This window comes from Nonomuraea fuscirosea (assembly GCF_035917475.1).
Lineage (GTDB): Bacteria > Actinomycetota > Actinomycetes > Streptosporangiales > Streptosporangiaceae > Nonomuraea > Nonomuraea fuscirosea.
Genome location: NZ_CP109074.1, coordinates 2560839 through 2617628, shown reverse-complemented (window position 1 = coordinate 2617628; position 56790 = coordinate 2560839). Strand labels below are relative to the sequence as shown.

Sequence of the window (56790 nt, the reverse complement as noted above, 5' to 3'; positions counted from 1 at the left end):
CGAGATCGACATCATCGAGCGTGTGCTTGCCCGCGCCGTCGGCCGCCAGCACGCGCAGGCCCCGCTCCCTTAGTTGACGCACGGCGGCGCCGACCGGTGCACCGATGGTGACGGGAAGATGGAACAGGCTACCGGCGCTGGCGCGGACGCACTTGCCGTTGTACGGATCCACGGACGCGTCCGTGAGCACCACCGCGTCGGCCCCGGCGGCGTCGGCCGCCCGCATGACGGTCCCGGCGTTGCCCGGGTCGCGCACGTGCGCGAGCACCGCGACCAGCCGCGGCTGCCCGCTCACGGCCTGCTCCAGCGGCACGTGCACGAGCCCGCAGACGGCCACGAGGCCCTGCGGCGTCACGGTCTGGGACAGCTCCGACATGACCTCGCCGCTGGCCCGGTGCACGGGGACGCCCTGCAGCGTGGCCTGGGTGATGAGCTCGGGATGGCGCAGCTCCGCCTCCGCCGTGCTGAACAGTTCCAGCGTCACGCCGTCGAGCTTGAGTGCCTCGCGTACCGCCTGCGGCCCCTCGGCCAGGAACTTCCTGTCCTGCTCCCTGAAGGCCCGCTTGGTGAGCCGCCTGGCGGCCTTCACCCGCGGTGACCTCACGTTGGTCAGCTCGGACCCGCCCATCCACATCCCCCAGTCGTGCGAGCAACGGCCGTACGGATGACAGCCCTTGAACAACAAAGGGCCCACCGTCATCGGTGGGCCCCTCAGAACAATTGCCTCAGCTCGCGGCCGGAGCGTTCACGTTGGCCGGAAGGGCCTTCTTGGCGGCCTCGACGAGCGTGGCGAAGGTCTGGCTGTCGTTGACCGCGAGGTCAGCGAGGATCTTACGGTCGACCTCGATGTTCGCCAGACGCAGACCCTGGATCAGGCGGTTGTAGGTCATGCCGTTCTGTCGAGCCGCGGCGTTGATGCGCTGGATCCACAGACGACGGAAGGTGCCCTTGCGGTCCTTGCGGTCCCGGTAGGCGTACGTCATCGAGTGGAGCATCTGCTCCTTGGCCTTGCGGTACAGCCGCGACCGCTGGCCACGGTAACCGCTCGCCCTCTCGAGGACGACCTTGCGCTTCTTCTTGGCGTTGAGCGCCCGCTTCACGCGTGCCATGTTGTATCTCCCCGGGGGTTCGCGCTACTTGGCGAGCAGCTTCTTGATCTTCTTGGAGTCGGCGTCGGAAAGGACGACCTCGTTCTTGAGACGGCGCGTCAGCGTGGACGACTTCCACTCGTTGTAGTGCGCGCGGTTCGCACGGCGACGCTTGATCTTGCCGGTGCCGGTGACCCGGAACCGCTTCTTCGCACCGCTGTGCGTCTTCATCTTCGGCATGTCGCCGTCTCTCCTCGTTTCGGTCGTGCCGGTGGCCGGGCCGGTGCTGGCCGGCCCGGTCGTGGCGTCTTCGTCTGCCCGGTGGCTGCTGGGGTGCTGTAAGGCTAACCCCAACTGCGGGTCACTCTTCCGGTGGGGAAGGCTCCTCGCCGCCACGCTGTGCCTTGGCTGCGGCCTTTTCCGCCTTCGCCTCGGCCTTCTTCTTGTGCGGACCGATCACCATGATCATGTTACGGCCGTCCTGCTTGGCGTGGGACTCGACGAACCCCAGCTCCTGGACGTCGTCCGCCAGCCGCTGCAGCAGCCGGAAGCCGAGCTCCGGCCGGGACTGCTCACGTCCGCGGAACATGATCGTGACTTTGACCTTGTCCCCCGCCTTGAGGAACCGCACCACGTGACCCTTCTTGGTCTCGTAGTCGTGCGGGTCGATCTTCGGCCGGAGCTTGATCTCCTTGATGATCGTGTGCGCCTGATTCTTGCGCGCCTCGCGCGCCTTCATCGCGGACTCGTACTTGAACTTGCCGTAGTCCATGAGCTTGCACACGGGCGGTCGAGCCGTGGCCGCGACCTCGACAAGGTCGAGGTCGGCCTCCTGGGCGAGCTTCAGCGCGTCATGGATGGAGACGATGCCGACCTGCTCGCCGTTCGGGCCCACGAGGCGAACCTCGGGAACTCGGATACGCTCGTTGATGCGGGGCTCAGTGCTGATGGGGCCTCCTAGGTTTGCGATCCCTACGTGCTCGTCGTGACGGGAGCTCAACGCGCTCGCAGAACGCGAAAAGCCCCGCACGTCGCGCATGCGGGGCCACTGAGCTCTGTGGCTTCGTGGCCTTGAGCTCCCCGGAGTAGTCCGGCGTGATCCTGGACCCGGCCACCTCGCGGTGACTCAGGTGGGAGGGAGACCTCCGCTTGCGCGTCCAGCAAGGCATGCCGGACCGATCAGAGAGCTACATTACCACAACACCGAATCGTTCTCGATTCATCCCGCCGCCGCCTGCCCGAGCCCCGACCGGGCGCATCCGATCCCGCGCGTGCGGGTGCCGGTTCAGCGTGCCTGGGCGGCCGTGCGGCGGAGGATCTCGGACTGCCCCGCGGCGCGCATCGCCTCGACCGGCACGTCCGCGATGCCCGTCATCAGCCGCACCTGCCGCACCGCCTGGTGCAGCAGCATCTCGAAGCCGCCGATCACGGTGCCGCCCGCCGCCTGGACCGCCGCCGCGGCGCCGGTCGGCCACGGCGAGTAGACCACGTCGAACAGGGCCGGTACGCGCGCCAGCCGGCCCGCGAAGACGTCGGCCGCGCCGCCCGGCAGCGTGGAGACCACCAGGTCCACCCCCGTGCGCGCGTCGAGCTTGTCGAACGTCTCCACCGCCAGCGCCACGCCCAGCCGCTCGGCCACCGCGGCCGTCTCCCCCGCCCGCGCGGGATCGCGCACCAGCAGGGTCGCCGCGTGGAGCCCGAGGTTGCGCAGCGCCGCCAGCGCCGAGGCGGCCGTGGCCCCGCCGCCCAGCACGGTCGCCGACCGGGGCGCGGGCACCCCCGCCTCGGCCAGGGCCCGCTCGATGCCGTAGACGTCGGTGTTGTCGCCGTGGCGCCGCCCGTTCTGGAAGATCACGGTGTTGGCCCCGCCGACCTCGACGGCCGTCTCGGAGACGGAGTCGAGCAGAGGCAGCACGGCCCGCTTGAGCGGCATCGTCAGCGACAGCCCGGCCCAGGCGTCCTCGCCGGCGCCGGCCTGGCCGCGCACGGGCCCGAGCCCCGCCAGCAGCTCAGGCAGCCGCGCCTCGTCGCACTCGAACGCCTCGTAGCTCCACCCGCCGAGCCCCATCGCCTGGTAGGCGGCCCGGTGCAGGTACGGCGAGAGCGAATGGCCGATGGGTGACCCCATCACCGCAGCCCGCATCCCCCACTCCTTCCGAACAGGACGACCCTATCGCCACGGCGGCCCGGGAAACGCGCACGGCCGCCCGGAGTCGTCCGGGCGGCCGTGGGCGATGAGCTTCCGCGGCGAGCGTGCGGGTCAGCCGCCGTCGCGCTTGAACTCGCCGTCGTCGCGTTCGGTCAGCCGCCGTCGCGCTTGACCTCGCCGTCGTCGCGTTCGGTCAGCCGCCGTTGCGCTTGAACTCCGCGAGCAGCTCGTTGAACTCCGCCTCCGTGGTGGCGAACCTGGTGACGTTGCTCTTGGGGTCGGTGGCGACGAAGTAGCGCCACGTTCCCTTGGCCGGGTTGAGCGCCGCCTCGATGGCGTGGTCGCCGGGGTTGGTGATGGCTCCCGGCGGCAGGCCCAGGTTCGCGTACGTGTTGTACGGGTGCTTGATCTTCGTCTCGGCGAAGGTGGCGGTGGTGCGGTACTTCTTGAGCGCGTACATCACCGTGCTGTCCATCTGCAGCTTCATCGGCGGGTTGAGCTCAAGCCGGTTGTAGATGACGCGCGCGATCTTCGCCATGTCCTCCTGCCGGCCCGCTTCGGCCTGCACGATGCTGGCGATGACGACGATCTCGTGCGGCGTGCGGCCGAGGGCCTTGGCGCCGCCCTCGATGTCCATCTGCTCGGCCGTCTGGTTGAACCGGTCGACCATCGCCGTCAGCATCTGCTTCGGCGTGGTCTTGGGCTGGAACTCGTACGTGGCCGGGAAGGCGTACCCCTCGAGCCTGCCCTTCGCGTAGGACGGCAGGTCCAGGTCCTTGGTGCTCTTCGCCGCGGCGGTGAACTCCTTGACCGGCTTGCCGGTCTCCTTCGCGAGGGTGGAGAGGGTGTCGGACAGCCGCAGCCCTTCCTTGATCGTCACCTTGGCGAGCAGCCGGTTGTCCGAGCCGAGCCGCTGCACCGCGGCGGCGGCCGACATCTTCTTGGCCATCTTGTACTCGCCCGGCTGCAGCTTGTCGCTCATCCCGGCGTTGGCGATGGCGTTGGTGAACGCCCTGGCGCTGGCGACGACCCCCTGCCGCTCCAGCTCCGTGGCCACCTCGGACGCGCTCTGGCCGCTCTTGATCTCGATGATGACCTCACCGCTGCCCTGACCGGTGTAGTCGTCGGGCACGAGGGCGTCGCTGAGCCACAGGTAGCCGTAGTAGCCTCCGCCGCCGATGATGCCCGCCAGGACGAAGAAGGCGAGCAGCGGCGCGACGAATCCGCCCCTGTTGCGGCGACGGCGGCGCCTGCGGCCGCGTCTGCCGGCCCCGCGGCCTCCGCGCCTGCCGGAGCCTTCGTCGTCCTCGGGGCCGAGCAGAGTGTTCAGGTCGAGATCGTTCATAGGTGCGCTGGCCAATCTCCCGGTACTGCCTGCCGGGCGTCAAGCGGAACTGCCCAACCGGCTGGAGTCACCGAGCGAAACTGGGGGATCCGCCGTATGTGCTGCCACGTACGGCGGAGATCACTCTGGGTAGCCATGCTAAGGGACGGAAAGAGGGCGCTTGCCCCGTTTTGGGGCTTTTGCGCGGAGAGAGCGGCGGCCCTGGCGAACATCAGCTCGTCCCGAGGTTCTTGTTCAACTCTTCCCGGTATCTCACGAACTCGCTCTCTTTGTTGGTGAATTTGGTGATTCTATGGCCCGGATCCGTGGTGACAAACCAGTGCCAATCACCTTCGGCAGGGTTCAGGGCTGCCATCAGCGCCTTCTCGCCCGGATTGGCGATGGGCCCCGGCGGCAGTCCCTTGTGGCGGTACGTGTTATAGGGAGAGTTCACCTTGGTGTCACTCTCCGTGACCTTCAGTGTTCGCCGGTTCTGGGCGTACAGCACGGTGCTGTCGATCTCCAGCGGGGTGCCCTTCTCCAGCCGGTTGTAGATCACCCTGGAGATCTTCGGGTAATCCTCGTCCGTCCCGCCCTCCGCCTGGATCATGCTGGCCACCGTGACGACCTGCAGCGGGGTGAGGTTCACCTTCGCGGCCTGCTCCTCCAGGCCCACGTGCCTGGCCGCGGCGGCGAACCGCTCGGCCATCGCGGCCAGCACGTCCACGGCCGTGTCGCCCGGCTCGATCTCGTACGTGGCGGGGAAGAGGAAGCCTTCGAGCCCGTGAGCGTACTCGGGGAGCCCGACGAGGTCCTTGTCCACACCGCGCAGCGCCTCGATCGGCAGCCCGGCCAGCTTGGCCACCCGGGTCAGCACCTCCGACACCCGCATGCCCTCGGGCACGGTCACCCGCCGCACGATCCTGGAAGCGGGGGCGAGGAGCAGGTCGAGCGCCGCCGTCGCCGCCATGCCCTTGCGCAGGCGGTAGTGTCCCGGCCGCAGCCGGTCGCTCATCGCGCGGTCCTCCGTCACGTTCACGAACGACTGCACGCTGGCCACCACCCCGGCGTCGGCCAGCGCAGAGCCGATGTCGGCCGCGCTGGAGCCGGGCGGGATGCGCACCGTCACGGCGCCGTTGCCCGTCCCCTCGAAGTCGTCGGGGCTGAGGTACGGCTTGAGCATCACGATCGCGCCGAGCCCGACGGCCAGCACGCCCGCCAGCAGCCCGGCGGACAGCAGACCCACCTTCCGCATCGCCTGCCCCCGCCGCCCAGCGGGCTCCTCGTCCCCGGCTTCAGGGCCGGGTTCGTCCCGCCCGCCGGCGGCCCAGGAGCCGTCCCGCCCAGGCTCAGGACTGTCCAACCCGGCAGAGGCCGCAGAGTCACCTCGTCCGCCCCGGCGCCCGGGATCGCCCAGCCCGGCTGCATGCTCGGGGCCGCTCCGCCCGGCCGGATGCCCGGGGCCGCCCTGCCCGCCGGAGGACTCAGGGCCGCTCGGCCCGGTCCGGCGCTCGGGATCGTCCGGCGTGTCCGGAGGCTCGGGATCGTCCTGTGGGTCCCGAAGTTCAGGACCGTCCTGCGCGCCCGAAAGCACGGGATCGTCCTGCGGGTCCCGAAGTTCAGGACCGTCCTGCGGATCCCGAAGTTCGGGATCGTTCTGCTCCGCCCGCGGTTCCGGCCCTTCGGCCGGGCTGTCGGCGGGCTGGAACGGGATCACGTCGTCGGCGTCGTCCTCGTTCTCAGGCGTCCTGTTCACGCGATCACCTCACCGGCGACCGTCGTTCCCAGACCTGCATCCGACACCTCGGGCACACCTGTAGTACGCGCCGGAGCCGGACCGGGATCACATCCTCCCGGCAAGAACCTCGTAACCCCGGACGCGAGCCCGCCCCTCCTGGACGGGCGGCAGGCCGTCCCCGGCGCGGGTGCGGCCGTGAGCGGGCGGCAGGGGCCCGCCGCCCCTGGCGGATGAAGCGCCACGCCGGAGCCGCGGTCTCCCCTCACCGGCGCGGTGTGCCCGCACGCATGGGCGGGCAACCGGGCGGGCGGATGGGTCGTGGTGGGCCGGACGGCCGGAGTGCGGCCGTTCATGAGGCAGGTCCGTCGGCCGCGGATGGCGGTTCGACGGGCCTGCCTGGTGGTCTTTCCGTGGCGCGCTCGGAGTCGAGCGCGTCCTGCAGCAGCACCACGGCCGCCGCCTGATCGACGACGCCGCGCTGCTTCTTGGCGCGTACGCCGCTGGCCCGCAGGCCCTGCTGCGCCGTGACCGTGGTCAGCCGCTCGTCGAACAGCCGCACAGGCGTGGGCGCCAGCCGGGCCGCGAGCTTGACGGCGAACTCGCGGGCGAGCCCGGCCGCCTGTCCTTCGCGCCCCGACAGCGAGGTGGGCAACCCCACCACAACCTCGATCGCCTCATGCTCGGCGACGATCGCGGCGATGCGGGCGAGGTCGCCCTTGCCTCGTCTGACAGTCTCCACCGGCGTGGCCAGCATCCCCGAGGGGTCGCTGCGGGCCACGCCGATACGTACGGAGCCGACGTCCACGCCGATCCGTGCACCGAACCTCATGTCAGCCGAGCTGCCCAGAAATCGCCTCTTCGACCAGGCGCAGCGCGTCGCCGATCGCCTCCGGTCGCGTGCCGCCGCCTTGCGCGACATCGTCCTTGCCGCCACCGCCACCCCCAAGAGCCTTGGCGGCGACGCCGACCAGCCGTCCGGCCTTGAGCCCCAGCTCGCGCCCCGCCTCGTTGACCGTGGCAACCACCACCGGCCGGTCGGAGGGGGCACCGGCGATCACGACGACCGCCGGCCTGTCGGCCGGGAACCTGCCACGCACATCAAGCGCGAGCTTACGCAGGTCATCGGCACCGGTGCCATCAGGCGCGCGGTGCGTCACGACGGAGACTCCGTGCAGGTCACGAGCCTGGGCCGTCAGGTCGCCCGCGACCTGGAGCACCTGCGCCGAGCGGACCTTCTCCAGCTCCTTCTCCGCGGTGCGCAGCCGGGTGACGATGCCCTCGATGCGCTCGGGCAGCTCTTCCCTGCGCGCCTTGAGCTGCTCGGTGAGCTGCGCGACCAGCACGCTCTCGCGGGCCAGGAAGCGGAAGGCGTCGATGCCGACGAGCGCCTCGACGCGGCGCACGCCCGCGCCGACGGACTGCTCGCCCAGCACCTTGACCAGGCCGAGCTGGCCGGAGCTGTGGACGTGGGTGCCGCCGCACAGCTCGCGCGAGTAGTCGCCGATCTCGACCACGCGGACCTCGTCGCCGTACTTCTCGCCGAACATCGCCAGCGCGCCCATCGCCCTGGCCTCCGCCTGCGAGGTGTAGAAGGCGTTGACCTTGAGGTCGTTGATGAGCACCGCGTTGACCTCGTCCTCGACGTCACGCAGCACGCTGGGCGGAACCGCGCCCGCCGCGGTGAAGTCGAAGCGGAAGCGGCCGGGCGAGTTCTCCGAGCCGGCCTGCGCCGCCGTCTCGCCGAGCGCGTTCTTGAAGCCGCGGTGGACGAGGTGGGTGGCGCTGTGGCTGCGCGAGATCGCGCGGCGGCGCTCCAGGTCGATCTCCGCCTGCGCCTCGTCGCCGACCTTGAGCTCACCGGCGCGGATCTTGCCGCGGTGCACGACGAGCCCGGCCAGCGGCGACTGCACGTCGGTGATCTCGACCTCGGCCCCGCCGGTGCGGATCACGCCCTGGTCGGCGAGCTGGCCGCCGCCCTCGGCGTAGAACGGGGTGCGCTGGAGCACGACCTCGACCGTGGCGCCCGCACCCGCCGCCGGGACGGACACGCCGTCCACGAGGATGCCGACCACGCTGGTGTCGGCCTCGGTCTGGTCGTAGCCGAGGAACTCGACCTTGCCGCCCGCCTCCAGCAGCTGCCCGAAGACGGAGATGTCGGCGTTGCCGGTCTTCTTCGCCGCCGCGTCGGCCTTGGCCCGCTGCCGCTGCTCCTTCATGAGGCGGCGGAAGCCCTCTTCGTCGACCTTGAGGCCGTGCTCGGCCGCCATCTCCAGGGTCAGGTCGATCGGGAAGCCGTAGGTGTCGTGCAGCTGGAACGCCTGGTCGCCGCTGATCGAGGTGCCGGACTTGCGCTTGGTCTCCTCGACCGCCACGTCGAAGATCGCGGTGCCGGTGCGGAGCGTGCCGAGGAAGCTCGCCTCCTCGGCGTCGACGACCGCGTGGATCTGCGGCGCGTCGGTCTTGAGCTCGGGATACTGCTCGCCCATGACGTTGATCGCCACGTCGGTCAGCTCGTGCATGTAGCGCTGGTCCCCCGAGCCGAGCAGGCGCAGGTTGCGGATCGAGCGGCGCAGGATGCGGCGCAGCACGTAGCCGCGGCCCTCGTTACCGGGCATGACGCCGTCGGCGACCAGCATGGTGCCGGTGCGCACGTGGTCGGCGACGACGCGCAGGCTGACGTCGGAACGCGCGTCGCGGCCGTAGCGCGTCTTGGTGAGCTCGGCCGCCCGATCGAGGATCTTGTACGTGGTGTCGATCTCGTAGATGTTGTCGACGCCCTGCAGGATCGCCGCCATGCGCTCCAGACCCATGCCGGTGTCGATGTTCTTGCTCGGCAGCTCGCCGGAGACGTCGAAGTCGACCTTGGAGCGGACCTGGCTCAGCTGGTACTGCATGAACACCAGGTTCCAGACTTCGAGGTAGCGGTCCTCGTCGGCGACGGGCCCGCCCTCCTTGCCGTATTCGGGGCCGCGGTCGTAGTAGATCTCCGAGCAGGGGCCGCCAGGGCCCGGCACGCCCATGTGCCAGTAGTTGTCCTCCAGGCCGCGGCGCTGGATGCGGTGCTCGGGCAGGCCGACCTTGTTGCGCCAGAGGTCGAAGGCCTCGTCGTCCTCCAGGTAGACCGTCGCCCACAGCTTGTCCTCGGGGAAGCCGAAGCCGCCGTCGGACTCGGACTTCGTCAGCAGCTCCCACGCGAACGGGATCACTTCGGCCTTGAAGTAGTCGCCGACGGAGAAGTTGCCCAGCATCTGGAAGAACGTCGCGTGCCGGGTGGTCTTGCCCACCTCGTCGATGTCGGGGGTGCGCACGCACTTCTGCGCGGTGGCCAGCCGTGGCGCCGGAGGCTTGCGCTGCCCCAGGAAGTACGGCTTGAACGGCACCATACCCGCGTTGACCAGGAGAAGCGTCGGGTCCTCAGCGATCAGGCTGGCCGAGGGCACGACCTTGTGCCCACGCTCCTCGAAGAAGCGCAGGAAGCGGCGGGCGATCTCTGCCGACTCCATGGTGGCCATCCTTTACTTGAGTCAGTTGTTGTCTTCAGCGTTGTCGAGCCCGAAGCGGGCCCGCAACTGGGTTTCGCGCTCCGCGGCCTCGCCGAGTGCGTCGCTAGTAAAGTCTCTCACCTGCCGGAGCATGCCCGCCGCGCCGTCGGCCGTCCTGCGGGCGACATGGTCGGGCCGCAGCGCCTGCAACCTGCGCATCACCCAGAAGGCGAGAAACGCGCCGAGCGACAGGTAGAACAGCCGTCTGATCATCGCGAACGCCCTTCGGCACGGGCTCGCGGCCGGGGCCGGCGGCGGGCCTCGATGGCGCGGCGCACGCCGTAGCCGATCGAGGAGACCTTGATCAGCGGCCCGGTGAAGATGGTCTGGGTCACCGCGCTGAGCTTGGCGGCGTGCCCGCTGACCTGTTGCACGTCCTTGGTGATGGCCTCGACCGCGATCAGCTGCCTGTTGGTCTCGTTGACCGTGACGCTCATGTCGTCGAGCAGCGGCGCGAGGCGGTTGTTCAGGTCGGAGACCGCCTTGGTGGTCTCGTTGAGCAGCTTGGCGAGCTTCACGAGCACCATGACCATGACGCAGACCAGGACGATCCAGCCCGTGGCGGCGATCAGCCCGGCGACCTCTCCAGCGGTAAGCATCCGCGCATCTCCCTCGTACGCTGGGCCGGAACGGCAAGACCCTATCGCGTTCGAGTGACAACGTTAGTGCGGAAGCCGGCCGCGATCAGGCAGCCACGTCGGCCCCTGACGCTTCCGTGACCGCGCGTATGAGGCCGCGAGCGGCGCTGATCTCGGGCGCCACCAGGCGTTCCGGCAGTGCCAGCGAAGCCGCGCGCAGCGCTTTGAGCATTGTGCCTGCGGCGTAACCGGCCGCGTGATCCGCCGCCTGGCCGCCGTGGCAGCCGTACATCCGCCGGGCCCAGCCGGGCAGCGTGGCGAACGCCAGCGCGCCGGCGGCGGGCAGCGAGCCGATCGCGAGCGGCCGCGCGAGCAGAGCGAGCGGCTCCGTGAAGAAGCCGAGCGGCCGCGTGAGGAGAGCGAACGGTTGCGTGAGGAGGGCGAGCCTGAGCGGCAGTGCTGGGCTGACGCTGCGGCGCACGGCCCGGCGGGCCTCCCCGGTGGCGGCCAGGCCGGGGCGCAGGGCGTCGACGCAGGCGTCCAGCTCGGCCGTGTCGCCGGGCGCGTCGGCGAGCCCGGCGAGCAGGGCCACACGCCGCTGCTCGGCCACGTAGGCGTCCCGCTCGGCCGCGCTGAGCCGCACGCCGGAGCGGCGGGCCACCTCCAGGTGGGAGGCGACCTCGGCGCAGTGGGCCCAGCGCAGGTTCTCCTGCTCGTCCAGGCGGAAGAGGGTGCCGGTGCCGGGGTCGAGGCCGAGGAGGCGGGCTCGCAGCCCGCGTACGCGCTCGTAGGCGTGCTCGGCCTGCTCGCGGGTGCCGAAGGTGCGTACGGCGAGGAGGTCGAGGTGGTGCCGCAGCCACGCGTGCGCCACCTCGGGGTCGTCGAGGAGGCAGTTCTGGGCGATGCCGCGGATCGTGCGGGGGTGCAGGGCCTGGAGCTGGAAGGCGCGCAGGACGGCGGGCCAGGCCGGGGTCTCGGTGTGGACGCGCCAGGTGATCGACTGGGGGCCGAACAGGCCGCCGCCGGGGGTAACGGTCGCCTTCACATGAAGGTGATGCCCCATGATCGCCGTCTTAGTACGGCTTCGCATGATCCGCCGGAGATCGCTCCTACGCCCGGCTCCATCATCGTGCCGTCACGAGCGCCGCCGTCGTCCGCCCGCTCAACCCCACCGGCGAACGGCGCTACGAACCCCGGAGGAAGTCGCGGATCTTGGCCCACCGTTCGGCCACCGGCGCCTCGGCCCCGTGCCGGGTCGGCTCGTAGTAGCGCCGCTCCCGCACCTGCTCAGGCGCGTATTCCTGGCGGACGAGCCCGTGGTCGAAGTCGTGCGGATAGCGGTAGCCCTCGCCGTGGCCGAGCTTGGCCGCGCCGGAGTAGTGGGCGTCGCGCAGATGGCCGGGCACCTGCCCGATCAGCCCCTTGCGCACGTCGCCGACGGCCGCCCCGATGGCCTTGACCACGGCGTTGGACTTGGGCGCCGTGGCGCAGTGGATGACCGCGTGGGCCAGGGTGATCTGCCCCTCGGGCAGCCCGATCAGCTGCACCGCCTGGGCGGCGGCGACGGCGGTCTGCAGGCAGGTGGGGTCGGCCAGGCCGACGTCCTCGGAGGCGAAGATGACGATGCGGCGGGCGATGAAGCGCGGGTCCTCGCCCGCCTCGATCATGCGCGCCAGGTAGTGCAGTGCGGCGTCGGCGTCGGATCCGCGCATCGACTTGATGAACGCGCTGATCACGTCGTAGTGCTGGTCGCCCTGCCGGTCGTAGCGCACGGCGGCCTTGTCGACGGCCTTCTCCACCACCTCGACGGTGATGTCGTCGGCCAGCAGCGCCGCCGCCTCCAGGTAGGTCAGCGACCTGCGCGCGTCGCCGCCCGCGAGGCGTACGAGATGCTCCAGGGCCTCGTCGTCGAGCGTCGAGTGCCCGCCGAGGCCGCGCGGGTCGGACACGGCCCGTCTGAGCACGGCGCGCACGTCGTCCTCCGACAGCGACTCCAGCGTGAGCAGCAGCGAGCGGGACAGCAGCGGGGAGATGACCGAGAAGAACGGGTTTTCGGTGGTGGCGCCGATGAAGGTGACCCAGCGATTTTCCACGGCGGGCAGCAGGGCGTCCTGCTGGGCCTTGTTGAAGCGGTGCACCTCGTCGACGAACAGCACCGTCTGCCGGCCGCTCATGCCCAGCTCGCGGCGGGCGTTGTCGATGGCGGCGCGCACGTCCTTGACGCCCGCCGACACGGCGGAGACCTCGACGAAGCGGCGCTCGGTGACGTTGGAGACCACGTAGGCGAGCGTGGTCTTGCCGGTGCCCGGCGGCCCCCACAGGAACAACGACATGGGCGCCTCGCTCTCGACCAGGCGCCGCAGCGGGGTGCCGGGACCGAGCAGGTGCCGCTGGCCGATCACCTCGTCGAGCGTGCGCGGGCGCATCCGCACCGCGAGGGGCTGCGGGGTGGCCTCCTCAGCCGCCGAGTCGAACAGGCTATCCACAACGCGAGATTACACGGTGGCGCAGGCCCTCCGGGCCACACCGGCCATGAGGCTCTGGAGCGGCCGTGTCCTGACGACCCTCGCGCCGGGTCGCACCGGCTACGACCAGACGGCCCTGGCGCCGGAGTCGCCGGCCTGGAGGACGAAGTAGCCGGCCGCTCCGGCCAGCAGCACGGTCACCGCCGAGAGGATCAGCGTGACGGGACGGCCGAAGCGGTCGCGGCCGACGGAGTCGCGGGCCGGGCGGGAGGCGTACACGAGCAGCAGGGCGGCGACGCCCAGGCCGAGCACCGACAGCAGCAGCGGGTTGGCGAAGCTCTGGTGCGCGGAGATGCGGGCGGCCATCTCGCCCTCCGCCGAGCCGAACCTGGCCGCCTTGAGGCTCTCGCCGCTCTGCCTGGCCGCGGCGACCGCCGCGGGCGCGGCCAGCGAGAGCAGCACCACCGCCCAGGCCGTGGGAACGCGCCAGCGCGGCACGAGCGCGTACGCGGCCGCGACGACGACCAGCAGCGGAGTCAGGACGACGGCGAAGTGAACGATCAGCGGATGAGCCGGCAGGCCCAGGATCTCGTCGAACATGGGGGGCTCCTTAGTTCTCATTTCAACTACGAATGCCGACACCATATGGTTCGCGACCACAGCAGTCGCACATGCGGCTTTGGTCACTTACATCCGTCACATATCGGAGGCCGGTAGCATGCGCGGAGTTGTTTGGTCATCCGTTGGCAAAGACGAGAGGACATAGCGGTGAGCGGCGACGACCGCCAGAACGAAGAGGACCGCCAGAAAGAGCTGGCGCGGGAGCACAAGGAACGGCAGGCCCAGCGCGCTGCCGCGCAGACCGCCAAGGCAAGGCGGAACACCTTCATCGGCGCGGCGGTGGCCGTTGTCGTGGTCGCCGGCGGCATCTTCGCGGCGACCACCCTGGTCGACAAGGGCGGCGCGACGGCCGCCGGGGCACAGGCTTCGGCCTCCGCCTCGCCCTCCGCCCCGGCGTCGCCCTCGGCCGGGCCGACCGGGCTGCCGACCACCACGCCGCCGAAGAAGGCGAGCGACATCACGTGCACGTACAAGCGGGACAACTCGGTGCCGCACAAGTACGTGGGCATGCCGGGCAAGCGGCCGAACCTGAAGCTGTCCACGATGACGATCCGCACCAACCGCGGCGACATCGTGATCGACGTCGATCCCAACATCTCGCCCTGCTCGGTCAACTCGATGGCCTTCCTGGCCAAGAAGCGCTTCTACGAGAACACCAAGTGCCACCGGCTGGCCAAGCCGGAGACGTCCGGCGTGTTCCTGCTGCAGTGCGGCGACCCGCAGGCCAAGGCCGACGGCAAGAACCCGACGGACGGCCAGGGCAACGCCGGGTACGTCTTCGGTGACGAGGCCGTCGGCGTCGTCCCCTACACCAGGGGCGTGGTGTTCCTGACCCAGCCGGCGGACGCCGCGGGGCAGAACAGCAGCCAGTTCGCCATCTCGCTGTCGGACGAGAACTCCCAGATCGAGCCGGCCTACTCGGTCCTCGGCATGGTGAAGTCGGGCCTGGAGCTCATCGACAAGATCGCCGAGGAAGGCGTGATCGTCAACCCCGACGACGTCACGGGCGACGGCGGCTCGACCGCGCCGAAGAACCCGCTGATCATCAAGCGCGTCATCCTCAAGTAGCGGACGCGCGAGAAGCGGCAGGCCCCCGGAAGGGTGCCTGCCGCTTCGGCGTTACCCAGACCTCAGGCCGGCGCGTCGGCCTTGGGCTGGGCGTCCACGCCGGCCTCCTTGCGCTGGCCGGCCGTGATCGGCGTGGGCGCGGACGTCAGCGGGTCGAAGCCCGAGGCCGTCTTCGGGAACGCGATCACGTCGCGGATCGAGTCGCCGCCGGACAGCAGCATGCAGATCCGGTCCCAGCCGTAGGCGATGCCGCCGTGCGGGGGCGGGCCGTACTTGAACGCCTCCAGCAGGAAGCCGAACTTGCTCTCCGCCTCCTCCTTGGAGATGCCGAGCACGTCGAAGACGCGCTGCTGCATCTCGGCCCGGTGGATACGGATCGAGCCGCCGCCGATCTCCATGCCGTTGCAGACCATGTCGTAGGCGTAGGCCAGCGCCTCGCCCGGGTGGTCCTGGAAGTTGTCGGCCCACTCCGGCTTCGGCCCGGTGAACGGGTGGTGCACGGCCGTCCAGCCGCCCTCGCCGTCCTCCTCGAACATGGGCGCGTCGACGACCCACAGGAACGACCACTGCGACTCGTCGATGAGGTCGCAGCGCCGCCCGATCTCCAGGCGGGCCGCGCCGAGCAGGTCGCGCGCGGCGGACCTGGCCCCGGCGGCGAAGAAGATCGCGTCGCCGGGCTTGGCGCCCACCTTGGCGGCCAGCCCGGACAGCTCGTCCTCCGACAGGTTCTTGGCGACCGGGCCGCCGAGCGTGCCGTCCCCCTGCACGAGCACGTAGGCCAGGCCCTTGGCGCCGCGCGAGCGGGCCCACTCCTGCCAGCCGTCGAGCTCCTTGCGGGTCTGGGAGGCGCCGCCCGGCATGACCACCGCGCCCACGTAGTCGGCCTGGAAGACGCGGAACGTGGTGCCGGCGAAATAGTCGGTCATCTCGACCAGCTCCTGGCCGAAGCGCAGGTCGGGCTTGTCGGAGCCGTAGCGGGCCATGGCGTCGGCGTACGTCATGCGCGGCAGCGGCAGCGGCAGCTCGTAACCGGCGATCTCCCGCCAGAGCCGGCCGATCAGCTTCTCGCCGACCTCGATGACGTCCTCCTGGTCCACGAACGACATCTCGACGTCGATCTGGGTGAACTCAGGCTGACGGTCGGCCCGCAGGTCCTCGTCGCGGTAGCACTTGGCGAGCTGGTAGTAGCGCTCGAGGCCGGCCACCTGGAGCAGCTGCTTGAACAGCTGCGGCGACTGCGGCAGCGCGTACCAGTTGCCGGGCTGCAGGCGCACCGGCACCAGGAAGTCACGCGCGCCCTCGGGCGTGGAGCGGGTCAGCGTCGGCGTCTCGACGTAGACGAAGCCGAGCTCGTGCATCACCTCGTTGGCCAGGTAGGTGGCCTTGGACCTGGTGCGCATGGCATTGGCCACCTGCTGGCGGCGGATGTCGAGGTAGCGGTACTTGAGCCGGGCCTCCTCCGACACCCCGACGTTGCCCTCGATCGGGAACGGCAGCGGCGCGGACTCGCTCAGCACCTCGACCCGGTCGGCCACGACCTCGATGGCGCCGGTGGGCAGGTCGGGGTTCTCGTTGCCCTCGGGGCGCACCCTGACCTGGCCGACGACCTGCACGCAGTATTCGGCGCGCAGGTCGTGGGCGTGGTCCTCCTCGCGGAAGACCACCTGCGCCGAGCCCGAGGCGTCGCGCAGGTCGATGAAGACGACGCCGCCGTGGTCACGGCGGCGGGCCACCCATCCTGCGAGCGTCACCTGCTGCCCGGCGTGCTCCTCGCGGAGCGACCCGGCGGTATGCGTGCGGATCACTGCTCTTTCCCTTCATGCGGAGAGGAGAGGGGCGGCAGCGTCCCTGGCTGGCCGGTCACTGCACCTTCCCCTTCAAGACGTCGACGACCTTGGCCAGCGGCACCTCGGTCTGCTCGGCGGTGGCCAGGTCCTTCACTTGCACGGCCTCGGCCGCGAGGTCACGCTCGCCCAGGATCAGCGCGAACGCGGCGCCCGAGCGGCCGGCGCCCTTCATCGCGCCCTTGAGCCCCTTGCCGCCGAAGGCCATGTCGGCGCTGAGGCCCGCCTCGCGAAGCTCGTCGACGAGCAGGAACATGCGGCGGCGGGCGTCGTCACCCAGCGGGACACCGTACACCTGCACGCGCCTGTGCGTGGTGTCGTCGCCGAGCAGCCCCTCGGCCTCCATGGCCAGGAACGTACGGTCGACGCCGAGCGCCCAGCCGACGCTGGGCAGCGCCGGCCCGTCGAGCATCTCGCTGAGGCCGTCGTAGCGGCCGCCGCCGCCCACCGCGGACTGCGAGCCCAGCCCGTCGTGGACGAACTCGAACGTGGTGCGCGTGTAGTAGTCGAGCCCGCGCACCAGCCGCGGATCGTCTGTGAACGCGACATCCGAGGCGGTCAGCAGGGCGCGGACCTCCTCGTGGTAGGCCCGGCACTCAGGGCACAGGTGGTCGACGACCAGCGGCGCGCCTTCGAGCTGGGCCCGCACCTCGGGCCGGTTGTCGTCGAGCACCCGGAGCGGGTTGATCTCGATCCGGGCGCGGGTCTCCTCGTCGAGGTCGAGCTCACGCAGGAAGTCCTGCAGTGCGGCGCGGTAGGCGGGCCGGCACTTCTTGTCGCCGAGCGTGTTGACCAGCAGCTTGACGTTCTTCAGCCCGAGCGAGGCGAAGCCGCGCACCCCCAGCATGATCAGCTCGGCGTCGAGCGCCGGGTCCTCGGAGCCGAGCGCCTCGGCCCCGACCTGCCAGAAGTGCCGGTAGCGGCCGCGCTGAGCGCGCTCGTAGCGGAACTGGCTGCCGGAATACCACAGTTTCACCGGGAGCTGGCCGGTGTGCAGGTTGTGCTGGAGCACGGCGCGCACGACCGAGGCGGTGCCCTCGGGACGCAGCGTCAGGGAGCGGCCCGCCTTGTCGGGAAAGGTGTACATCTCCTTGGAGACGATGTCCGTGGACTCGCCTACGCCCCTGGCGAACAGCTGGGTGTCCTCGAAGACGGGCGTCTCGATGTAGCCGTAACCCGCCCGGCGCAGCGGCGCGGCCAGCGCCTCGCGTACGGCGAGCACCCGCTCGGAGCGGGGTGGCAGCCAGTCGAAGGTGCCCTTCGGTGCTTGGAAGCTCATTAGATCCCTCGTGTGGGACCGGCGTGCGGCGCTGCTTCCTTGAGGTAGGCGTTGGTCGCGCGCTCGCGGCCGATCGTGGTCTGTGGTCCGTGGCCCGGCAGGACGACCGTATCGTCAGGCAGCGGCAGACACTTGGCAGCCAGGCTGCGCAGGATCGTCGGATAGTCGCCGCCGGGAAGGTCGGTGCGGCCGATGGAGCCGGCGAACAGCAGGTCGCCCGAGAACATGATCTCGTCGTCGGGCAGCCGGAAGCTCACCGACCCCCTGGTATGGCCCGGGGTGTGATCGACCACGAGCTCCAGCCCCGCGAGCGGCAGCACGGCGCCGTCGGACAGCTCGCGCACGTCGTCGGGCTCGCTCAGCGTCAGCCCGCCGAACAGCGACGCGCTGGTCTCCGACAGGCCGGCGGCGGGATCGCTCAGCAGGTGGCGGTCGTCGGGGTGGATCCACGCGGGCACGTCACGCGCGCCGCACACGGGGGCCACGGACCAGACGTGGTCGAGGTGACCGTGGGTGAGCAGGACCGCGACGGGCTTGAGCCGGTGCTCGCGCAGCAGCTCCTCGACGCCTTCCGTCGCGTCCTGGCCCGGGTCGACGATCACGCACTCCTCGCCGGCGGCGGGCGCGACGACGTAACAATTGGTCTGGAAGGCCCCTGCGGGGAAGCCGGCGATGAGCATCTGCCTCAGGTGATCTCGTCGAAAAGCCAATGGGAATGTAACCGAAGGGTACCGGTGCGGGTCGCCGGGCTGCGAATCATTACCCGTTGGCCGATACGATTCGCCCACCTCAGTTGATTGACTATGGGAGGCAAAGCGGTGGCCACGGGGAAGGACCGGCAGAAGCAGCTGGCGCGCGAGCACTACGAGCGGCAGATGCAACGCCGCATCGAGCGCGAGCAGAAGGCCAAGCGCACGGCGATCATCGGCTCCACCGTGGGCGTGGTGATCGTGGTGGGTGGCATCGTGGCCGCGGTCGCGCTGCTGGGCGGTGGCGACGCGGGCACGGAGGCGGCCGCCTCGCCCTCGGCCACGCCCGCCGACACCGCCGCGGCGTCGGCGCCCACGGGGCCCAAGCCGTACGACGCGGCGACGGGCACGTGCGACTACGTCAAGGACGCGGGGGGCGGTCAGGTCAAGGACGTCGGCATGCCGCCGGCGAAGGTCAAGACGGAGCCCGCCACGAAGAAGATGACGTTCAAGACGAACCTGGGCGACATCGTGGTCGAGCTGAACAACGCCAAGGCGCCGTGCGCGACCAACTCGCTGGAGTTCCTGGCGAAGAAGAAGTACTACGACGGCAGCAAGTGCCACCGGCTCGGCAGCGAGAAGTTCCCCATGCTGCAGTGCGGCGACCCGAGCGCCAAGGCCGACGGCAAGAGCCAGGACGGCTCCGGCGGCCCCGGCTACGTGATGGCCGAGGAGAACCTGACCGGCGCCCAGTACAAGCGCGGGGTGATGGCCATGGCCAAGACCTCGGCGCCGGGCAGCACAGGCAGCCAGTTCTTCCTGGTTTACGGCGACATCGGACTCACCCCGGATTACACGCCGGTGGGTACGATCACCAAGGGGCTCGACATCCTGGACAAGGTGAACAAAGCAGGCGTCATCGCCGACATGGGAGATGGGACCGGAGCACCGAAGCAAACCGTCGAAATCAAAGACGTGACAATCGCCGGCAAGAGCTGACGTAATACAAACTAGGGACGAAGTAGTCCCGAAGGGTCTGATGGATAGTGCGGGAGGACACGGTGAGCACCGACCCGTGGGGCCGGGTAGACGACGACGGCACCGTCTACGTGCGTACGGCTGAGGGAGAGCGGGCCGTCGGCTCCTGGCAGGCCGGTGAACCTGAAGAGGCACTGGCCTACTTCCATCGCAAGTACGACGAGCTGGCCGGGCAGGTGCAGCTCCTCGAGCAGCGTGTCAGGGGCACCGACCTGGCTCCGGCCCAGGCCGAGGCCGGCATCGTCAAGCTGCGCGAGGCCGTCGCCGACGCGCACGCCATCGGCGACCTGGCGGCGCTGACGGCCAGGCTGGACGGCCTGACGGAGCTGGTCGCCCAGCGCCGCGAGGAGGTCAAGGCCGCTCGCGAGCAGGCGCGGGTGGAGGCCAGGGCGGTCAAGGAACGCATCGTCGGCGAGGCCGAGCGCATCGCGGAGGAGACCACCCACTGGAAGTCCGGCGGCGAGCGGCTGCGTGAGCTCGTCGAGGAGTGGAAGGCCGCCGACCGCATCGACCGGGTCACCGAGGCCGCGCTGTGGAAGCGGCTGTCGGCCGCGCGCACGGCGTTCGCCAAGCGGCGCAAGCAGTACTTCGCGGGGCTCGACGAGCAGCGCGAGGGCGTGCGGGCGGCCAAGGAGCGCATCGTCGCCGAGGCCGAGGCCATCGCCGGCTCGACCGACTGGGGCCAGACCGCGGCGATCTACCGCGACCTGATGCAGCAGTGGAAGAACGCCGGGCGTGCCTCCCGTGAGGCCGAGGACGAGCTGTGGGCCCGCTTCAAGGGCGCCCAGGACCAGTTCTTCCAGGCCCGTTCGGCGGTCTTCGCCGAGCGTGACGCCTCGCTGGCGGCCAACGCCGAGGTCAAGGAGGTGCTGCTGGCCGAGGCGGAGAAGATTCTGCCGGTCACCGACGTACGCACCGCCAGGGCCGCGCTGCGGCACATCCTGGAGCGGTGGGAGGCGGCCGGCCCGGTGCCGCGCGAGCAGCGCGACCGGCTCGAAGGCGGGCTGCGCAAGGTCGACGAGGCCGTGCGCAAGGCCGAGGACGCGGAGTGGAAGCGCTCCAACCCAGAGGCCAGGGCCCGCGCGCAGAGCACCGTCGACCAGCTGCGCACCTCGATCGAGCAGCTGGAGAAGCGGCTGGCCAAGGCGCAGGCGGCCGGGCGCGCCAAGGACGTCAAGGAGGCCGAGGAGTCCCTGACCGCCCGCCGTTCCTGGCTGGCGGAGGCCGAGCGCACGCTCACCGAGTTCAGCTGAGTCCGGCGCGGGGCGGCGCACTCCCCTGCCCCTCGCCGGACCACTCGGAACTTTCCCCGCTTCCCCGCAGTTCACCGGCCTTTCCGGCCTTCCGGGGGCCGTCGCCGAATCGGGCGGCGAGCGACGGCTCCTGATCTAGGCTGTGCGGCATGGACCCCGTCGCCGCCGCGCGCGCCCTCGTCGAAGAGATGTTCCCCGGCGCCCTGTACGCCTTCGTCGGCGGCAGCGTGCTCACCGAGCGCCGCACCAGCACCTCCGACCTCGACATCGTGGTGGTCCTCGACGGCCTCGACCGCCCCTACCGCGAGACGCTGCGCTGGCACGGCTGGCCGGTCGAGCTGTTCGCGCACAGCGAGACGAGCCTGGCCGCCTACATCGAGCGGGGTTTCGAGTCCCGTCAGCCCACCCTGGCCCGCATCTGCGCCGAGGGCGCCGTGCTGACCGACAGGACCGGCGGCCGGGCCAGCGACCTGCAGGGCGTGCTGGGTGAGCGCGTCTCGGCCGGTCCCGGCGGGCAGACGCCCGGTCAGTCCGACCGCGCCCGCTACGTGCTGTCCGACCTGCTCGACGACCTGGCGGGGGCGAGCGATCCCGGCGAGCTGGCGTTCATCGGCTGGGAGGTCGTGCAGGCCACCGCCAGGGCGGCGCTGAGCGTGGGCGGCCGGTGGCACGGCAGCGGCAAGTGGCTGCTGCGCGAGCTGCGCGCGCACGATCCGGTCCTGGCCGACGCCCTGCTGTCCGCCTGCGACGATCCCGTACGGCTGACCGCCGTCGCCACGGATGTGCTCGAACGGGCCGGAGGACGCCTCTGGGAGGGTTACCGGTCCCAGGGTGACCCCTTCCACCAGAGCCTGCGTCACGTCGCCGCAGGAGCGCTCTCGGGAGAGACGGCGCAGAGCTCCGGCATGCGCCGGCTGGCCGCCGTGAGCGGCCCCACGACCGGGTCGTCGCGGCTGTGGATGGGGCAGACGCACGTCGCGCCCTCCACCCGCTCGTCCGACCACCACCACGGGGCCTCCGAGACGGCGATCTACGTGGTCAGCGGGCGGCCCTCGTTCGTGTTCCTGGAGGACGACGAGGAGGTGCGGATCGAGGCCGGGCCCGGCGACTACGTCTTCGTGCCGCCGTACGTGCCGCACCGCGAGGAGAACCCCGATCCCGAGCGGGAGGCGGTCGTGGTGATCTCCCGCAGCACCCAGGAGGCGATCGTGATCAACCTCCCGGACCTGCGGCAACGCTGACCACCGCCGTCGCTGACCACCGTCGTCACCGGCAAGCGGGCCGGCCGCGCGGGCCGGTCAGCCGCCGGCGCCGCTCACCCGGTAGACGTCGAAGACGCCCTGGATGCTGCGCACGGCCTTGAGCACGTGGCCGAGGTGCTTGGGGTCGCCCATCTCGAAGGTGAACTTGCTGACCGCCACCCGGTCGCGCGAGGTCGTCACCGAGGCGCTGAGGATGTTGACGTGCTGGTCGGACAGTGTGCGGGTGACGTCGGACAGCAGGCGCGGCCGGTCGAGCGCCTCCACCTGGATGGCCACCAGGAACACGCTGTCGTCGCTCGGCGACCAGCTCACCTCCACCAGCCGGTCGGGCTGGGTCTTGAGCTGCTCGATGTTGGTGCAGTCGGACCGGTGCACGGACACGCCGTGCCCCCGGGTGACGAAGCCGACGATGTCGTCGCCGGGCACCGGGGTGCAGCACTTCGACAGGCGTACCCAGACGTCGGCGTCGCCCGCCACCACCACGCCCGCGCCGCCGCCGCCACGGGGGCGGCCGCGCAGCCGGGTCGGCAGCGAGGTCTCGGCGATGTCCTCCTCGGCGCTGTCGACGCCGCCGATCGAGGAGACGAGCTTCTGCACGACGGTCTGCGCCGCGATGTGCCCCTCGCCCACGGCCGCGTAGAGCGCGGACACGTCGGGGTAGCGCAGGTCGCGGGCCAGCGCCAGCAGCGCCTCGCCGGACATGAGCCGCTGCAGCGGCAGGCCCTGCTTGCGCATGGCCCGCCCGATGGCCTCCTTGCCCGCCTCGATCGCGGTCTCGCGGCGCTCCTTGGAGAACCACTGCCGGATCTTGTTACGGGCCCGGCCCGACTTGACGAACTTCAGCCAGTCGCGCGACGGCCCGGCGTCCGGCGACTTCGAGGTGAAGATCTCGACCGTGTCGCCGTTGCCGAGCCGCGACTCCAGGGGCACCAGCCGCCCGTTGACCCGGGCGCCGATACAGCGATGACCCACCTCGGTGTGCACCGCGTAGGCGAAGTCGACCGGCGTGGCCCCCTCGGGCAGGGCGATGACCGAGCCCTTCGGGGTGAACACGTAGACCTCGGAGACCGACAGGTCGAAGCGCAGCGACTCGAGGAACTCGCCCGGGTCGGAGGTCTCCTTCTGCCAGTCGAGGAGCTGGCGCAGCCAGGCCATGTCGCTGCCCGGCTTGACCTTGCCGGTGGGGCCGGGGGCGCCGACCTCCTCCTTGTACTTCCAGTGCGCGGCCACGCCGTACTCGGCCCTGTGGTGCATCGCGTGGGTGCGGATCTGCAGCTCCACCGGCTTGCCCTCGGGACCGATCACCGTGGTGTGCAGCGACTGGTACATGTTGAACTTGGGCATCGCGATGTAGTCCTTGAACCGGCCCGGGACCGGGTTCCACCTGGCGTGGATGGTGCCGAGCGCGGCGTAGCAGTCGCGCACGCTGTCGACGAGGACGCGGATGCCCACAAGATCGTAGATGTCGTCGAACGCGACATCCCTGGCGATCATCTTCTGGTAGACCGAGTAGTAGTGCTTCGGCCGCCCCTTGACCACGGCGCGGATCTTCGCCTCGCGCAGGTCGCCGGAGACCTTCTCGATGACCTCCTGCAGGAACAGGTCACGGCGCGGCGCGCGCTCCGACACCATGCGCGCGATCTCGTCGTAGCGCTTGGGGTAGAGCATGGCGAACGCGAGGTCCTCCAGCTCCCACTTGATCGTGTTCATGCCCAGGCGGTGGGCCAGCGGGGCGAAGATCTCCAGCGTCTCACGCGACTTCTGGTGCCGCTTGTGCTCCGGCAGGTAGCGCATGGTGCGCATGTTGTGCAGGCGGTCGGCCAGCTTGATGATCAGCACCCGGATGTCGCGCGACATCGCCACGACCATCTTGCGCACGGTCTCGGCCTGCGCCGCGTCGCCGAACTTCACCTTGTCGAGCTTGGTGACGCCGTCGACCAGCGACCCGATGGTGTCGCCGAAGTCGCCGCGCAGCTCGTCGAGGCTGTAGGCGGTGTCCTCCACCGTGTCGTGCAGCAGCGCCGCGCACAGCGTCTCGTCGTCGGTGCCGAGCTCGGCCAGGATCGTCGCCACGGCGAGCGGATGGGTGATGTACGGGTCGCCGGACTTCCGCTTCTGGTCGCGGTGGTGGTAGGCGGCGACGTCGTAGGCGCGCTCGATCAGGCGCAGGTCGGCCTTGGGGTGGGTGGCGCGGACCGTGCGGAACAGCGGCTCCAGCACCGGATTCATGGCCCCACCCCCGAACCGCCTGCGACGCACCGACGGAACGCCGGGCGCCTCGGCGTTGCCTGAGTCGGTCACGTCGGGCGCGACCACATCACGGGGCACACAGACTCCTCACGCAGTGACTCCTCACGTTCGAGTCCAGATCCCCCCAGTGTATCCAGGTGGCGAACCTGGGCCGCCTCGGGCCGGGCTCAGACGATCACGAGGGAGTGCAGGTCCACTCCCGTCAGCCGGTCACGTCCTTTCAGGAAGGCGAGCTCCATCAGCACGGCGAGGCCGGCGACAGTGGCTCCGGCCCGCTCCACGAGATCGACGGCCGCCTTCGCGGTGCCTCCCGTGGCCAGCACGTCATCGACGATGAGCACCCGGTCGCCGGGCGCGAAGGCGTCACGGTGGACCTCGATGGTCGCGGAGCCGTACTCCAGATCGTAGGACTCTTCCAGGGTCGCGGCGGGCAGTTTCCCCTTCTTGCGCACCGGGACGAACCCGGCGCCCGCCCGGTAGGCCACCGGAGCGGCGAGGATGAACCCGCGGGCCTCGATCCCCACGATCTTGTCGACCTGGTGCAGCCCCGCCAGCTCCTCCACGACGGCCGCCATCGCGACCGGGTCGGCCAGCAACGGGGTGATGTCCTTGAACATCACGCCCGGCTGGGGATAGTCGGGCACATCCCTGATGCGGTCCAGGATCATCGCACTCAGCTCGGTCATCGTCGTCCCTCGCCTCTCTCAACCGGCCCTCTGCCGGGCACCATGATGGTGCATTCCGGCCCCCACCCCGAACCCGAGCACCTCCCAGAACGCCCTGAGCGGCCCGCGAAGCCCTCCGAGCGCACCCGGCCGGGGGCCACGGGCCGTCCGGCCCGAAGATCCCGCCGGCCGGGGACACGACGACGCCCTCACCCTTTCGCGGGGTGAGGGCGTCGTACGGGAGCTACGGCTATCCCTTGGCTACGGCCGCGCTTTTGGAACTTTTCGTCCCCTTGCCACCGCCGCTCGTGGAGGCGATCCTCCTCGCGATGGCCTGGTACTTCGGCTCGCGCTCCTTGAGCGTCACCAGCAGCGGCGTGGCCACGCACAGCGAGGAGTACGTACCGACGATCATGCCGACGAACAGGGCGAGCGACAGGTCCTTCAGCGTGCCCGCGCCGAGCAGCGTGGTGCCGATGAACAGGATCGCCGCCACCGGCAGGATCGCGACCAGCGAGGTGTTCAGCGACCGGATCAGCGTGTGGTTGAGCGCGTTGTTGGCCGCCATCGAGTACGTCTGCTTGGAGGTGTGACCCAGCTTGGCCGTGACTTCCTTGATCATGTCGAACACCACGACCGCGTCGTAGAGCGAGTAACCGAGGATGGTCAGGAAGCCCAGCAGCGTCGCGGGCGTGACCTCGAAGCCCGACCAGGCGTAGATGCCGGCCGTGATGACGAGGTCGTGGACGAGCGCGACGATGGCGGCCAGGGCCATCTTCGGCTCGAACGCCATCGACAGGTACAGGATGATCGCCAGCATGAACACGGCCAGGCCGATCCAGGCCTTCTCCGAGACCTCACCGCCCCAGGACGCGCCGATCGACTGGATGTCGACCTGGTCGGTGGGGACGCTGTAGTCCTTCGCGATGGCGGTCTGCACCTGGTTCATGGTGCCTTCCGACAGGGCCTCGGTGGTGACCCGCCAGCGGTCGCCAGCCGTCTGCACGATCGGCTGGTGCACGCCCTCCTCCTGGAAGGTCTCGCGCACCTGCTCGATGTTCGCGGTCTGCGCCTTGAAGGAGAAGACCGAACCGCCCCTGAACTCCACGCCCAGGTTGAGCCCGTTGATCAGGATTCCGGCCAGCGAGATGACCAGCAGCAGGCCGGAGAGGCTGTACCAGAGCCTCCACTTGCCGACGAAGTCGACATCGATCTCGCCGCGGTAGAGGCGACGCCCCAGTCCCATCTCAGGCCTCCTGCGGAGTGGTCTTGCGGCCGGTCGTCGAGCCCGCCTCGCTCATGCGCTCGGCGTCGAGCCCGGACAGCGGGTGCCCCTTGGCGAAGAACTTCACCTTGGCCAGCAGGGCGATGAACGGCTTGGTGAACAGGAACACCACCACGACGTCGATCAGCGTGGTCAGGCCCATCGCGAACGCGAACCCGGCCACACCGCCCACCGCCAGAAAGTACAGCACGATCGCGGCGATGAACATGACGGCGTCGGCGATCAGGATCGTGCGCCGGGCACGGACCCAGGCCACCTCGACGGCCGCCCGGAGCGTCCGCCTGCCCTCCTTCATCTCATCACGTATGCGTTCGAAGTACACGATGAAGGAGTCGGCGGTGATACCGATCGAGACCACGAGGCCGATGATGTGCGGCAGCGAGAGCCGGAAGCCGGCGTTGTGCCCGAGCACGACCACCGACGTATAGGTGATGACCGTGGCGACCACGAGGCTCAGCACCGCCACGATGCCCAGGCCCCGGTAGTAGAGCAGGCAGTAGACGACCACGAGCCCGAGACCGATGAGGCCCGCGACCAGGCCGCCCTGGAGCTGGTCCTGACCGAGGGTCGAGGAGACCGTGTCGATCGAGCTGCGGTTGAACTTCAGCGGCAGCGCGCCGTACTTGAGCTGGTCGGCCAGGGTGGTGGCGCTGGCCTGGTTGAAGCCGCCGGTGATCTCGGCCCGGCCGCCGGGGATCGGGCCCTGGATGACCGGCGCGGTGATGACGACGCCGTCGAGCACGACCGCGACCTGGTTGCGCGGCTCGGGAGAGTTGAACGCGGTGGTGGTGAGCTTGCCCCACTCGCCCGCGCCCTTGCTCTTGAAGTCGAGCTGGACGACCCACTCGGTGGTGCCCTGGCGGACGCCCGCGGAGGCCGTGTCGATGTCGGTGCCGACGACCTTGGCGATGTCGAGGACGTACTTGTAGGCGCCGTCGGCCTCACAGCCGGCGAACTGCTTGTTCGGGTCGTCCTGGACGCCCTGGCCGCGGTTCTTCGGGTCGGCGCAGTCGAGCTTGTTGAACTGCGCCAGCACCGCCGGGTCGATGCCGGACGGGTCGATGCCGGAGGCGTTGGGGTCTTGCGGCGGCGGCGTGCCGGTCTGGCCGGTCGGGCTGGCCGTCGGCTTGCTGTCCTGGCCCTTCCTGTCCTGCTTCTGCCCGTTCTGCGTGCCCGTCGGCTCAGCCGACGGCTGCGCGGAACTCTGCGCGGACGGCTGGGCCGAGGACGAGGTCGCGGGCGAAGGGGCGGTCAGAGCCGAAGACAGCGCCCTCCCCGTGGGAGAGGCGCTGGGTGTCGATGCCGACTGCGAGCTGGACGGCTTCCTGGCCGGCTGGGAGCCCGTGGGCTCGGCCGACGGGCTGGCGGAGGACGAGGCGCTCGGCGTGGGCGCGTTGGTGGCCAGCTCCTGCGGAAGCTGCGTGGCCGCAACGGCGAGCACCTGACGGAAGCGCAGCTCCGCGGTGGTCGCGACCAGTTTGACGGCCTCGTTCTGACCCACGCCCGGAATGGAGATGATGATGTTGTCGCCGGACTTGGCGACCTCTGCGTCGGAGATTCCGGTGCCGTTGACCCGATCGCGAATGATGTTGACCGCGCGATCGAGGATCTCCTCGGGCGGCGACGCGTTGTTCAAGGTCACGGGCGACAGAGTCACCGTCGTACCGCCGGCGAGGTCGAGTCCCAGCTTGGGCGTGAACGCCTGCTGCAGGAACATCGTCCCGCCCAGGGCGAGGATGAGCGCCAGCAGCACCAGGAGCGTACGCCCCGGTCGGCTGTGGCGGCTGGTCGGTCGGGCCACTGGTCGTCAGTTCTTTCAGATAGGGGTTTGTCGCAGAGCTTAGTCAGGACTGCTTCGTACTGGAGTCCTGGTCGCCGTTGCGCTCCACGGTGGCCTCGGACTCCTTCTTGCCCTCCTCGTCGAGCCCGGTCTCCTGCGCGACCGGCTCGTCCTCGCTGGCCGGGGCGTCGCCGGGAGCGACGACGCGGCCGATGGCCGCCTTCACCCAACGGGTCTCGATCCCCGGCGCGACTTCGAGGACGACGTCCTCATTGTCCACCGCGACGACCGTGCCGAACAGCCCGGTCGTGGTCATGACCCGCGCGCCCGGAGTCAGCGAGTTCTGCATCTGGGCCGCCTCCTGCTGCCGCTTGCGCTGAGGGCGGATCAGCAGGAAGTAGAACACCACCACCAGAAGAATCAGCGGCAGGATGCTTCCGAGTTGTCCCATGTCCATAAGGGGCGACCTTCCATTGTCGTACAAGAAGTTGACACCGGCCTCGCGCCGGAAATTCCGTGCGTTGCTTCGGGCCGCGCCGCTCAGCCCGTCAGCCTACACAGCCAGCCAAGCCACGGAGTGTAGGCGCTTGTTGCGAAACGCGGCAACGAGGCAGCGTTTCGGCGCGCGGGGAAGTTCCCAATTTGAAACGGTTGCAACCGTTCTGTAATCAGTCGAAAAGCGTAGCTCCGAACGCGTCGGGTGGCGGGGTCATCCCGAGATGAGTCCAGGCCGCCGCGGTGGCGACCCGGCCGCGCGGCGTCCTGGCCAGCAGACCTTGCCGGACGAGGAACGGCTCGGCCACGACCTCGACCGTCTCCGGCTCCTCCCCCACGGCCACCGCCAGCGTGCTCAGCCCCACCGGCCCGCCGCCGAACTTGCGCAGCAGCACGCCGAGCACCGCCCGGTCGAGCCGGTCGAGCCCTTCGGCGTCGACCTCGTACAAATTGAGCGCCGCCGAGGCCACGTCGCGGTCGATGACGCCGTCCGCGCGCACGTCCGCGAAGTCACGCACCCGGCGCAGGAGCCGGTTGGCGATGCGGGGCGTGCCGCGCGAACGCCTGGCGATCTCGTGCGCAGCCTCGTCCGGGAGCACGACGCCGAGCAGCTTGGCCGAGCGGCGCAGCACCTGCTCCAGCTCGGCCGCCTCGTAGAAGTCCATGTGGGCGGTGAAGCCGAACCGGTCACGCAACGGCGCCGGCAGCAGCCCCGCCCTGGTCGTGGCGCCGACCAGCGTGAAGGGCGCGATCTCCAGCGGAATGGCGGTCGCCCCCGGGCCCTTGCCGACCACGATGTCCACCCGGAAGTCCTCCATGGCCAGGTAGAGCATCTCCTCGGCGGGCCTGGCCATCCGGTGGATCTCGTCGATGAACAGCACCTCGCCCTCGGTCAGCGTGGACAGGATCGCCGCGAGGTCCCCCGCCCGTTCGAGCGCGGGCCCCGAGGTGATCCGCAGCGGCGCGTTCAGCTCAGCTGCGATGATCATGGCCAAGGTGGTCTTGCCCAGGCCCGGGGCACCGCTCATGAGCACGTGATCGGGCGGACTCTCCCGGCGCAGGGCGCTTTCCAGCACGAGAGACAACTGCTCCCGCACCCGGCCCTGCCCGATGAACTCACTCAGGCGCTTGGGCCGCAGGGCGGCCTCGATCTGCAACTCGTCGCCTCCGGCCGCCGGCGACAGGATCTCCCTCTCAAAGTCCATCCCGGCCCACCCTCCCCTCCCGTTCGAGGTCACCCTCGGCACACACGGCGCTCACGCCGGCGCCCCAGCCGAGCCGACTGACGGCAGGCGTGCCGCTGACGGGGGCGGGGCGGTGGTGATCAGCGCATATGGGGGCCATCCCGACGATGGGCGCCATCCCGGCACGTGCGCCCCTCCCAGCGGCGGCTGGCCGCCGGGGAACCACGTCTCGCCCGACGGGACTGACGCACCCTGTAGAACCGGCGCGCCGACCGAAGACAACTCGCTCGGTGAAGACGACTCGTCCCACGGAGACAGCGCGCCCACCAGAGCCGGCTCGCCCGACGAGATGGGCTGGTCCGGTGGAAGAAGTGGCTCGCCGGACAGGGCTTGCTCGCCCAGCGAAGGTAGCCGCTCCAGCGACGGCAACTCGCCCGGCTGGAATGGCTCGCCGGATGGCGCCGACTCGCCCGGGGAGAATGGCCAGCCCTGCGGCGGCAACACGCCCGACAGGCGTGACTCGCCCACTTGCCGCGGCTCGCCCAACGGGAGTGGCTCGCCCCGAGGCGGCATCTCGCCCGATGAGGGTGGCTCGCCCCTTCGAAGAAGCAACTCGTCTGATGGCACGGAATTGCCCGGTGAAGGCGGCCAGGTCAGCGGCGGCGACTTCCCCGATGGAAACGGCTTGGCCGGTGGCAGCGACCTGCCCGCTGAGGACGGCTCGTCCACTCGCAGTGACTAGCTCCCTGGCATCGGTACACCCGGTGGTAGCGGCTCGCCCAACCACAGTGGCGTGGCCGGTAAGGGCTGGTGGGGTGGGGGTCATCGGATGCTCAGGGAGCGTAGGGCGGACTTCAGGAGGGCGGCTATCTGGGGTTGGCGGCCGGCGGCCAGGTCGGCGTCGGCGTCGGGTTCTACGGCTGCGATGGCCTCGTCGGCGTCCTTGCTGGAGTAGCCCAGCCCCACCAGGCCGGAGTGGACCTGCTCGCGCCAGACCGCCACCTTGCGCTCTCCGTTGATGGCGGCGTTGACGGCCTCCTCGGGCGTGCCGAGCCGGTCCTTGAGCTCCAGCACGATCCGCTGGGCACCCTTCTGCCCGATTCCCGGCACCTGGGTGAGCGCCTTGAGATCGGCGGTGGCCACGGCGACCCGCAGCGCGTTGGGCGTGTGGACGGCGAGCATGGCCAGGGCCAGCTTGGGCCCCACGCCGCTGGCGGTCTGCAGCAGCTCGAAGACGGCCCGCTCGTCGTCGGTGGCGAAGCCGTACAGGGTGAGTGACTCCTCGCGCACCACCAGCGACGTGGCCAGGCGCGCCTCCTCGCCCATACGGAGGCTGGCGAGGGTGCCCGGGGTGCAGTGGGTCAGGATGCCGACCCCTCCGACCTCGATCACGGCGCCGTCGGGCGCTATCGCCGTCACCTTGCCCGCCACTGACGCGATCACGCCCTGCCTCCCGTCATCCACGTCGCCACGTGACGACTCCCGTCACCGGCTCGCGCCCGAGCGCACGCCGCGCTCCGGACTCGGGCGGCAGCACGCCGCCACCTCGGCCCGCGGACCTCCACGACCGGTTCCCACATCTCACCACGGATCGCACTCCAGGCACGCCACATCCCCCGGCGGATCGCTGAGAGCGGAGCCGACGGCGGCCACGTTGTGACTGGTGAAGCCGGATGTAAGGCCTGTACGGAGTTCGTATGAGGCCCGGTTCGAGGTCCCGGTTCGAGGTCCCCGGTACAGGTCCAGTACGAGGGTCCGGTCCGAGGTCCGGGTGCACGGTCCGGTCCGAAGTCCCGGTGCACGGTCCGGTCCGAAGTCCCGGTGCACGGTCCGGTCCGAAGTCCGGGGTGAAGCCGAATGTACGGCTCGGGGCGAAGGCCGAAGTGCGGGCGGATGTGCGGCCCTCGGCTTCGGATCGCCGATCATCGGCGCGGGGATTGGCGGGTGGCGCGGGCGACGGCTTCGGCGAGGCGGTGCTGGGCGCCGCCGCGCCAGACGTGGCAGATGGCCAGGGCGAGGGCGTCGGCGGCGTCGGCGGGCTTGGGGATCTCGGTGAGCCGCAGCAGCCGGGTGACCATGGCGCCGATCTGTTTCTTGTCGGCCGTGCCGCTGCCCGTGATGGCGGCCTTGACCTCGGACGGCGTGTGCAGCGCCACGGGCAGGCCGCGCCGGGCCGCGCAGAGGACGGCGATGCCGGCGGCCTGGGCGGTGCCCATCACGGTGCGGACGTTGTGCTGGCTGAAGACGCGCTCGACCGCCACCGCGTCGGGGCGTACGTCGTCGAGCCAGCGCTCGATCCCCGCCTCGATGCCGACGAGCCTGGACCCGAGGTCCTCGTCGGCCCCGGTGCGGACCACCCCGACGGCCACCAGGGCCAGGGGCGCGCCCGGGCGCCCTTCGACGGCCCCGAGACCGCACCGGGTCAGCCCCGGGTCCACGCCCATCACCCGCACCGGCATGCCTCCAAGAAAGACCGGGGACCAGAACACCTGTTCGGCAGGAGACTTTACTCCGGCGGGCGTGCGGGCGCATCGGGAAACGCGCGGTCAGCGGGGAAACGCGCGCGTCAGAAGTAGTCGAGCATGTACGGCCGGGCGGCGAAGGCCGCTTCGAGTGCCTGGTCGTGGCGGTCATCTCCGGACATGAGACCGCTGAGGCGCAGCGTGTACGGCGGGATGCCGGCGTACAGGGCGGAGAATCCGTTCACCGAGAGCGTGACGCCGGGGCCCTCGGCCGGTGTGGCCGTGCCGAATCCGCCGGAGATGTCCAGCCGCCACGTGCCTCCGCCCCGCGTCGGGTCGTCCACGGTGACGACGGCGTCGCAGGCCGCGTGCGCCGGGTAGCCCCTGCGCTCGACCGCCGCGGCCACGTCCAGCACCCTGAACATCCACCGCGTCTCCGTGACCTGCTCCTTCGTCCGGTCGGGCAGCAGCCACAGCACCGGGTCGTCGGGCGCCACGGTCGCGACGATGTCGCGGGCGATCGAGGACGCGCTGCCGACCATGGACCACAGGGCCCGCAGGGTGTCGGGCGAGGCGGCGACGAGGTTCTCGACCTCGATGTCGTCGCCCTTCCATCGGTAGATCACGTAGCCGTCGTCGGCGAGGTAGAGGAAGTCGTCCTCGTTGGCCAGCCATAGGTTCCATGTGTGCTCGTCGTAGGAGATCGGGCCGCTGGAGCGGGCGGCGGCGTGGGCGCGATGCAGTACGGAGACGACCTCGCCGCCGTCGCCGGGCCCCATCCTGCGCAGCTTGACCGGGCCGGACGGGCGGATCCTGCGCAGCGACTCGGCGGGGAGCCTGACGGTCCGCCTGGCTCCCGCGTGTTCGTAGCCGATGCCCCGGTAGATGGGCGTGGTGGCCGGGTAGAGCGCGGAGACCGCGTCACCCAGCTCCACCGCGCGGTCCATGACGGCCCGCATGATCCGCGTGCCGACGCCCCGCCCGCGGTCCTCGGGGTTGACGGTGACCCCGGCGACCCCGGCCATGGCCTGCGGCCGGCCGTGCCACCACTGCGTGAACCGGCGCAGCCGCGCCGCGGCGGCCAGCCGCGAGCCGTCGAACGCGCCCAGGTAGCGGCCCTCGGCCACCGTCACGAGCGCGGCCTGGCGCCACTTCTCCCTGTCGGCGGCGGGCACGGGGCCGAACGAGCGCCTGCGGACGTCGAGGACGTCGTCGAAGTCTTCGGGCGTAATGTTGCGAATCTCCACAATGAGCCAACCTACGCAGCGTCCGTACGTACCGGCGAACCATTAGTCGTGACGGCGAGCCGGTCGAGGTAGAGCAACTGCGCGGCCACGAGGGCGGCGAGCGCGACGGCGACCACGAGCAGCGGCGTGGCGGCGCCGATGTCGGGCGTGCCCCCGGCGAAGGAGCCGAGCCTGGTCACCTGGCTGACCGGCGTGGTGTAGGCGTCCGCCTGCTGCGCGACGAGGAGCGGCCAGCTGAGGTCGTGGGCGTTCACGAGGGTGACGGCGCCGGCCAGGATGCCCGCCATGGGGAGCGAGGGCAGCAGCACACCGCCGAAGAAGTCGCCGCCCGAGCGCTCGGACAGCCCCTTGCACAGCAGGGTCAGCACGAGCAGGGCGGGCACGCTCACCAGCAGCGGCGGGACGAGGGCGGGGAAGGAGTCGATGAGGCCGAGGTTGCGGGCGTTCTGCCAGTTGGCGACGCCGAGCGGGCCCGGGCCGACGAACAACCAGGGGGCGAACGCCAGCAGCAGCCACTCGCTGCCCCGGCCGAGCGGGCGCAGGCCGCCGATGCCGAGCGCGGCGAGGTAGGCCACCCCCACCGAGACCAGGGCTCCGGCCAGGGCGGGCACCCAGGTGTTGACGTGGGTCCGCAGGGTCGACGCGGGTGCGGACGGGGTGGCGAGCACGCCGTCGATCCAGGGCCAGGAGAGCAGCACCCACGCCGCGGCGAAGATCAGCAGCGCGACCGCGCCGGCCGCCACCCATCCGGGCCCGGCCGTCCGCCGGCCGACGGCCGCGCCGTACGCCCGGCCGGGAGCGGCCGGTGAGCCGATGCCCGCGCCGTACACCCCGCCGGGCGCCGCCGGCGAGCCGTGGGACGCGGGTACGCTCTGCGGTGCCTGCGCACCTCCGTAAGGTGCGGCCTCGCCGTGGGGTACGGGCCCGCCCTGCGGTGCGTGCGCGCCGCCGGGAGCGCCGTGCCGTGCGTGCGCGCCGCCGTGGTACGCGGCCTCGCCATGAGGCACGGGTCCGCCGTGCGGTCCCGATGCGTCCGGGGTTCCGAACGGGTCATGAGGTACGGGTCCGCCGTGCGGTCCCGATGCGCCCGGAGTCCCGAACGGGTCATGAGGTACGGGTCCGCCCTTCAGCGCAGGTGCGCCCTGAGCCGGCTTGAGGCGGGGCGTCAGTGTGATGCGCAGCCGGGAGAGCACCGCGACGAGTGTGGCGACGACGCCCAGCACGCCGAGGATCACCCCTGAGAGGGCCGCCACGGCCGCGCCAGGGCCGAACCGGGCCATTCTGAAGGCGTAGTCGTACTGCAGGCCCGCCAGCGTCTCTGTGGCGTGCTGAGGGCCTCCGCGCGTGAGCACCATGCCGATGGAGAACGTCTGGACGCCGGTGGCGACGGTGGCCAGGAGGACGAGCGCGGCCACGGCGAGCGTCGCGGGCACGGCGGAACCGCCGCGCAGGGCGGGCAGGTAGGCGAGCACGGCCAGCGCGCACACGATGCCGAACGTACCGGCGGCGACGATGAGCCGCAGCGTCCACGGCGCGGTGCCGGGCTCGCGCAGCCCCTGGGCCAGCGCGGCCAGGCCGGACGACTCCGGGCTCAGCCCGCGCGTCCACGCACCGGCGACGGCGACCGGCGAGAACGTGACCACGGCCAGCGACAGCACGACCCGCCCCGCCCGCCTCGGCCAGGCGCCGGCCCGGTCGAGCGCCAGCGCCAGCAGCGGCGCCACCACCACGGCGACCAGCAGCGGGAGCAGGGTGAGCGAGAGCGTGAAGCCCAGCGCCCGCCAGAACGCGCCGTCGCCGAGCAGGTCCGCGTAGTTGGCCGTCCCCGCGTAGGCGCTCTCCCGCATGACGCCGCCGCTCTGGAAGCTGAGCCAGAGCGTCTGGACGGTCGGCAGGAGCAGCGTGATGAGGGCGCCGAGCAGCGCGGGAACGGCGAGCAGCCAGCCGAGCGCCGACAGGTTGGGCCGGGGTGGGTTGGGGGAAGTCACGTCGCCCGACCCTACTTCGCCCCGGCTCCGCACGCACGCACGACAGACCGGCCGGAGACGACCGGCTCTCAGGCGGCGGGCCGCACCCGCACGTCGGACCGGCGTTCGAAAAGCGGCCCGGACCTGCCCGAACGCACAGGCGCACGCACGCGCCGGGGAACGGTCAGTCGAGCGCGGCGAGAACCTCGTCGGAGACGTCGAAGTTGGCGAAGACGTTCTGCACGTCGTCGCTGTCCTCCAGCGCGTCGATGAGGCGGAACACCTTCTTGGCGCCCTCCTCGTCGAGCGGCACGCTCATCGTCGGCAGGAAGCTCGACTCGGCCGAGTCGTAGTCGATCCCGGCGTCCTGGAGCGCCTTGCGGACCGGGACCAGGTCGCCGGCCTCGGAGACGACCTCGAAGGTGTCGCCGAGGTCGTTGACCTCCTCGGCGCCCGCCTCCAGCACGGCCATCAGCACGGTGTCCTCGTCGAGACCGTCCTTGGGCACGATCACGACGCCCTTGCGGTTGAACATGTAGGACACGGACCCGGGGTCGGCCAGCGAGCCGCCGTTGCGGGTGAGCGCGACGCGGACCTCGGAGGCCGCGCGGTTGCGGTTGTCGGTGAGGCACTCGATGAGCACCGCGACGCCGCCGGGCGCGTAGCCCTCGTACATGATGGTCTGCCAGTCGGCGCCGCCGGCCTCCAGGCCGCCCCCGCGCTTGCGCGCCCGCTCGATGTTGTCGTTGGGCACGGAGTTCTTCTTGGCCTTGAAGATGGCGTCGAAGAGGGTGGGGTTGGCGTCCGGGTCAGGGCCACCGGTCCGGGCCGCCACTTCGATGTTCTTGATGAGCTTGGCGAACAGCTTGCCGCGCTTGGCGTCGAGCGCGGCCTTCTTGTGCTTCGTCGTCGCCCATTTGGAGTGGCCGGACATTACCTAGAGCTCCCTCACCATGTCTACGAAGTAACGGTGCACGCTGACGTCCCCGGTGAGCTCGGGATGGAACGACGTCGCGAGCAACGGCCCTTGACGGACCGCGACGATCCTATCCCCAGGCTCGGCCCTGCCCAGCACATCGACGTCCGCGCCGACGGATTCGACCCAGGGCGCGCGGATGAAGACGGCGTGCACGCGCTGCCCGGCGAAGGTCAGGTCGGACTCGAAGGAGTCGACCTGGCGGCCGAACGCGTTGCGCCTGACCACCATGTCGATGCCGCCGATGGTCTGCTGGCCGGCGACGCCGTCCTCGATCCGGTCGGCCAGCATGATCATGCCGGCGCAGGAGCCGTAGGCGGGCAGGCCCTCCTTGATGCGCATCCGCAGCGGGTCGAGCAGGTCGAACGTCTCGGCGAGCTTCCACATCGTGGTCGACTCGCCGCCGGGGATGACCAGGCCGTCGACCGCGTCCAGCTCGGCGGGGCGGCGCACGGCCACGGCCGTCGCGCCGGCCTCCTGGAGCATGCGCGCATGCTCCCGCACGTCCCCCTGGAGGGCGAGTACACCGATCGTGGGCACAGTCGATCCTTCCGTCCGGGTACGGGTTCCGACAATTCAACACCAGGACGGCCCGACATCTTCCGGCAGGGGCGACCGCGCGAAGGCCGTGTTGGGCGGGGCTCCTCCTTGCGGCCGCGCGAGGGCCGGTCACGGGCGGGGCGACTCCTTGCGGCCGCGCGAAGGCCGGTTACGGGCGGGGCTCCTCCTTGCGGCCGAGTTTGGCCAGGACGGGCAGGGCGGCCGCGAGGGTGGCGCGCTCCTCTTCGGTGAGCGCCTCCAGTTCACGCGCGAGCCGGCCGACCCTGGCCCGGCGGACGGCGCGCAGCCGCTCCCGGCCCTCCTCGGTGAGCTCGACCGTCCTGACGCGGGCGTCGGCGGGGTCGGCGCTCCGGCTGACCAGGCCGGCCTCCTCCAGCCGGTTGATCTGCACGGTCATGGTGGGCAGCTGGACGCCGTGCTCCTCGGCCAGCCCGGTCATGCGGCGCGGGCCGGATTCGAGCGAGCCCATGACGCCGTACTGCTGGCTGGTGACGGGCTGGCCGGCGACGGTGCGCCGCAGCAGGAGGACCAGGTGGCGCAGCACCGTGGAGACATGGCCGGCCAGCTCGGTGAGATCGTCTCTCATGCCACCAACTTAGCCCGGCTAACCTTCCGCGCCGGGCCACGGGAAAGGGGCCCGGCGCGACGCCGGGCCCCTTGACGAGAAGGGCTACGGCCGCTCGGTCTCCAGCCGGACCGTCTCCTCCGCCGTGATCTGCCGCCCGAGCCGCAGCGCCGGGTCGAGCGGGCGCAGGTACGTCTGCTGGACCCCGGGCACGCGGTCCTCGATGACGTACGTGGCCCGGGTATAGACGTCGGCGCCCGGCGTACGGACCTGCGGCACGACCTTGAAGTCGGCCGCCAGCTGGTCGCGCTCGATCGTCGTCAGCACGTACCCGCGCTGGTTGTTGTAGAACTTCAGGTGCGGGTTGATGGCCAGGAACGGGTGCTGCGCCGGGTCGGAGTCGGCCCCGTCACCGCCCGTCGAGATCGAGCTGGCCACCAGCTCCGAGCCCACCGACGGCCCGGTCGGGTCGTCGTAGTCGAGCTTGAGGTCGCTGGCCCAGTGCGCGTGCACGTCGCCGGTGAGCACCACCGGGTTGCGCACCTGCGCGTCCACCCATCCCTGCGTGATGCGCCGCCGTGAGGCGACGTAGCCGTCCCAGGCGTCCATGGAGGTGACCTTGGCGGGGCCGGCGTTGTTGTCGCGCTGGGCGAAGAAGACCTGCTGGCCCAGGATGTCCCACTGGGCGCGGGAGTCGCGGAAGCCGTCCAGCAGCCACTCCTCCTGCGCCGCGCCCGTGATCGAGCGGGCCGGGTCGGCGGCGGCGGGGCAGTCGCGGTAGCCGTCGCCGCAGCCCTGGTCGTCGCGGTACTGGCGGGTGTCGAGCATGTGGAACGTGGCCATCCTGCCCCACCTGACCCGCCGGTAGAGCTGCATGTCGATGCCGCGCGGGATCGAGGTGCGGCGCAGCGGCATGTTCTCGTAGTACGCGCGGAAGGCGGCCTCGCGCCTGCTCAGGAAGCCCGGCTGGGGGATCTCGGGCTTCTCGGGCACCTCGTCGGCCCAGTTGTTGTCCAGCTCGTGGTCGTCCCACACCACCAGCCACGGGGAGGCGGCGTGCGCGGCCTGGAGGTCGGGGTCGGCCTTGTACTGGGCGTGACGCTGGCGGTAGTTCGCCAGCGTCTCGGTCTCGGGGCCCTCGTGGTGGCGGACGTTGCCGCCGGGGATGGTGTAGGTGTCGCGGGTGTACTCGTACTGGTAGTCGCCCAGGTGCAGGATCAGGTCGGGGCGCTCGGCGGCCAGGTGGCGGTAGCTGGTGAAGTAGCCGTGCTCGTACTGGGCGCACGAGACGAAGGCCATGCTCAGGGCGCCGCCGTACGAGAGCGGGTGCGGGGCGGTGCGGGCGCGGCCGAGCGGCGAGACGTACGGGCCGACGCGGAAGCGGTACCAGTACTCGCGGTCCGAGCTCAGCCCTGAGACCTCGACGTGCACGCTGTGCCCCCACTCGGGCGTGGCGACGCTCACCCCGGCGCGCACGACGCGGCGGGCGCGCTCGTCGGCGTACACCTGCCACTGCACGGGGAAGGGCCGTCCGGGCATGCCGCCGAGCCCGTCCTCGGCCATCGGCTGCTGGGCGAGCCTGGTCCACAGCACGAAGCCCTCGTGGTCGGGGTCACCGCAGGCGACGCCGAGGGTGAACGGGTCGGTACGCAGCCCGCGCGAGGCCAGGCTCTGGGCCGTCTCGGCGGCGGGGTCGGGTTCGGGTTCGGCGTGCGCGGCGGCGGCCGGGACGGCCACGGCGGCGCCGGCCGCTAAACCGGTGACGAGGAAATGCCGGCGGTTGAGTGACATGCGGCGCTCCTGGACGATCTCGGGTGAGGGGACGCCCCGTAGCCTGACCGAAGATCATGACTACCCGGTGAACACCACACAACACGAAAAAGGCGACATCCTTCGCGGATGTCGCCTTTTTCGGCGAAAATCGCCGTCACGTGTAGCGCCCCCGCCAGGCCGGGTCATCGTGCTCCCGGCCTGCCGTAGGTGATCGTCTCACGCGTGCGAGCCTGTGACCTGCACCGACGCGCCCGATGTCACCAGCCGCGCTCGGCCAGGCGGTGCGGCTGCGGGATCTCGTCGACGTTGATGCCGACCATGGCCTCGCCCAGGCCGCGGGAGACCTTGGCGATGACGTCGGGGTCGTCGTAGAACGTGGTGGCCTTGACGATGGCCGCGGCGCGCTTGGCCGGGTCGCCCGACTTGAAGATGCCCGAGCCCACGAAGACGCCCTCGGCGCCGAGCTGCATCATCATCGCCGCGTCGGCCGGGGTGGCGATGCCGCCGGCGGTGAACAGCACGACCGGCAGCTTGCCGGTCCGCGCGACCTCGGCGACCAGCTCGTAGGGGGCCTGCAGCTCCTTGGCGGCGACGTAGAGCTCGTCCTCAGGCAGCGAGGTCAGGCGCTTGATCTCGGCCCGGATCGTGCGCATGTGGGTGACGGCGTTGGAGACGTCGCCGGTGCCGGCCTCGCCCTTGGAGCGGATCATGGCCGCGCCCTCGGTGATGCGGCGCAGCGCCTCGCCCAGGTTGGTGGCCCCGCACACGAAGGGCACGGTGAACTGCCACTTGTCGATGTGGTTGGCGTAGTCGGCCGGGGTCAGCACCTCGGACTCGTCCACGTAGTCGACGCCGAGCGCCTGCAGCACCCTGGCCTCGACGAAGTGGCCGATGCGGGCCTTGGCCATGACGGGGATCGACACGGCGGCGATGATGCCGTCGATCATGTCGGGGTCGCTCATCCTGGACACGCCACCCTGGGCGCGGATGTCGGCGGGCACGCGCTCCAGGGCCATGACGGCGACCGCGCCGGCGTCTTCGGCGATCTTGGCCTGCTCGGGGGTGACGACGTCCATGATGACGCCGCCCTTGAGCATCTCGGCCATGCCGCGCTTGACGCGCGCGGTTCCGGTGACGGTTCCGGTGACAGGGGTGCTTTCTGGCGTGCTGCTGGACACGGTCATCCTCACGGGCTCTCACGGCGATTCGGTAAGTTCTCAACCCCATCGTAGGTCCTGGAGGACCCCTCCCCCGACATGCCAAGATGTCAGGTTTTATCGCCGTACCTATACAGGTAGACGCTAGGGGATGACGGGCTTGCGGCTGGCGAGCGCCACCCAGACCTGGCCGGGCGCGAAGTTCATCGGCTCGCCGCTCGGTGTGGTGAACGTCGTCCCGCCGTCCTCCGATTCCCGTTCCCACCTCGCCTTATAAGCTTTACCGTCGCGCAGCACGATCGCCGAGCCCTTGCCCGTGGTGTGCACGAGCGGCGTGTAGCTCTGGTTCTTGTCGTGAAACTCCGAGCGTTCGGTCTTGGTGTACTGCACCACGATCGTCGGCGCGCCGAGCTGGCCGCCCTCGGCGGCCATGTCCTTCTTCCCGTCCTGCCAGATCAGCCACTGCTTCTTCTCCGCCGACCAGGCGAAGGTGAAGCGCGCGGCGGGCCACTTGACGCTGTACGACTTGCGCTCGACCCCGCCCTCGGCCGGCGGGTCGCCGAAGGTGAATCCGATGTCCTTGGCCTTGGTCGCCTTGGGCGCCTTGGCCAGCAACTGCTTGGTGTTGGCGAAGAGGTTGTAGGGGGCGAAGCGGCCGGGCTGGCGGAAGTACGCGCCGGGGTTGCGGGTGTCGCCCACGTCGAACAGCGACGCCTCGGCGATGAACGGCAGCATCTTGGTCTGCGCGCCGGAGTAGGAGAAGGCCGGCTTGCCGAACTGGGGCGCGATGTGCAGGTCGGAGATGCGGGCGCTGCGCACCGGGCCCACCTTGGCGGGCAGCTTCGAGGAGAAGATCGCCATGAGCCGGGTCAGCCCCGCCTCGACCTGCTCGATGTAGACGATGTCCGCGCTCTTCAGCCCGAGCTGCGGTTTGCCCGCCGCGGTGTTCTCGATCTTCACCGCGAGGACCGGCCTGAGCCTCTCGTACTCCTTGCCGGTGAACGGATGGGCGTTGACCTCCTCAGGCTCCTCGCTCGGCGCCGCCGAGGCGGAGGCCTGCGGCGCCTGACCTGCGGCAGGCTCGTCGGAGGAGCAGGCCGAGACGGGCAGCAGCACGGCCGCTCCGGCCAGCCAGAACGTGATCACCCGGGGTAGCCGCACCTGTAACACTCCTCGCTTCAGCCCGAATCGGGATGAAGCTTACTGGCTTCCCCAAATTAGGTCATTCAGTTGCCATGGTCGCAGGCGGATTGTCATCAATCTCGAAGAATTGCGGGTATTCGGTGTGGCCGGCCAGGCGGAGCGTCCTGGCGAGCCAGCGGCGCTGCGCCGTCCGCGTGACACCGACGGCGTTGTTGTAGAAGCTGCGCGAGTAGACCACCTTGGCCACCGCAGCGCCGAGCTCTTCCAGCAGGTCGGGGCCGCCCGGCGCCTCGGAGAGCTTCTCCCTGAACCGCTCCTGGTCCACCGCCGCGCGCAGGGCCCGCGACAGGTCGCTCTCGGCGTGCTCGCGCTCGTCGGGACCGGCCGTCCGCGCCTCGTGCGCCGCCGCGGCCAGGACCAGGGAGGTGGCGGGGTCGAGCAGCCGGGAGCCGGCCAGCTCCAGCACCACCGCGCGGCGGCGCATCAGCGCGGCGTCCAGCGACTCCTGGGCCAGCTCCAGCCGGATGTGCAGGCGGTCGAGCCGGCCCGCCCGCCAGGAGATGTAGACGGCCGTGAGCACGACGACGATGCCCACGATCAGCACGATCATCGTGGATGTCACAGGTCGTCCTCCACCCGCCCGGCACCGCTCACGGTGAACGTCACAGGTCTTCCTCCACCCGGCCCGCGCCGCTCATGGTGACGGTCTCGTAGACGCGTACGACGTCACGCGCCACCGTGGACCAGTCGTACTTCCTCACCGCCACCAGCGCCTCGGCCGCCAGCTTGGCCCGGCGCTCGGGCGCGCCGAGCAGGGCGGCGGCCTCGCGGGCCAGCGAGGCGGGATCGCCGTTGGTGAACAGCGCGCCCGCCTGCCCCTCCCCCAGCACCCGGCGGAAGGCGGGGATGTCGCTGGCCAGCACCGTCGCCCCCGACGCCATGGCCTCGGCCAGCACGATGCCGAAGCTCTCGCCGCGCGTGTTGGGCGCGCAGAACACGTCCACGGAGTGGTAGGCGCGGATCTTGTCCGCCTCGCTCACCATGCCCAGCACCGTCACCCGGTCGTGGAAGGGCTTGCGCACCCGGTCGTAGACGTCCTTGGCGTCGCCGGGCCCGGCGATCAGCAGCTTCACCTCCGGCCGCTCCGCCGCCAGCAGGTTGAACGCGTCGAGCAGGATCGGCAGGCCCTTGCGCTCCTCGTCCATGCGGCCGAGGAAGCCGAGGGTGGTCCCGTCGGGGCCCCAGCCGTCGAGCGGCTCGGCCTCGGTGTAGCGGGAGACGGTGACGCCGTTGGGGATGAGCACCGTGTCGCCGCCGAACTGCTCGACCAGGCTCTTGCGGGCCGCGTCGGAGACCGCGATGCGCCCGCTGAGCTTCTCCAGGGCGCTGCGCAGCAGCGGCTCGGCCACCGCGATGGCCCGCGAGCGGGTGAACGAGGCGTGGAACGTGGCCACGATCGGCCCCTTGGCCGCCCAGCAGGCCAGCACGCCCAGGCTCGGGATCAGCGGCTCGTGGATGTGCAGCACGTCGAACTCGCCCGTACGGACCCACCGCCGCACCCGCGCGGCCGACAGGAAGCCGAACGACATCCTGGCCACCGACCCGTTGTACGGGACCGGGATCGCCCGGCCCGCCCCCGTCACATAGGGGGGAAGCTCGTCGTCGTCGGCCGCCGGAGCGATCACCGACACCTCGTGGCCCTGCGCGATGAGCGCCTGGGCCAGGTCGTCGATGTGCTGTTTCACCCCGCCCGGCATGTCCCACGAGTAGGGGCAGACGATGCCGACCCTCATCGCGGCTCCCGGCCGGGAGGCAGGTCGTCGAGCCAGAGGCGCTGCAGCATGTGCCAGTCCTCGGGGTGCTCGGAGATGCCCTTCTCGAACACGTCCGCCAGGTGCTGGGCCACCGCCGCGACCTTCTCCTGCCGGGTGCCCTCCTGGGGGACCGGCACCTCCTCGTGGATGTGGATGCCCCAGTCGGCGCCCACGAAGTAGACGGTGGCGGGCAGGAGCGCCGCGCCCGTCTGCACGGCCAGCAGCGGCGGGCCCGCGGGCATCTTGGTGGCCGCGCCGAAGAAGCGCACCTCCACGCCGCTCTTGGTCAGGTCGCGCTCGGCCGGCAGGCAGACCACGCCGCCCTTGCGCACCCGCGTGGCCAGGGTGCCGAAGTTGTGCCCGTCGCCGCCGGTGAGCGGCAGCACCTCCATGCCCAGGCCCTCGCGGAAGGCCACGTACCGCTTGAACAGCGACTCGGGCTTGAGCCGCTCGGCCACGGTGGTGAACGGATGACCCACGCCCACCAGCCACGCCCCCGCCTGGTCCCAGTTGCCCATGTGCGGCAGCGCTAAGACCACGCCGCGCCCGGCCGCCACGTTGTCGTGGACGTGCTCGGCCCCGATGACGTGGGTGCGGCGCACGACCTCCTCCCGCGGCATCGACGGCAGCCGGAAGATCTCGTGGAAGTAGCGGAAGTAGGAGCGCATGCCCGCCCGGCCCAGCTCGCGCAGCTCCCTGCTGCCGGGATCGAGGCCGGTCACCCGGCTCAGATTGGACTCCAGCCTGCGTACGGACTTGCCCTGCCGGGCCCAGACGCGGTCGGCCAGGAAGCGGAAGACGGCGGCGGTCGGGCGCTCGGGCAGCAGCGGCACGAGCTTCCATCCGGCCGCGAACCCGGCGGCCACCACCCGGTCGCCGAAGGACACCCGTTCGCTCATCTCTCCCCCATCTCGTCCCGGGCCGTCTCTTGATTCTCCTCGCCGGCGGGCCGCCCGGGCGTGTCGCGCGTCTGCCGGTGGACCGCCATCACGCGCTGCCCCACGGTGATCACGCTGGCCGCCGCGAGCAGCCACATGCCCGCGGGCAGGACGTACGGCACCCCGAGCCCGGCGAGGAAGGCCGCCACCAGCACCACCACCAGCCGCTCGGGCCGCTCGGCCAGCCCGACGTCGGCCGTCAGCCCGAGCCCCTCGGCCCTGGCCTTGGCATAGGAGACGATGGCCCCCGCGATCAGGCAGAGCAGCCCCACCGCGGCCATCAGGACGTCGTCGGCCGCGATGAAGTAGAGGATCAGGCCGGCGAAGATGGCCGCGTCGGCGACCCGGTCGAAGGTGGAGTCGAGGAAGGCTCCCCACGTGCTGCCCCCCTTGCCGCCGAGCCGGGCCACCACGCCGTCGAGCAGGTCGAACAGCACGAAGACGGTGATGACGAGTGCCCCCGCGGTGAGCAGTCCGAGGGGGAAGAAGAGCAGGGCCGACACGACGGTGCCGAGGGTGCCGACCGCCGTGACGGCGTTGGGGCCGATCCCGCGGCCGACGAGGGCCCTGCCCAGCGGGGTGAGTATCCGGGTCATGACCGGGCGCAGGAGTTTGAGCATCGCGGTCCGATCGTAGGCCATGACGCGCCGAAGGACTTTCTTTGCCTCGCCCCCCTTGTGATATCCGCCACACGGGTATTTGGTGAACACACCGCGTCCATGCGGTTTCGTTCACCCTCCGCGCGGGCGCGGCGTTGGCTAACGGTCCGACGACGCGGGAGGCGATGGTGGCGGAAAGACACTCAGGCGGGGCCGTGGGAGCCGCGGGCAGGGCACCCGCGGCCGACCGGGCGGACGCGATACGCAATGTCGTGCTGGTCGGCCACTCGGGAGCGGGCAAGACGACCCTCGTCGAGCAACTGCTGGCCGCGACGGGCACCGTTCAGCGCCCGGGACGCGTGGAGGACGGCAACACGGTCAGCGACTTCGACGAGGTCGAGGTCCGGCAGCAGCGCTCGGTCAACCTGTGCGTGGCGCCGCTCGTGCACAACGGCATCAAGATCAACCTCCTGGACACGCCGGGGTACGCGGACTTCGTCGGCGACCTGCGGGCCGGGCTGCGCGCGGCCGACGCCGCGCTGTTCGTGGTCTCGGCCTCCGAAGGGGTCGACGGGCTCACCCAGATGTTGTGGGACGAGTGCGCCCAGGTCGGCATGCCGCGCGCGGTCGTGATCACCAAGATCGACCACCAGCGGGCCGACTTCGACGAGGTGCTGACCACCTGCCAGGACGTCTTCGGCGACGGCGTCGCGCCGCTCTATCTCCCGGTGATCACCAACGGTCACGTCAACGGGCTGATCGGGCTGCTGACGCAGAAGTTCTACAACTACGCGACCGGCGACCGCACGGTGAAGGACCCGGGCGCGGAGTACGAGGCCCAGATCGAGGAGTACCGGGGGTCGCTGATCGAGGGCATCATCCAGGAGAGCGAGGACGAATCGCTCATGGAGCGATACCTCGAAGGTGAGCCCATCGACACCAAGGTCCTCATCGAGGACCTGGAGAAGGCCGTCGCGCGCGGCAGCTTCTACCCGGTGCTCTGCAGCGGCCTCGGCGTGGGCGCGCAGGAACTGCTCGAACTCATGGCACAGGGCTTCCCCTCCCCCCTCGAACATCCCATGCCGGAGATCACCGATCTGTCCGGCAAACCGGTCAAGGGCATCACGTGCGACCCCGACGGTCCGCTCGTGGCGGAGGTCGTCAAGACCACCAGCGACCCGTACGTGGGCCGCATCAGCCTCGTCCGCGTCTTCTCCGGCACCCTGCGCCCCGACATGACCGTGCACGTGTCCGGCCACGGCCTGGCCGAGCGCGGCCACGAGGACCACGACGTGGACGAGCGCATCGGCACCCTGACCTGCCCGCTGGGCAAGCAGCAGCGCGGCGCGGCCAAGGGCATGGCCGGCGACATCGTGGCCGTGGCCAAGCTGTCGCGGGCCGAGACCGGCGACACGCTCTCCGAGGTGGAACGCCCGCTGCTCATGACGTCCTGGGACATGCCCGACCCGCTCCTGCCCGTGGCGATCAGGGCCAGATCCAAGGCCGACGAGGACAAGCTGTCGCAGGCCCTCGGGCGGCTGGTGGCCGAGGACCCGACGCTGCGGCTGGAGAACAACGCCGAGACGCGCCAGCTCGTCCTGTGGTGCATGGGCGAGGCGCACACCGACGTGCTGCTCGACCGCCTGGCCAAGCGCCACGGCGTCGAGGTCGAGCGGATCGACCTGCGGGTGCCGCTGCGTGAGACGTTCGGCGGCAAGTGCCAGGCGATGGGCCGCAACGTCAAGCAGACCGGCGGCCACGGCCAGTACGCCATCTGCCACCTCGAGGTCGAGCCGCTGCCGTCCGGCGGGGGCTTCGAGTTCGTGGACAAGATCGTCGGTGGCGTGGTGCCGCGGCAGTTCATCCCGTCGGTGGAGAAGGGCGTACGAGCCCAGATGGAGCGCGGCGTCGTCGCCGGCTATCCGATGGTGGACGTGCGCGTCACCCTGTACGACGGCAAGGCCCACTCCGTCGACTCCTCCGACATGGCCTTCCAGATCGCGGGCCAGCTCGCGCTGAAGGAGGCCGCGTCCAAGGTCTCGACGCTGCTGCTGGAGCCCGTGGACGAGCTGTCGGTGCTGGTGGCCGACGACTACGTCGGGTCGGTGATGTCCGATCTGTCCTCGCGGCGCGGGCGCGTGCTCGGCACCGAGCCGGTCGGCACCGGCCGTACCCTCGTCAAGGCCGAGGTGCCCGAGCTGGAGATAACGCGGTACGCGATCGACCTGAGATCCATGTCACACGGCACCGGGACGTTCCACCGGACGTTCCTTCGGTACGAGCCGCTGCCGCCGAACCTCGCGAGCAAGGTGGCCACCGAGGATTGAGGCCCGTGGAGGAGCCGGGAGGGCTTCGTCCCTCCCGGCACACCAATTACCAAATGTCGCAAAAGCATCACGAGTTGATTTCGGTTTTCCGTACCGAGCACGCCTGAGCAGCTGTCACACTGGGTGGCACTATGCCAACTGGACGCCCACTCCTAGCCGCTGCTGCTCTCGCGGTGGTGACCACCGCCGCCGCCTACTACTTCGGCCCCGGTGCCGGGGCGAGTCCCGCAGCGAGCGAGAAGACGACGGCCACCGCCGCATCCGCCGCGGCCTGCACGGCCGATGCCGACCATCCCAAGCGCGAGCTGCGCGGGTTGTGGATCGCCACCACCCAGAACATCGACTGGCCCTCCAAGGCCGGTCTCAGCGCGGACCGGCAGAAGGCCGAATACGTCAAGATCCTCGACAGCGCCGCCAGACGCAACCTCAACGCGGTGTTCGTCCAGGTGCGACCGGCCTCCGACGCGCTCTACAAGTCCTCGCTGGAGCCCTGGTCGCAATACCTGACCGGCACGGCGGGCAAGGACCCGGGCTGGGATCCGCTGCCGTTCCTCATCGACGAGGCGCACAAGCGCGGCATGGAGTTCCACGCCTGGTTCAACCCCTACCGCGCCTCCTACGGCGCCAGCACCGCCGAGCTGCCCGCCGGCCATCCGGCGCGCAAGCACCCCGACTGGACGGTCAAGTACGGCGGCCGCCTCTACTACAACCCGGGCCTGCCGGCCGTGCGCGAGCACGTGACCAAGGTCATCACCGACGTGGTCGATCGCTACGACGTCGACGGCGTGCACTTCGACGACTACTTCTACCCCTACCCCGTGGCGGGGGCGAAGTTCGACGACACGGCCGCGTTCCGCAAGTACGGCAAGGGCGCCAAGCTGGCCGAATGGCGGCGCGGCAACGTCAACACGCTGGTGGCCGAGGTCGACAAGGCGGTGCACCGGGCCAAGGGGCACGTCAAGTTCGGCATCAGCCCGTTCGGCATCTGGCGTAACAAGTCCAACGACCCGACCGGCTCCAGCACGTCCGGGATGTCCGCGTACGACTCGATCTACGCCGACGCCCGCGAATGGATCAAGTCGGGCACCGTCGACTACGTGCTGCCGCAGCTCTACTGGCCGCGCGGGCACAAGCTGGCCGACTACACGACGCTGGCGCGCTGGTGGTCCGGCGAGGTCAAGGGCACCGACGTGCAGCTCTACATCGGCCACGGCCTCTACCGGGTCGGCTCCAAGGACGACAAGGCGTGGACCAAGCCGGGCGAGCTGTCCGGCCAGGTGGGCGTCAACCGCTCCAGCAAGCAGGTCGACGGCTCCGTCTACTTCAGCGCCAAGCAGCTGCTGACCAACCCGCTCAAGGCGATGGACCGGGTCGCCAAGGCCCACTACGGCCGTCCGGCGCTGCTGCCGCTGAACAAGAGCCTCGGCGGCCAGGCTCCCCCGGCTCCCGCCGGCGCCAAGGCGTCAGGCGCGCGGCTGTCCTGGACGCCGTCCGCCGGGGCCCGCGCCTACGCGGTCTACCAGGTGCCCAAGTCCGGCAAGGACTGCCACACCACCGACGCGCGCAACCTGGTGGCCGTGGTGAGCGATCCGTCGTACGCGGTCAAGTCGGCCGGGACGTATCTCGTGACGTCGCTCGACCGGCTGCACCACGAGAGCAAGGCGGTCAAGGTGAAGGTCGACGCGGTCTGAGCGTTCGCGTCCACATGCGGGGAAGGGCCGGTCCGTGACGGACCGGCCCTTCGCGCGTATCGGCGTCGGCTCCGGGCGTCGGCTCCGGGCGTCAGCCCCAGGCGTCGGCGAGGAGCCGGCGGGTGTCGCGCAGCAGCTGCGGCAGGACCTTGGTCTGGGCGACGACCGGCATGAAGTTGGTGTCGCCGCCCCACCTGGGCACCACGTGCTGGTGCAGGTGGGCGGCGATGCCCGCGCCGGCGACGTGGCCCAGGTTCATGCCGACGTTGAAGCCCTGCGCGCCGCTGGCCTTGCGCAGCGCCCGCACCGACTCCTGGGTGAAGGCGCCCAGCTCGGCCACCTCCGCCGCGTCCAGCTCGTCGTAGCCGGACACGTGCCGGTAGGGCACCACCATCAGGTGGCCCGAGTTGTACGGATAGAGGTTGAGCACGGCGTAGACCGACTCGCCCCGCTTCACGATCAGGCCGTCCTCGTCGCTCATCTTGGGGATCGCGTCGAACGGGCACCCGTCGCCGGGCTCGGTGCCGGTCGGCTTGTTCTCGCCCTTGATGTAGGCCATGCGATGCGGGGTCCACAGACGCTGGAAGTTGTCGGGGGACCCTGCCCCTGCCTGATCGTGCATAACTAGCAGCATAGGACCCCGGACAAACGAGGGGTCCTTCCGGCACAATCCTGAGCACCCCCAACAGGAGGCCGCGATGACCGAAGCCTTAGCAGAACAGTCCCTCCAGCCCGCCGAGTCCTCGGACACCCCCGCCCAGCCTTCCGACGCGTCCCCGGCCGAGTCCTCCGGCTCGCCGGCCCCGTCCTACATCGAGGCGTCCGTGACCGGCGCCACCGTGAAGGGCCGGATCAAGGTGGCCGACGAGGTCGTCGAGAAGGTCGCCTCACTGGCCGCGCTCGAAGTGCCCGGCGTCGCCGACATGGGCGGCGATCTCGCGCGGGCCTTCGAGTCCGTACGCGACCGCATCGGCATCGGCTCGCGGCGCGGCACCCAGGGCGTCAGCGCGCAGATCCAGGACCGCCAGGTGGGGGTGAGCCTGACGATCGTGGTGGAGTACGGCCACGTCGTCATGGACGTCGCCGCCGAGGTCAAGACGAACGTGGCCAAGAGCGTCAGCCGCATGCTCGGGATGCGGGTGATGGAGGTCAACGTGACCGTCGACGACGTCCGCCTCCCCGGCGAGGCCCGGCCCGCCCCGCGCGACCCCGCCGAGGACGACGTCCCCTCCTGATCCGCTGGTGTGCCGGGGGCGTCAGGACATCCGGGTCATGGTCGACTCGTAGCCGCCGCCCCCGGGGTACACCCACGCGCCGGCCACGCTCGTGCCGTCGGCGTCGAAGGTGCCCCGGAAGTAGGCCTCCGAGCCCTTCTCGTGCCCCCAGATCGTCAGGGTGTCGCCCTCGATCTCGTACACGTAGGCCAGGGTGGCGCCCTGGCTGTCGAAGTACCAGGAGTGCACGTCCTCGCTCGGCCGCTCCGCCCCGAACGGCCGCTTCCTGCCGATGAACTCCGTGCCCCGCACCCGCATGCCGCCCTGCTCCAGGTCCACGTCCTGGATGAGGAAGCACCCGCCCTCCATCCACCGGTAGGTCACGGTGCCCTCGGCCTCGCCGGTGACCTTCCAGGTGCCGACGAGCCGGTCGAGGGCCTGCAACTTGGTGTCCACGTGCTCGCTCATGACCGATTCCTTCGCTGTCGTAGCTGATGTACGGCTGTATGACGGCGCGGCGCCGGAAAAGGAATCGGTCCGGGGCGGGTTTTCCGCATCAGAGTTCGGCGGGCAGGCCGAAGACGGCGTTCAGCTCGGGGCCGAACGTGGTGATCTCGGCGATCAGGCCGTCCTCGACGCGCAGCACGTCGAGGTTGACGGCGGTGTAGGCGGACTCGCCGGGGCGGCGGACGTAGTTGGCCACGGCGGGCCGCCGGTTGGCCGTCGTCGCCAGCGCCTTCCACTCGCCCCACGCCTCGGGCCCGGCCATGACCGGCCGCCACATCTCCAGGATGGCCGTCCGCCCGGCGTACAGCAGGGACGCCGGCGGCATCGTCTGCCGCGCGTCCTCCCGCAGCAGCGCGGCGAGCTCGGACAGGTCGCCCGCCACGGAGGCGTCCATGTAGCGGCGCAGCACCGCGCGCTCCTCCTCGGTGGGTGCCGTGACGGGACCCCACTGGGAGCGGCGCGCGGGCAGGTGCAGGCGCAGCGTGGCGCGGGCCCGCTGCAACGCGCTCTTGACGGCCGGGACGCTCAGCTCCAGCGCCGCGGCGGTCTCCTCGGCCGGCCAGCCGGCCACGTCGCGCAGGATCAGCACCGCGCGCTGGCGCGGCGGCAGGTGCTGGATGGCCGCCAGATAGGCCAGCTCGATCGTCTCCCGCTCGACCGCCACCGCGTCGGGCCGCCCCTGCCCGGCCCCGGCCAGGTCGAGCAGCCGGTCGGGGTACGGCTGCAGCCACGGCACCTCGGTGAACGGCGACCGCGGCTCGCCGCCCACGCCGGCCGTCACCTCGCGGCTGCGCGCCGGGCCGGCCAGCAGGTCGAGGCAGGCGTTGGTGGCGATGCGGTAGAGCCAGGCCCGCGGCGTCGAGCGTCCCTCGAACGTCTCGCGCCGCCGCCACGCCCGCAGCAGCGTCTCCTGCACCATGTCCTCGGCATCGGTGAACGAGCCCAGCATCCGGTAACAGTGCACCTGCAACTCGTGCCGGTACGCCTCGACCGCGTCGCCGAACCCGTCCCCGGCGAAACCGCCGCCCTCCCCGCCGCTTTCCCGGCCGCTGGGGCGGGTGTCGTCCGCGGGGTCGCCGACTTGGCACATGAGCCGCACCATTCCTCTCGAATCGTCCCGGCGGGGCCTGTCAGGATGATAGCCATGACCCTTCAGCTTGAGCCCATGCCGGACGACTGGCAGCGCGCGCTGGCCATCGTCGCCCATCCCGACGACCTGGAGTACGGGTGCGCGTCCGCCGTCGCCACCTGGACGGACGCGGGACGTGAGGTCGTCTACCTGATGGCCACCCGGGGCGAGGCGGGCATCGACACGCTCGATCCCGCCACGGCGGGGCCGGTGCGCGAGCGTGAGGAACTGGCCAGCGCGGCCCTGGTCGGGGTCACCAGCGTGGAGTTCCTCGACCACGCCGACGGGGTGGTCGAGTACGGGACCGCGCTGCGCCGCGACCTGGCCGCGGCGATCCGGCGGCACCGCCCCGAGCTGCTGATCACGCTGAACTTCGACGACACCTGGGGCGGCACCCACTGGAACACGCCCGACCATCGCGCGGTGGGGCGAGCGGTGATGGACGCCGCCGGAGACGCCGGAAATCGATGGATATTTCCAGACACTGTGGCCGCGCCCTGGGACGGCGTCCGCTGGGTCGCCGTCGCCGGTGTGAACAACCCGACCCACGCGGTGGACGTCACCGACGGCCTCGAACGCGGCGTGCGCTCCCTCATGGAGCACCGCGCCTACATCCAGGCCCTCACCGACAAGGACCCGGAGCGGTACGCCCGCGACCAGATCGAGGGCTTCGCCCGCCAGGAGGCGGAACGCTTCGGCGGCCGCCCGGCGGTGACCTTCCGCCTCTACCCCCGCTGACCCGCCCGCCTGTCCGACGGCTCCGGGCGCGCCGCCTCGGGAGACGCCGGCAGCGGGCAGGGGTCCGGCGGAACGGCGCGAGCCGTTCCGCCGTTGCCCGGCTCAGACCTGGATGCGGCGTTCGACGGCGTTGACGATCTCGGCGATGGCCTCCTCGACCGGCACGCCGTTCTTCTGCTCCCCGTTGCGGTAGCGGAAGGAGACCGCGCCGTTGGCGATGTCGTCGTCGCCGGCCAGCAGCATGAACGGCACCTTGGCCTTCTGCGCGTTGCGGATCTTCTTCTGCATGCGGTCGTCGGCCGCGTCGACCTCGATCCGGACGCCGCTCGCGCGCAGCTTCTTGGCCACGTCCTGCAGGTAGGGCACATGGGCTTCGGCGATCGGGATGCCCACCACCTGCACCGGGGAGAGCCAGGGCGGGAAGGCACCCGCGTAGTGCTCGGTGAGCACGCCGAGGAAGCGCTCGACGGAGCCGAACAGCGCCCGGTGGATCATGACGGGCGTCTGCCGCGAGCCGTCGGCCGCCTGGTATTCGAGCCCGAAGCGCCGGGGCTGGTTGAGGTCGAGCTGGATGGTGGACAGCTGCCAGGTGCGGCCGATGGCGTCCTTGGCCTGCACCGAGATCTTGGGCCCGTAGAAGGCGGCGCCGCCCGGGTCGTCGACGAGCTGCAGCCCCGACTCGGTGGCCACCTGGCGCAGCGCCTCGGTGGCCTCCTCCCACTCGGCCGGGTCGCCGATGAACTTCTCGGAGTCGTCGCGGGTGGACAGCTCCAGGTAGAAGTCCTCCAGGCCGAAGTCGCGCAGCACGCTGAGCACGAACCGCAGCAGCGACTTGATCTCGTCGGCCATCTGCTCGCGGGTGGTGTAGATGTGCGCGTCGTCCTGCGTCATGCCGCGCACCCGGGTCAGCCCGTGGACCACGCCCGACTTCTCGTAGCGGTAGACCGAGCCGAACTCGCACAGCCGCAGCGGCAGCTCGCGGTAGGAGCGCCCGCGCGCCCGGTAGATCAGGTTGTGCATCGGGCAGTTCATCGGCTTGACGCGGTAGTCGATGCCCTCCAGCTCGAAGGCCGGGAACATGTCGTCGGCATACCAGGGCAGGTGGCCGGAGGTCTCGAAGAGCGAGGACTTGGTGATGTGCGGGGTGTTGACGAACTCGTAGCCCGCCTCGGCCTGCCGCCTGCGCATGTAGTCTTCCATCTCCTTGCGGATGATCCCGCCCTTGGGATGGAAGATCGGCAGGCCACTGCCCAGCTCCGGCGGGAAGCTGAACAGGTCGAGCTCGGCGCCGAGCTTGCGGTGGTCGCGCTTCTCGGCCTCCTCCAGCAGCTTGAGGTATTCGTCCTGCTTGTCGCGGGACTCCCACGCGGTGCCGTAGATGCGCTGGAGCTGCGGGTTCTTCTCACTGCCGCGCCAGTAGGCGCCGCCGGAACGCATGATCTTGAACGCGGGGATGGACCGGGTGGAGGGCACGTGCGGCCCCCGGCACAGGTCCTTCCAGCGCAGCTCGCCGCTCTTGGGGTCGAGGTTGTCGTAGATGGTGAGCTCGCCGGCCCCCACCTCGACCGACTCCTCGTCGGCCGCGCCGCCCTTGAGCCCGATCAGCTCCAGCTTGTACGGCTCCGCCGCCAGCTCCGCGCGCGCCTCGTCGTCGCCGACGGGCCGGCGGGAGAACAGCTGCCCCTGCTTGACGATCTCGCGCATGCGCTTCTCGATGCGCTTGAGGTCGTCGGGGTTGAACGCCTGCTCGACGTCGAAGTCGTAGTAGAACCCGTTGTCGACCGGCGGCCCGATGCCCAGCTTGGCCTCGGGGAACAGCTCCTGCACCGCCTGCGCCATGACGTGGGCGGTGGAGTGGCGCACGATCGCGCGCCCTTCCTCGCTGGAGACCTCGATCGGCTCGACCACGTCGCCGTCGGCCAGCACGTGGGCCAGGTCGCGCGCCTGGCCACCGACCCTGGCGGCGACGACGGTGCGGCCGTCCGCCTCGAGCGCCTCTCCGGCCGTCGTGCCGGCCGCGACCACACGCTCGGCTCCGGCGAGGGTGATGCGTAGCTCGGCTGACACGGTGACTCCTCGTGGATCGCGCTCGATGCCCGGCACCGAGGCTGGTTCGATGGTGAACCCCGATGCTATCGCGGGTCGAACCCCAGCCTGGTCAGCTCCTGCCGCGTCCCGTGGAAGACGTTGCGGTCGACGGGACTGCTGGCGTACTGGTGGATGGTCCAGTCGCGCCAGGGCCGCGGCACCGGCGGACGGCCGCGCGGGCTGTGCGGGCTGGCCAGCCAGAGCGGGTATTCGGCCAGGCCGGCGCAGTTGCCGCCGTGCGCGAACGCCTGGAAGGTGTAGATGAACGGCCGCACCCCGGTGTGCCGCTCGACGTGGTGGCACCAGCGGCGGGCGTGCCGGGCCACCCGCTCGGGGCGCAGGCCGTCGTCGTCCTCCAGATCGAGCGCGATCAGGTCGCCGCGGCGCAGCCCGCCCGCCGACCTGATCACGTTCAGGAAGTGGCGTGCCTGCTCGATGGGGTCGCCCTTCGGCCTGGCGAAGTGGTACGCGCCGCAGACGATCCAGCTTTCGCGCATGCCGTTCCAGTTGCGCGCGAACCACTTGTCGGTGTAGTCGCCGCCCTCGGTGGCCTTGGCGAAGGCGAAGGCGACGCCGGCCTCCGCGTGGCCGGCCCAGTCGACGGTGCCCTGCCAGTTCGACACATCGATGCCCTGTAGCACGCGTTTCACCTTGTCGGAGTTTATTGCGGTGTCTCCGGTTCAGCCCTTCGCCGCGCCGACCAGCAGGCTGCGCGTGCGGTCGCGGTTGGCGAAGACCGAGCCGACGAAGTCGGTCACGCCCGCCCTCCTCAGCTCGTCGAGCTTGGCCAGCACGGTGTCCTCGTCACCGACGACGGCGACGTCGCCGGGGCCGTCCGCGCCCTCCCTGTCGAGCATGGCACGGTAGGAGGGCAGCCGCCCGTACACCGAGAAGATCTCGTTGGCACGGGCGACGGTGCCGGCGGGGTCGTCGGTGACGCTGATGGGCAGCGCGCAGACGATCCTGGGCGCGGGGCGGCCCGCCTCGGCGGCGGCGGCCGTGATGGTCGGGGCGATGTGGCCGGCGATGGTCTTGGGGCCGGTCATCCAGAGCACGGTGCCGTCGGCGACGGTGCCGGCCAGCTTGAGCATGCGCGGGCCCAGCGCGGCGACCAGCACGGGGAAGCCGGCGCCGGGCGTGGTGAGCTTGATGCCGGCCTTGAGCGTCTCGCCGGCGTAGGCCACCTTCTCGCCGCGCGAGGCCGGGATGAGGATGTCGAGGTACTCCTTCATGTGCCGGCCGGGGCGCTCGAAGCTGTAGCCGAACATGTCCTCGATGACCACCTTGTGCGACAGCCCGATGCCCAGCGCGAACCGGCCGCCGAGCGCGGCGTTGGCGGTCATGGCCTGCTGGGCCAGCGCGGCCGGGTGGCGCGGGTAGGTGGGTACCACGGCGGTGCCGAGCTCGATCGGCGGCGCCTGCACGCCGGCCGCGGTCAGAGCGGTGATGGCGTCGAGGCCGAAGATGTGGGAGAGCCAGGCCGAGCTGAAGCCCTCGTCGGCCGCCTGGGTGATCTGGTCGCGCAGGCCGCCGATGGCGTCGGCCCCCTGGGGCTCGGACAGGAAGTATCCGTAACGCATGAAACAGAACTCCGTTCTGGTGACTGAGGCGAATGTATCCCCCCCGCGCCGCCCCGCGCTCACCCGCCCGGCCGGTCCTCATTTGTAAAGTGGCCTTCATGACGCACGAACGCGCGGGACAGCCCGCCGGGCCTTCCGACCTGGTCGACGTCGCCAGGCTGGTGACGTCCTACTACGCCCTGCACCCCGACCCGGACGAGGTCGGCCAGCGGGTCGCGTTCGGCACCTCGGGGCATCGCGGGTCGTCGCTGAAGACGGCGTTCAACGAGGACCACATCCTGGCCACCAGCCAGGCCATCTGCGAATACCGGCGCGCGCAGGGCACCGACGGGCCGCTGTTCCTGGGCATCGACACGCACGCGCTGTCGGAGCCCGCCCGGGTCTCGGCGCTGGAGGTGCTGGCCGCCAACGACGTCGAGGTGCTCGTCGACACCCGTGACGGCTACACGCCCACGCCCGCCGTCTCCCACGCCATCCTGCGCCACAACCAGGGCCGCACGACCGGACTCGCGGACGGCGTCGTGGTCACACCGTCGCACAACCCGCCGGCCGACGGCGGGTTCAAGTACAACCCGCCGCACGGCGGCCCGGCCGGCACCGAGGCCACCACGTGGATCCAGGACCGCGCCAACCAGCTGCTGCGCGACGGGCTCAAGGGCGTGCGCCGGGTGCCCTACCCGGCGGCGCTGAAGCGGGCCGGGCGCTACGACTTCCTCG

General features: G+C 70.7%; 52 protein-coding genes (2 of these 52 running past the window's edge). 9 read left to right on the top strand and 43 right to left on the bottom strand.

All coding sequences use genetic code 11. From position 1 onward, the window contains the following. The 14 genes from OIE67_RS11825 to OIE67_RS11760 form a co-directional block, all read right to left on the bottom strand. Positions 1-628: the 5' portion of a TrmH family RNA methyltransferase gene (locus tag OIE67_RS11825; protein WP_326645315.1), read on the bottom strand. Its footprint begins 176 nt before the window's first position; the window shows 628 of its 804 coding nt (coding positions 1-628); it begins with the start codon at positions 626-628; its stop codon lies off the left edge, out of view. A gap of 97 nt (positions 629-725) precedes the next feature. Then, positions 726-1109, bottom strand: a complete 384-nt coding sequence (gene rplT, locus OIE67_RS11820; protein ID WP_090945401.1) for a 50S ribosomal protein L20 — start codon at positions 1107-1109, stop codon at positions 726-728. A 24-nt stretch (positions 1110-1133) separates the two neighbouring features. Beyond that, entirely contained in the window at positions 1134-1328 is a 195-nt protein-coding gene (rpmI, locus tag OIE67_RS11815; RefSeq protein ID WP_090761693.1) for a 50S ribosomal protein L35, read from the bottom strand. A gap of 121 nt (positions 1329-1449) precedes the next feature. Next, positions 1450-2127 carry a translation initiation factor IF-3 gene (gene infC, locus OIE67_RS11810; protein ID WP_326639456.1) on the bottom strand — a complete coding sequence of 226 codons (678 nt, stop codon included), beginning with the start codon at positions 2125-2127 and terminating at the stop codon, positions 1450-1452. 246 nt (positions 2128-2373) lie between these two features. Then, a complete protein-coding gene (locus OIE67_RS11805) occupies positions 2374-3231 on the bottom strand; it encodes a shikimate dehydrogenase (protein ID WP_326639455.1) in 858 nt (285 codons plus the stop codon). 199 nt (positions 3232-3430) lie between these two features. Further along, positions 3431-4582, bottom strand: coding sequence for an endolytic transglycosylase MltG (gene mltG, locus OIE67_RS11800; RefSeq protein ID WP_326639453.1), 1152 nt, complete (start codon positions 4580-4582; stop codon positions 3431-3433). A 211-nt stretch (positions 4583-4793) separates the two neighbouring features. After that, positions 4794-6317, bottom strand: a complete 1524-nt coding sequence (mltG, locus tag OIE67_RS11795; protein ID WP_326639451.1) for an endolytic transglycosylase MltG — start codon at positions 6315-6317, stop codon at positions 4794-4796. A 331-nt stretch (positions 6318-6648) separates the two neighbouring features. Then, positions 6649-7128: a Holliday junction resolvase RuvX gene (ruvX, locus tag OIE67_RS11790; protein WP_106247920.1), complete on the bottom strand. Its 480-nt coding sequence runs from the start codon at positions 7126-7128 to the stop codon at positions 6649-6651. A 1-nt stretch (position 7129) separates the two neighbouring features. After that, on the bottom strand, positions 7130-9802 hold the full coding sequence (gene alaS / locus OIE67_RS11785; protein ID WP_326639447.1) for an alanine--tRNA ligase: 2673 nt from the start codon (positions 9800-9802) through the stop codon (positions 7130-7132). Between the two features lie 21 nt (positions 9803-9823). Beyond that, a complete protein-coding gene (locus OIE67_RS11780) occupies positions 9824-10054 on the bottom strand; it encodes a hypothetical protein (protein WP_106247918.1) in 231 nt (76 codons plus the stop codon). Continuing rightward, positions 10051-10440 (bottom strand): DUF948 domain-containing protein, encoded by a 390-nt coding sequence (locus OIE67_RS11775; protein ID WP_106247917.1) that lies wholly within the window; start codon positions 10438-10440, stop codon positions 10051-10053. The genes OIE67_RS11780 and OIE67_RS11775 overlap by 4 nt, the downstream gene beginning before the upstream one ends. Before the next feature lie 85 nt (positions 10441-10525). After that, positions 10526-11464: an oxygenase MpaB family protein gene (locus OIE67_RS11770; protein ID WP_326639443.1), complete on the bottom strand. Its 939-nt coding sequence runs from the start codon at positions 11462-11464 to the stop codon at positions 10526-10528. Between the two features lie 139 nt (positions 11465-11603). Continuing rightward, entirely contained in the window at positions 11604-12845 is a 1242-nt protein-coding gene (locus OIE67_RS11765) for a replication-associated recombination protein A (RefSeq protein WP_456094166.1), read from the bottom strand. Positions 12846-13004: 159 nt separating this feature from the next. Next, complete coding sequence (locus tag OIE67_RS11760; protein ID WP_326639439.1) at positions 13005-13484, bottom strand: DUF2231 domain-containing protein; 480 nt, start codon at positions 13482-13484, stop codon at positions 13005-13007. A gap of 168 nt (positions 13485-13652) precedes the next feature. Between OIE67_RS11760 and OIE67_RS11755 the strand changes: the two genes are divergently transcribed. Beyond that, entirely contained in the window at positions 13653-14573 is a 921-nt protein-coding gene (locus OIE67_RS11755) for a peptidylprolyl isomerase (protein WP_326639437.1), read from the top strand. Positions 14574-14635: 62 nt separating this feature from the next. Here the strand turns inward: OIE67_RS11755 and aspS are convergent, their stop codons facing one another. Genes aspS through OIE67_RS11740 form a run of 3 tightly spaced genes read right to left on the bottom strand, consistent with a single transcriptional unit; the run spans position 14636 to position 18376 of the window. Further along, positions 14636-16378, bottom strand: coding sequence for an aspartate--tRNA ligase (gene aspS / locus OIE67_RS11750; RefSeq protein WP_326639435.1), 1743 nt, complete (start codon positions 16376-16378; stop codon positions 14636-14638). A gap of 55 nt (positions 16379-16433) precedes the next feature. Further along, the gene (gene hisS, locus OIE67_RS11745; RefSeq protein WP_326639432.1) at positions 16434-17696 is read right to left on the bottom strand and encodes a histidine--tRNA ligase; all 1263 of its coding nucleotides are present in this window, start codon (positions 17694-17696) and stop codon (positions 16434-16436) included. Further along, entirely contained in the window at positions 17696-18376 is a 681-nt protein-coding gene (locus OIE67_RS11740; protein WP_106247910.1) for an MBL fold metallo-hydrolase, read from the bottom strand. Before OIE67_RS11740 ends, hisS begins: the two co-directional genes overlap by 1 nt. A gap of 138 nt (positions 18377-18514) precedes the next feature. Here OIE67_RS11740 and OIE67_RS11735 point away from each other — a divergent pair, with 138 nt between their 5' ends. The 3 genes from OIE67_RS11735 (at position 18515) to OIE67_RS11725 (ending at position 21917) form a co-directional block, all read left to right on the top strand. Beyond that, on the top strand, positions 18515-19384 hold the full coding sequence (locus tag OIE67_RS11735; protein WP_326639430.1) for a peptidylprolyl isomerase: 870 nt from the start codon (positions 18515-18517) through the stop codon (positions 19382-19384). 62 nt (positions 19385-19446) lie between these two features. Next, complete coding sequence (locus OIE67_RS11730) at positions 19447-20676, top strand: DUF349 domain-containing protein (protein ID WP_326639428.1); 1230 nt, start codon at positions 19447-19449, stop codon at positions 20674-20676. A gap of 149 nt (positions 20677-20825) precedes the next feature. After that, positions 20826-21917, top strand: coding sequence for a cupin domain-containing protein (locus OIE67_RS11725; protein ID WP_326639426.1), 1092 nt, complete (start codon positions 20826-20828; stop codon positions 21915-21917). 57 nt (positions 21918-21974) lie between these two features. On the opposite strand, the gene OIE67_RS11720 is transcribed toward OIE67_RS11725, so the two are convergent. From OIE67_RS11720 to pgsA, 20 genes are all read right to left on the bottom strand, one after another. Further along, positions 21975-24167, bottom strand: coding sequence for a RelA/SpoT family protein (locus OIE67_RS11720; protein ID WP_106248035.1), 2193 nt, complete (start codon positions 24165-24167; stop codon positions 21975-21977). 188 nt (positions 24168-24355) lie between these two features. After that, on the bottom strand, positions 24356-24874 hold the full coding sequence (locus OIE67_RS11715) for an adenine phosphoribosyltransferase (protein WP_106247908.1): 519 nt from the start codon (positions 24872-24874) through the stop codon (positions 24356-24358). Positions 24875-25103: 229 nt separating this feature from the next. Then, a complete protein-coding gene (gene secF / locus OIE67_RS11710) occupies positions 25104-26099 on the bottom strand; it encodes a protein translocase subunit SecF (RefSeq protein WP_326639423.1) in 996 nt (331 codons plus the stop codon). Between the two features lies 1 nt (position 26100). After that, positions 26101-27891: a protein translocase subunit SecD gene (secD, locus tag OIE67_RS11705; RefSeq protein ID WP_326639421.1), complete on the bottom strand. Its 1791-nt coding sequence runs from the start codon at positions 27889-27891 to the stop codon at positions 26101-26103. Positions 27892-27982: 91 nt separating this feature from the next. Then, on the bottom strand, positions 27983-28369 hold the full coding sequence (yajC, locus tag OIE67_RS11700) for a preprotein translocase subunit YajC (RefSeq protein WP_326639420.1): 387 nt from the start codon (positions 28367-28369) through the stop codon (positions 27983-27985). Between the two features lie 217 nt (positions 28370-28586). After that, the gene (gene ruvB / locus OIE67_RS11695; protein WP_326639418.1) at positions 28587-29618 is read right to left on the bottom strand and encodes a Holliday junction branch migration DNA helicase RuvB; all 1032 of its coding nucleotides are present in this window, start codon (positions 29616-29618) and stop codon (positions 28587-28589) included. 801 nt (positions 29619-30419) lie between these two features. Further along, complete coding sequence (ruvA, locus tag OIE67_RS11690; protein WP_326639413.1) at positions 30420-31040, bottom strand: Holliday junction branch migration protein RuvA; 621 nt, start codon at positions 31038-31040, stop codon at positions 30420-30422. Positions 31041-31519: 479 nt separating this feature from the next. Then, positions 31520-32050 carry a crossover junction endodeoxyribonuclease RuvC gene (gene ruvC, locus OIE67_RS11685; RefSeq protein ID WP_106248033.1) on the bottom strand — a complete coding sequence of 177 codons (531 nt, stop codon included), beginning with the start codon at positions 32048-32050 and terminating at the stop codon, positions 31520-31522. Between the two features lie 113 nt (positions 32051-32163). Beyond that, positions 32164-33306 carry a GNAT family N-acetyltransferase gene (locus OIE67_RS11680; RefSeq protein WP_326639411.1) on the bottom strand — a complete coding sequence of 381 codons (1143 nt, stop codon included), beginning with the start codon at positions 33304-33306 and terminating at the stop codon, positions 32164-32166. Between the two features lie 11 nt (positions 33307-33317). Beyond that, a complete protein-coding gene (locus OIE67_RS11675) occupies positions 33318-35294 on the bottom strand; it encodes a hypothetical protein (RefSeq protein ID WP_326639409.1) in 1977 nt (658 codons plus the stop codon). A gap of 163 nt (positions 35295-35457) precedes the next feature. Continuing rightward, positions 35458-36207, bottom strand: coding sequence for a YebC/PmpR family DNA-binding transcriptional regulator (locus OIE67_RS11670; RefSeq protein WP_106247898.1), 750 nt, complete (start codon positions 36205-36207; stop codon positions 35458-35460). Between the two features lie 3 nt (positions 36208-36210). Further along, positions 36211-36789 (bottom strand): pyridoxal 5'-phosphate synthase glutaminase subunit PdxT, encoded by a 579-nt coding sequence (pdxT, locus tag OIE67_RS11665; RefSeq protein ID WP_106247896.1) that lies wholly within the window; start codon positions 36787-36789, stop codon positions 36211-36213. Positions 36790-36958: 169 nt separating this feature from the next. After that, positions 36959-37396, bottom strand: a complete 438-nt coding sequence (locus OIE67_RS11660) for a MarR family winged helix-turn-helix transcriptional regulator (protein WP_326639404.1) — start codon at positions 37394-37396, stop codon at positions 36959-36961. Between the two features lie 84 nt (positions 37397-37480). Further along, positions 37481-39166 (bottom strand): alkaline phosphatase D family protein, encoded by a 1686-nt coding sequence (locus tag OIE67_RS11655; RefSeq protein ID WP_326639402.1) that lies wholly within the window; start codon positions 39164-39166, stop codon positions 37481-37483. 239 nt (positions 39167-39405) lie between these two features. Next, positions 39406-40332, bottom strand: coding sequence for a pyridoxal 5'-phosphate synthase lyase subunit PdxS (gene pdxS, locus OIE67_RS11650; RefSeq protein ID WP_106247892.1), 927 nt, complete (start codon positions 40330-40332; stop codon positions 39406-39408). Positions 40333-40449: 117 nt separating this feature from the next. Beyond that, positions 40450-41466, bottom strand: a complete 1017-nt coding sequence (locus OIE67_RS11645; protein WP_326639400.1) for a DUF3048 domain-containing protein — start codon at positions 41464-41466, stop codon at positions 40450-40452. A gap of 61 nt (positions 41467-41527) precedes the next feature. Beyond that, on the bottom strand, positions 41528-42070 hold the full coding sequence (locus OIE67_RS11640) for a hypothetical protein (RefSeq protein WP_326639398.1): 543 nt from the start codon (positions 42068-42070) through the stop codon (positions 41528-41530). Between the two features lie 40 nt (positions 42071-42110). Next, a complete protein-coding gene (locus tag OIE67_RS11635) occupies positions 42111-43241 on the bottom strand; it encodes a glycosyltransferase family 4 protein (protein ID WP_326639396.1) in 1131 nt (376 codons plus the stop codon). Continuing rightward, the gene (locus OIE67_RS11630; protein WP_326639394.1) at positions 43238-44161 is read right to left on the bottom strand and encodes a phosphatidylinositol mannoside acyltransferase; all 924 of its coding nucleotides are present in this window, start codon (positions 44159-44161) and stop codon (positions 43238-43240) included. Before OIE67_RS11630 ends, OIE67_RS11635 begins: the two co-directional genes overlap by 4 nt. After that, complete coding sequence (pgsA, locus tag OIE67_RS11625; RefSeq protein WP_326639392.1) at positions 44158-44841, bottom strand: phosphatidylinositol phosphate synthase; 684 nt, start codon at positions 44839-44841, stop codon at positions 44158-44160. The genes OIE67_RS11630 and pgsA overlap by 4 nt, the downstream gene beginning before the upstream one ends. Positions 44842-44984: 143 nt before the next feature. Here pgsA and OIE67_RS11620 point away from each other — a divergent pair, with 143 nt between their 5' ends. Next, positions 44985-47126: an elongation factor G-like protein EF-G2 gene (locus tag OIE67_RS11620; protein WP_407674838.1), complete on the top strand. Its 2142-nt coding sequence runs from the start codon at positions 44985-44987 to the stop codon at positions 47124-47126. A gap of 176 nt (positions 47127-47302) precedes the next feature. Then, positions 47303-48817: a glycoside hydrolase family 10 protein gene (locus OIE67_RS11615; RefSeq protein WP_326639390.1), complete on the top strand. Its 1515-nt coding sequence runs from the start codon at positions 47303-47305 to the stop codon at positions 48815-48817. 91 nt (positions 48818-48908) lie between these two features. Here the strand turns inward: OIE67_RS11615 and OIE67_RS11610 are convergent, their stop codons facing one another. Beyond that, positions 48909-49439: an HIT family protein gene (locus OIE67_RS11610; protein WP_326639388.1), complete on the bottom strand. Its 531-nt coding sequence runs from the start codon at positions 49437-49439 to the stop codon at positions 48909-48911. A gap of 76 nt (positions 49440-49515) precedes the next feature. Here OIE67_RS11610 and OIE67_RS11605 point away from each other — a divergent pair, with 76 nt between their 5' ends. Next, entirely contained in the window at positions 49516-50052 is a 537-nt protein-coding gene (locus tag OIE67_RS11605) for an Asp23/Gls24 family envelope stress response protein (RefSeq protein WP_326639386.1), read from the top strand. A 21-nt stretch (positions 50053-50073) separates the two neighbouring features. Here OIE67_RS11605 and OIE67_RS11600 read toward each other — a convergent pair whose 3' ends face one another. Both OIE67_RS11600 and OIE67_RS11595 read right to left on the bottom strand, forming a co-directional pair. Next, complete coding sequence (locus OIE67_RS11600; RefSeq protein ID WP_326639384.1) at positions 50074-50499, bottom strand: hypothetical protein; 426 nt, start codon at positions 50497-50499, stop codon at positions 50074-50076. An 88-nt stretch (positions 50500-50587) separates the two neighbouring features. Continuing rightward, complete coding sequence (locus OIE67_RS11595) at positions 50588-51628, bottom strand: RNA polymerase subunit sigma-70 (RefSeq protein ID WP_326639382.1); 1041 nt, start codon at positions 51626-51628, stop codon at positions 50588-50590. 54 nt (positions 51629-51682) lie between these two features. On the opposite strand from OIE67_RS11595, the gene OIE67_RS11590 reads away from it, so the two are divergent. Continuing rightward, positions 51683-52405, top strand: a complete 723-nt coding sequence (locus tag OIE67_RS11590) for a PIG-L deacetylase family protein (protein WP_326639379.1) — start codon at positions 51683-51685, stop codon at positions 52403-52405. A gap of 102 nt (positions 52406-52507) precedes the next feature. On the opposite strand, the gene thrS is transcribed toward OIE67_RS11590, so the two are convergent. The 3 genes from thrS to OIE67_RS11575 all read right to left on the bottom strand — a co-directional run bounded on the left by thrS (position 52508) and on the right by OIE67_RS11575 (position 56073). Further along, a complete protein-coding gene (gene thrS, locus OIE67_RS11585) occupies positions 52508-54472 on the bottom strand; it encodes a threonine--tRNA ligase (protein WP_407674837.1) in 1965 nt (654 codons plus the stop codon). Positions 54473-54537: 65 nt separating this feature from the next. Further along, positions 54538-55143: a glycoside hydrolase family 25 protein gene (locus OIE67_RS11580; protein ID WP_181308241.1), complete on the bottom strand. Its 606-nt coding sequence runs from the start codon at positions 55141-55143 to the stop codon at positions 54538-54540. Between the two features lie 30 nt (positions 55144-55173). Next, positions 55174-56073, bottom strand: coding sequence for a TIGR03564 family F420-dependent LLM class oxidoreductase (locus OIE67_RS11575; protein ID WP_326639377.1), 900 nt, complete (start codon positions 56071-56073; stop codon positions 55174-55176). 98 nt (positions 56074-56171) lie between these two features. On the opposite strand from OIE67_RS11575, the gene pgm reads away from it, so the two are divergent. Next, positions 56172-56790: the 5' end (the start) of a phosphoglucomutase (alpha-D-glucose-1,6-bisphosphate-dependent) gene (gene pgm, locus OIE67_RS11570; RefSeq protein WP_326639375.1), read on the top strand. 1013 nt of this gene lie beyond the right edge of the window; only the first 619 of its 1632 coding nucleotides appear in the window; it begins with the start codon at positions 56172-56174; its stop codon lies beyond the right edge, outside the window.

Excerpts from the sequence above, each read along its gene's own strand:
- alaS (WP_326639447.1), bottom strand. The coding sequence starts at position 9,802 with ATGGAGTCGGCAGAGATCGCCCGCCGCTTCCTGCGCTTCTTCGAGGAG.
- OIE67_RS11635 (WP_326639396.1), bottom strand. The coding sequence starts at position 43,241 with ATGAGGGTCGGCATCGTCTGCCCCTACTCGTGGGACATGCCGGGCGGG.
- pgsA (WP_326639392.1), bottom strand. The coding sequence starts at position 44,841 with ATGGCCTACGATCGGACCGCGATGCTCAAACTCCTGCGCCCGGTCATG.
- pdxS (WP_106247892.1), bottom strand. The coding sequence starts at position 40,332 with ATGACCGTGTCCAGCAGCACGCCAGAAAGCACCCCTGTCACCGGAACC.
- OIE67_RS11630 (WP_326639394.1), bottom strand. The coding sequence starts at position 44,161 with ATGAGCGAACGGGTGTCCTTCGGCGACCGGGTGGTGGCCGCCGGGTTC.
- OIE67_RS11780 (WP_106247918.1), bottom strand. The coding sequence starts at position 10,054 with ATGATCAGACGGCTGTTCTACCTGTCGCTCGGCGCGTTTCTCGCCTTC.
- mltG (WP_326639453.1), bottom strand. The coding sequence starts at position 4,582 with ATGAACGATCTCGACCTGAACACTCTGCTCGGCCCCGAGGACGACGAA.
- OIE67_RS11595 (WP_326639382.1), bottom strand. The coding sequence starts at position 51,628 with ATGTGCCAAGTCGGCGACCCCGCGGACGACACCCGCCCCAGCGGCCGG.
- OIE67_RS11740 (WP_106247910.1), bottom strand. The coding sequence starts at position 18,376 with ATGCTCATCGCCGGCTTCCCCGCAGGGGCCTTCCAGACCAATTGTTAC.
- rplT (WP_090945401.1), bottom strand. The coding sequence starts at position 1,109 with ATGGCACGCGTGAAGCGGGCGCTCAACGCCAAGAAGAAGCGCAAGGTC.
- OIE67_RS11725 (WP_326639426.1), top strand. The coding sequence starts at position 20,826 with ATGGACCCCGTCGCCGCCGCGCGCGCCCTCGTCGAAGAGATGTTCCCC.
- ruvX (WP_106247920.1), bottom strand. The coding sequence starts at position 7,128 with ATGAGGTTCGGTGCACGGATCGGCGTGGACGTCGGCTCCGTACGTATC.
- OIE67_RS11655 (WP_326639402.1), bottom strand. The coding sequence starts at position 39,166 with ATGTCACTCAACCGCCGGCATTTCCTCGTCACCGGTTTAGCGGCCGGC.
- OIE67_RS11775 (WP_106247917.1), bottom strand. The coding sequence starts at position 10,440 with ATGCTTACCGCTGGAGAGGTCGCCGGGCTGATCGCCGCCACGGGCTGG.
- ruvB (WP_326639418.1), bottom strand. The coding sequence starts at position 29,618 with ATGGACTTTGAGAGGGAGATCCTGTCGCCGGCGGCCGGAGGCGACGAG.
- OIE67_RS11805 (WP_326639455.1), bottom strand. The coding sequence starts at position 3,231 with ATGCGGGCTGCGGTGATGGGGTCACCCATCGGCCATTCGCTCTCGCCG.
- OIE67_RS11660 (WP_326639404.1), bottom strand. The coding sequence starts at position 37,396 with ATGAGAGACGATCTCACCGAGCTGGCCGGCCATGTCTCCACGGTGCTG.
- OIE67_RS11620 (WP_407674838.1), top strand. The coding sequence starts at position 44,985 with ATGGTGGCGGAAAGACACTCAGGCGGGGCCGTGGGAGCCGCGGGCAGG.
- OIE67_RS11715 (WP_106247908.1), bottom strand. The coding sequence starts at position 24,874 with ATGACCGAGCTGAGTGCGATGATCCTGGACCGCATCAGGGATGTGCCC.
- infC (WP_326639456.1), bottom strand. The coding sequence starts at position 2,127 with ATGCGCGACGTGCGGGGCTTTTCGCGTTCTGCGAGCGCGTTGAGCTCC.
- OIE67_RS11605 (WP_326639386.1), top strand. The coding sequence starts at position 49,516 with ATGACCGAAGCCTTAGCAGAACAGTCCCTCCAGCCCGCCGAGTCCTCG.
- yajC (WP_326639420.1), bottom strand. The coding sequence starts at position 28,369 with ATGGGACAACTCGGAAGCATCCTGCCGCTGATTCTTCTGGTGGTGGTG.
- OIE67_RS11670 (WP_106247898.1), bottom strand. The coding sequence starts at position 36,207 with ATGTCCGGCCACTCCAAATGGGCGACGACGAAGCACAAGAAGGCCGCG.
- OIE67_RS11590 (WP_326639379.1), top strand. The coding sequence starts at position 51,683 with ATGACCCTTCAGCTTGAGCCCATGCCGGACGACTGGCAGCGCGCGCTG.
- OIE67_RS11575 (WP_326639377.1), bottom strand. The coding sequence starts at position 56,073 with ATGCGTTACGGATACTTCCTGTCCGAGCCCCAGGGGGCCGACGCCATC.
- rpmI (WP_090761693.1), bottom strand. The coding sequence starts at position 1,328 with ATGCCGAAGATGAAGACGCACAGCGGTGCGAAGAAGCGGTTCCGGGTC.
- secF (WP_326639423.1), bottom strand. The coding sequence starts at position 26,099 with ATGGGACTGGGGCGTCGCCTCTACCGCGGCGAGATCGATGTCGACTTC.
- OIE67_RS11720 (WP_106248035.1), bottom strand. The coding sequence starts at position 24,167 with ATGAATCCGGTGCTGGAGCCGCTGTTCCGCACGGTCCGCGCCACCCAC.
- OIE67_RS11760 (WP_326639439.1), bottom strand. The coding sequence starts at position 13,484 with ATGTTCGACGAGATCCTGGGCCTGCCGGCTCATCCGCTGATCGTTCAC.
- OIE67_RS11600 (WP_326639384.1), bottom strand. The coding sequence starts at position 50,499 with ATGAGCGAGCACGTGGACACCAAGTTGCAGGCCCTCGACCGGCTCGTC.
- hisS (WP_326639432.1), bottom strand. The coding sequence starts at position 17,696 with ATGAGCTTCCAAGCACCGAAGGGCACCTTCGACTGGCTGCCACCCCGC.
- OIE67_RS11610 (WP_326639388.1), bottom strand. The coding sequence starts at position 49,439 with ATGCACGATCAGGCAGGGGCAGGGTCCCCCGACAACTTCCAGCGTCTG.
- OIE67_RS11765 (WP_456094166.1), bottom strand. The coding sequence starts at position 12,845 with ATGCGCCCGCGCACGCTCGACGAGGTGATCGGCCAGCGGCACCTGCTC.